Origin of the sequence: Saccharopolyspora rectivirgula DSM 43747 (genome assembly GCF_000497205.1) — a bacterium.
Taxonomy (GTDB): domain Bacteria; phylum Actinomycetota; class Actinomycetes; order Mycobacteriales; family Pseudonocardiaceae; genus Saccharopolyspora; species Saccharopolyspora rectivirgula.
The window spans coordinates 1-52,597 of the sequence record NZ_AYJW01000026.1 but is presented as its reverse complement, the minus strand read 5'-3'; the positions used below and the strand labels follow the sequence as shown (position 1 = coordinate 52,597).

Genomic DNA, 52,597 nt, shown 5'->3' with positions numbered 1-52,597 from the left:
CGCTGGACAGCTGTGCTCATCAGACCGGCGGATTGGCGCAGCTGGGGTTCAACAGCTTCTGGATTTCCGGACTGTCCAGGTTCTCCTTCGTGATCAGTGCTGCACCGGTGTCGGTGTTGGCATCCGGACCGTTGGCGGACCCGCGGATCTTGCCGACCGCCGCGTTGACCGCTTCGTACCCCATTTTGAAGGGGTTCTGCGCGATGAGTCCGGTGATCACACCTTCGCGCAACGCTTGGACCTCGCCCTCCGAGGTGTCCCAACCGATGATCTTGATCTGTCCTGCTTTGCCGGCCTGGCGCACCGCCTCGGCGGCACCGAGCACGCTCGGCTCGTTGCCCGCGTATATGCCGTTGAGATCCGGATTGGCGGTCAGGATGTCCTGGGTGACCTGCAGCGCTTTGTTGAAGTCGCTGTCACTGGACTGCTGCGCCACCAGCTGCAGCCCGGGGTGCTTCGCCATTCCCTTCCGGAACCCCTCGGCACGGGTCTCGTTCGTGCTGGTGCCCGGCTGGAATTCGATGAGCGCCACCTTCCCCTGTCCGCCGAGCTGTTCGGCGAGCAAATCGGTGGCCTGTTCAGCAGCAGAGACGTTGTCGGTGGCGAAGACCGGGACGTCCTCCGGTTGCGGATCCGTCCCGGAGTCCATGTTCACCACGACTTTCCCTTGCTGTTGAGCGGTTTTGGTCAACTCAGCCAGCGCCTTGGCGTCAGTGGCGGCGTACACCAAACCACTGATGTTGGACTGCGACATCAAGTCCTGAAGAAGGCTCTGCTGACCACTGACATCGCTCTCAGAACTGACGCCGTCCCAGTGGACTTCCACGTCGGGGTGCTTGGAGGCGGCGCACTCGGCGCCCAGCCTGACCTTCTCCCAGAAGTCGAATCCGATGGCCTTCGGCACCACAGCGATTTTGACCGGTCCGCCGCCCTGCCCCGCCGCACCCGACGGCTCACGAACGTGGACGCTGCACCCAGCAGCAAGCACTGAAAGCGCCATCAGCGCAGCAGTCAAGACCTTCCGCATGACCGAGCTCCCTTGCTCGTCGAGGACACTTGACCGGCCGGACCACGAACCCTTCGAAAAGCACTCTCGCTCGTCCGAACACGCATCTCAATACGCCTCACGCGCTATCTCCGCTGATCTTCCGGCGCTGGTAGCGGTCCCACCAGACGGCCAGCCAGATGATCACGCCGATCAGCACGTTCTGGTAGAAGGTGCCGATGTTGAGCTGGACGGCGCCGTTGCGGATGACCGCGACCAGGAAAGCACCGATCAGCGATCCCCAGACGGTTCCGCGTCCGCCGAACAAGCTCGCGCCGCCGATGACCACGGCCGCGATCACGTCCAGCTCGAGCCCCTCGCCGAAGTTCGGCTGTCCCGAGTTGATCCGAGAGGCCGCGATCATGCCGCCCAAACCGGCCAGCGCCCCGGAGAGCACGTACACCGCCGTGGTGTAGCGGCGAACCGGCACACCGGACAGCCGGGCCGCTTCCATGTTCGACCCCATCACGTACGCGTACCTGCCGAGCCTGGTCCGGGTCAGCACGATGTGCCCCGCGACCGCCACCACCGCGATGATCAGCACCGGTATCGGCAGCGCGCCGATGACCCCTTGGCCCAGCAACCGGAACGAGTCCGGGGCGCCGAACACGGCCACCGCTCCGGTGACGATCAGCACCAGTCCGCGGCCCACGCTGAGCATGCCCAGCGTGGCGATGAACGGCGGCAGCCCGACGACCGACACCAGCAACCCGTTGACCAACCCCGCGATCGCACCGACCGCGATCCCGCCGAGGATGCCGACCAGCGGATTGAACCCGAAGTCCGCCATCAGGATCACGCCCAGCACACCTGCCAGGGCAGCGACCGAACCGACGGACAGATCGATGCCACCGGTGATGATCACTATGGTCACGCCGACCGCCATGACCGCGTTCACCGACGTCTGCGAACCCAGGTTGAACAAGTTGTCCGCGGTCAGGAACGACGGGGCGACCAACGACAGCGCGACGAAGATGACGATCAGCGCACCTGCCGCCGCCACCTGGGAGACCGCGCCGGAAAGCCGGTCTCGCAAATTCGCCAGAACTCCTGGGGCCTGCGCGGCCTGCTCCTGCGCAGATGCTTGTTCGGCCTGCTTGCTCATCAGCTTCTCCCCGCTCCGGTCGCAAGCGCCACTACTCTCTCTTCGGAGAACTCGCTGCGCGAGACTTCACCAGCAATCCGGCCTTCTCGCATGACGACGATCCGATCGCACATGTTCAACAGCTCGGGCAGATAGCTGGAGATGAAGACGATCGCTTTTCCTTGCTGCGCAAGCTGATCCATGTGCTGGAACATCTCCGACTTCGCGCCGACGTCCATTCCCCGACCCGGCTCGTCGAAGAAGAGCACCTCCGCTCCGGTCTCCAACCAGCGCGCGAGGATCACCTTCTGCTGGTTGCCGCCGGAGAGCATCCGCGCCGGACGCCCCACCCAGGGAACCCGGATGCGAAGCGCGTCGCGGTGCGCTTCGGCAGTGCGGCGTTCCGCGGTGAGGTCGATCAGCCCGGCGCGCATCGGCAGCTTGGCCAGGGTGATGTTCTTGTCCACGCCCAATTGCATGGCCAGGCCGTCCACCTTGCGGCTTTCGGTGAGATAGCCGATCCCGGCGGCGATGGCGTCCGCCGGTCCGCGGATCCGCAGCGGAACACCGTCCAAAGTGATGGTTCCCGAGTCCGGGAGCTCAGCGCCGAACACGGCTCGAGCCAGTTCGGTGCGCCCGGCCCCCACCAAGCCGGCCAGGCCGAGGATCTCCCCCGCCCGCACGTCGAGGGAGACATCGCGAACCGCGGTTCCGCGGGTCAGTCCGCGCACTTGCAGGCGCACTTCCCCCGGCGACCTCTCGCTGCGCGGGTAGAGGTTCTCCACGTTGCGCCCGACCATCAGCCGGACCAGTTTCGCCTCGTCCAGTTCCGAGACCGGTTTGGTCGCCACGACCGCCCCGTCCCGCATGACCGTCACCCGGTCGCCGATCTCGAATATCTCGTCCAACCGGTGCGAGATGTAGAGCACCGCGATCCCCTGGGCGGTCAGTTCGCGGATGATCCCGAACAGCTCCTGGGTCTCCTGCTCGGTGAGACTGGCCGTCGGCTCGTCCAGGATGAGCACCTTCGCGTCCACGGCCAGCGCCTTGGCGATCTCCACCCGCTGCTGCTCCGCAGTGGACAAGGTGCCCACTCGACGGTCCGGATCCACCTGCAGACCCGCCCGGGCCAGCAGCTCGCGTGCTCGACGGCGCTCGCTCGAGCGGGAAATCCACCCTCCCCGCCCAGGTTCGTGGCCGATGAACAGGTTCTCAGCCACCGACAAGTCCGGGGCCAACGCGAATTCCTGGTGCACCATCGCCACCCCGAGGCGACGCGCGGCCCCGGGCCCCTGGAAGGAAACCGGCTTGCCGGCGAACTCGATGCGACCGGAACTCGGCGCCTCGGCCTGGGAGATCATCTTCATCAACGTCGACTTGCCAGCACCGTTCTCCCCGGCGAACACGTGCACCTCACCGGGGAAGATCTGCAGCGTCACCTCGGAGACCGCCAGCACTCCGGGGAAACGCTTACTCACCTTGTTCAACGCCACAGCAGGCTGACCTGGTGAGGACTGCGCCTTCAGTGCCACGGCGTTCCTCCCCTCGATCCACCCCGATCGGCCCTCTGGCTCGCAGTGCGCCGGATCATACCCACAACGGGTCGCCGAAGAAAAGGTTGGAATGAAGCCAAGTATTCGATTACTCCACTGCTCCGGGAAGCGCCTCCGGAGAAGCGATCTCCACGGACTTGCGAAGCCCCGAACCCGGACTCCGTAAGCTCGGGTGGGGAACCGGAGAAACGGATGCTCGGAGGGGACAGGATCGTGCAGCCGCTGCTGACCAGCGACCCGAACCACGTTGGCGACTACCAAATGCTGGGCCGGCTGGGAAGCGGGGCCATGGGCAGCGTGTTCCTGGGGCGCTCCCGCGGCGGGCGCATCGTAGCGGTCAAAGTGATCCGGGCCGATCTCGCCGAAGACCCCGAGTTCCGGGAACGGTTCCGCCGCGAAGTGGCGATGGCCCGCTCGGTCGGCGGCCTGTGGACCGCGGCCGTCGTGGACGCCGACACCGAAGCCGAGCAGCCCTGGCTGGCCACCGAGTACGTGCCCGGACCAACCCTCCACCAAGCGGTGGCCGAGCACGGCCCGCTTCCGGAACAGGCGGTGCGCACGCTGGGAGCCGGGCTGGCCGAGGCGCTCAGCGCGATCCACCGCGCTGGTCTGGTGCACCGGGACCTGAAACCGGCCAACGTGCTGCTGGGCCCCGACGGCCCGCGGGTGATCGACTTCGGCATCGCCCGCGCGACCACTTCGACCTCGCTCACCGCCACGGGAATGTTCTTGGGCACGCCCGGCTACTTCTCCCCGGAGCAAACGCTCGGGGACGAGGTCGGACCGCCCAGCGACGTCTTCTCCCTGGGGGCGGTGCTGGCCTTCGCCGCCACCGGGAGCGGCCCGTTCGGCGAGGAGAGCACCGCCAACCTGCTCTACCGGGTGGCCCACACCGAGCCGGACCTCAGCCAGGTGCCCGCCGGGCTCCAGCCGCTGATCGCGGCCTGCCTGGCCAAGGACCCGAGCGTTCGGCCGACTCCCGAGCAGATCTTGGACCAGCTGGGAGAAGTCGGGCCGCAGAGCGACCAATGGCTTCCCCCGGCCATCACCAAAGCCATCGACGAAGCGGCCACCGAACTGCAGCGCACCGCGGCCATGGCCGAGCCGGTCCCCGCTCCGGAGCCGGTGCCGGCTGCTCCACCTCCTCCGGCCACCCGCTCCTACACCCAGGCGCAGCCGGCCCCCGCAGCGCCCCTGCGGGAGGAGATCGTCCCGGCGCGCCCCAAACCGACCTCCCGGGGAACTGCTTTCAACCCGAACGAGCCGGGGCCGGTCTTCCGCACCGGTGGCCGAGCGGCGGCCCTGTTCTCCGCTATCGTCTGCAGCCTGTTCATCTTCGCCGCCTACGTGGTGAGCGAGCGCTTCGGCCTCTCGTCCCGCCTCGAGGCGATCTACCAGATCGGCGTCCTCCTGCTGACCATCAGCGTCCTGTGGTCGATCGGCAAAGCGCTGCTGCCGCCCCTGCGGTTGAAGGTGAGCAGCTCCGGCCTGCAGATCAGGCGGCTCGGGTTGAACCGGCAAATCCCCTGGAACCAGATCCAGCGGGCGAGCATCGTCGGCCGCGGCAAGAAGCAGCACCTCGCGATCTGGCTCGCCGAGGGCGCGCCGCAGCCGCGCTCCCGCATCTGGCACCGCGTCGGCTCCTACCACGGCGGGTTCAAGATCTACCCCGTCGGCGCCGCCGGCGGTTGGTGGGCTCGCCGGCAGCAGGGCAAACAGGTGCGCGAAGCCTTCGTCCAGTACGCCCCGGGGCGCTACGACGATCGATTGCTGTAGCAGCCTCCCGGCCGAAGTGGCCTGCGTGCGCGATCACGACCGACTGACCACCTCGGGTTGTTGGTTCATTTCGTTCATCCCGGGAACTGCGCAACAAACCATTGCTGCAAGCAACAACTTGCGGATGAAAGTGCGCGTCATGCACCTTAGGCTGAGCCCATGGCAGTAGCTCCGGTCCACTTCGCTGGTTCCCCGAACACCGCGCAGCTGTTGGAACTCGCCGAACAGCGCAGCGCGCACAACTACCACCCGCTGCCAGTGGTGGTGGCCGAAGCCGACGGTGCCTGGGTGACCGATGTGGACGGGCGCCGCTACCTGGACTTCCTCGCCGGCTACTCGGCACTGAACTTCGGGCACCGCCACCCCGCCCTGGTCAACGCCGCCATCGAGCAGCTGAACCGGGTCACTCTGACCAGTCGGGCGTTCCACCACGACCAGTTCGGCCCGTTCTGCCAAGAACTCGCCGAACTCACCGGCACCGACCGGGTGCTCCCGATGAACTCCGGCGCGGAAGCCGTCGAGTCGGCGATCAAGATCGCCCGGAAATGGGCCTACCAGGTGAAGGGCGTTCCCGAGGACCGGGCCGAGATCATCGTGGCCGGCTCGAACTTCCACGGCCGCACCACGACCATCGTGTCGTTCTCCACCGACCCGGTCGCCCGCGCGGAGTTCGGCCCGTTCACCCCGGGTTTCGTCACGACCCCCTACGGGGACGCCTCGGCGGTCGAGGCCGCCATCGGCCCGGACACCGCGGCCGTCCTGGTCGAGCCCATCCAGGGGGAAGCCGGGGTGATCGTCCCGCCAGCCGACTACCTGCCGCGGCTGCGCCAGCTCTGCGACGAGCACGACGTCCTGCTGATCGCCGACGAGATCCAGTCCGGCCTGGCCCGCACCGGAGAACTGCTGGCCTGCCAGCACGCGGACGTCCGAGCCGACCTGTACACCCTCGGCAAGGCCCTCGGCGGGGGCATCCTGCCCGTGTCAGCCGTGGTGGGCCGCGACGACGTCATCGGTGTGCTGCGCCCCGGTGAGCACGGCTCCACGTTCGGCGGCAACCCGCTGGCCTGCGCGGTCGGCCGCGCCGTCATCCGCCTGCTGCGCACCGGCGAGTTCCAGCAGCGCTCCCGGGAACTGGGCGAACACATGCACCGGCGCCTGCGGGAGCTGGTCGGGCGCGGGGTTTCCGAGGTCCGCGGTCGAGGCCTGTGGGCAGGTGTGGAGATCTCCCCGGGCGGGCCGACCGGGCGGGAGGCCTGCGAAGCACTGCTGGCCAAGGGCGTGCTGTGCAAGGAGACGCACGAGTCCACGCTCCGGATCGCCCCGCCTCTGGTGATCAGCGAGCAGGACCTCGACACCGGACTGGACGCGATCACCGAGACCCTGACCGCTTGACCCCGGTCCCGCCGGTTCAGGAATTGACCAGGTCCCGGGAGAGCGCGGTCAACCTGCTGACGGCCCGCAGGTACTTCTTGCGGTAACCGCCATGCAGCATCTCTTCGGTGAACAGCTCGGACAGCGGCTGGCCCGACACCCGGACCGGGATCGCCCGGTCGTAGAGCCGGTCGGCCAGCGCCACCAGCCGCAGCGCCACGTCCTGGTCGGGCGCGGCGTGCACACCGCGCAAGTACACGGCGCTGACCCCTTCGATCAACCGCCCGTACCGGGACGGGTGCACAGTGGCCAGGTAGTCGCAGAGCTCCCCGAAGTCGTCGAGCGTGGCCCCCTCCGCCGACTCCGCCTCCTGCAGCAGCTCGTCGTCGCTCATCGGCGGAGGCGCTTCGGGGAGTCCGCGGTGGCGGTAGTCCGGGCCGTCCACCCGAACGACTTGGAACCGGGAGGCCATGGCGTGGATCTCCCGGAGGAAGTCGACCGCGGCGAACCGGCCCTCGCCGAGCTTGTCGGGCAGCGTGTTCGACGTCGCCGCGATCCGCACGCCCGCGTCGGTGAGCTTGGCGATCAGCTGGGTGACCAACATGGTGTCGCCCGGATCGTCCAGTTCGAATTCGTCGATCGCCAGCAACCGGTGCTCGGACAGCCGGCGAACCGTTTCGGCGAACCCGAGCGCGCCCACCAGGTTGGTCAGCTCCACGAAGGTGCCGTAGGACTTGGGCCCGGGGGCGGCGTGCCACATCGAGGCCAACAGGTGCGTCTTGCCCACGCCGAAACCACCGTCGAGGTAGAGCCCCGCGTGGTCATCGGCCGTCTTCTTGCGGCCGAACAGGCTGCGCAGCCACGAGCCGCCGCCGTTCGCCCCGATCCGCGCGGTGAACTCCCGGCAGGCCTGCACCGCTTCCGCCTGGCTCGGCTCCTCCGGGTTGGGGATGTAGGTGTCGAACCGGACCGAGTCGAAGCGCGGGGGTGGTGTCATCGCCTGGACAAGCTCGTCCGGCGTGATCTCAGGACGACGATCAACCAGGCGTGGCAAGCTCATAGCAGAACTCTATAACTGTCACCCGCTGGTGACGGCCGGGTGCGGACGTGCTTCTTCTCACCCGAGCGGCGACCCGTTGGTGTTGTCCACCTCACTCGTGGTGGGATACGGGCGTGGACAAGTTGTGGCCCCAGCAGCACCCCACCGCGGTGGAAAGCGAACTGGAGGAGTTCTACGCCTACCCCGCCGAGCTCGACCGCCCGTGGGTGCGGGTCAACTTCGTGTCGAGCCTGGACGGGGCGGTCACCCTGCACGGCACGTCCCGGGGCTTGTCGTCCCCCGAGGACCAGAAGGTCCTCGCCCTGATCCGGGACCTCTCCGACGTGGTGCTGGTGGGGGCTGGAACGGCCCTGGCGGAGGGCTACCACGGCGTGAAGCGCACCGAAGTCCGCGCGAACCGGCGGCAGCGACTGGGGCTCGCGGAAGTGCCACCGATCGCGGTGGTGACCGCCAAGGCCTCGATACCGGCTGATTCCCCGCTGCTGACCGACACCGTCGTCCCGCCGATCGTGCTCACCTGCGCAGCAGCGGCCCCGGAGCGGGTCGACGCGCTGCGCGAAGCCGGTGCCGACGTGGTCGTCGCCGGTGAGGAGCAGGTGGACCTCCGGGCTGGGCTGGCCGCCCTGCACGAGCGGGGGCTGCGCCGGATCGGTTGCGAAGGCGGGCCGAAGCTGTTCGGCAGCCTCATCGAGGAAGACCTCGTCGACGAGCTCTGCTTGACGCTCTCCCCCCTGCTGACCAACGGGGACGCCAGCCGAATCGCCTCCGGGAGCGGGGCCGAGCTGCAGTTGCGGATGCAGCTGCGCGCCGCGCTGCACGCGGACTCCATGCTGCTGCTGCGGTACGAGCGGCAGCGCTGACCCGGTCCGGTAGCACCCACCTCCTCTCCGGCACCCGACAGCGGCACTCCCGTCCTGCTGTCGACGTTCGCCAACGGGCGGAAAAGGCCGCCCGCCCACATAATTAAGTGGTGCCGCTCACGCGCCATCAGTCCGTACTGCCAGCTGGACGAGCTGCCCCGGGCTGATTTGGAGAGGAGCTGTCGATGACGCAGAGCAGTGGGAAGCAAGCCAGCCAGTCGACCGAGTCCGCCCGGATCCCGGAAAGCCGCAGCGCGACCGGCCCGGAACGGCTCGCCGATGAGACCAACCAGGGCAAGACCACGATCGCCTCTTCGGTGGTGCAGAAGATCGCGGGAGTCGCAGCACGGGAGATCTCCGGCGTGCACACCCTCGGCGGAGGGGCCTCCCGGGCGTTCGGGGCGATCCGGGAGCGGATCCCGGGAAGCACCAGTGGAACTTCGTCCACCGCCGGTGTGCAGGTGGAGGGCGGTGAACGACAGGCCGCAGTGGACTTGGACCTGGTCACCGAATACGGAGCTTCCATCGTGGACTTGGCCCGAGCAGTCCGGCGCAACGTGATCAACTCGGTGGAACAGATGACGGGTTTGGAAGTCACCGAGGTCAACATCTCGGTCAACGACATCCACTTGCCTTCTGACGACACCGAATCGGAGGAGACCAGCTCCCGAGTGGAGTGAGGCAGGCTCATCCCCGGAGGGACCGTGGACACCACACCAAGCACCCCCTCCGTCGCGGAGCTGGCGGAGCAGGTGAGCCAACTCGTCCAGGACCACCCGTCAGTGGTGAAACTGCACGGTGGGGAGTTCGGTGAGATCGCGACTTACCTGCCTGGCCGGCGCATCACCGGGGTGCGGATCTCCGATGACGGCAGAACGGAGATCTCCGTCGTGCTCCGGCTCGATCGACCTCTGTCCACCGTGGTCTCAGAACTGCGCTCGACGATCGCAGCGCGCACCGGAGGCCCGGTGGACATCACGGTGGCCGATGTGGCCGAGCACGAAGAACCGACCAGCAGCGCGTAGCGGGACGTTCCGGTCCGGCGGCACGAGGAGCTCACCCGGACCGGCACCTCGCGGAGGCATCCGCTCCCGATCCCGCTGAGCTGCGGACGCAGCACCCGGCAACCGGACCGGCCGCTGCGGACTCGCTGGCGGTCCACCGCCGCAGAACCCTCGACCAAGACGGCGATCTCCTTCGCCGCCGGTACGCGACTATCCGGAGGAGGAACACTGATGAACGCAACGCAGACCGGCCTGCTGACAGGCCTGATCCTCGGTGCTGTCGCGGCGGTGGCCGGCTTCACCGGCTTCCTCATCGCGCTGGTCGTCGGCCTGATCGGTTTACTGGTCGGCCGGGTGCTGGACGGGCAACTGGAATGGGGTGACCTGGTGGGGAGGAGCCGCGGACGATGACGGCCACCGGGCAGTACGCGGTTCCCGACCAACGTGCCGCAGCGGACGAGGCCCACGAGGACCGCGGACGACTGCACATCGACCAATCGGTGCTGCGCAAGATCGTCGAACACGCGGCGGACCAGGAACCGTCCTGCGTCCGGGTGCGCCGCAGCGTGGCCGGCCTGGGCGCGGGCGACCACGGTGCGCGGGCCCGCATCTCCGGCCCGGAGCGCGCTCTCTCGGTGCGGTTGGACGTCGCCCTGCGCTATCCCGTCGACATCGCCGAAGCCGCTGAGCACATCCGCTCCCGGGTGCGCTCGGAACTCCTGCGGATCACCGGCTACCGCGCCGAGAACATCGAAATCACCGTTTCCAGGTTGGTTTCCGCCCCCAGTCCACCACGGGCGAGGTGAGACATGCAGCTAGCGACGAGGCTCATCGCGGTCCTGTTCGCCCTGGCGCTAGCAGCGCTGGGCGCCCTGCTAGCGGTGGAGGCCTTCTGGGCCCTGGTCCAGACCGCGACCGACGGTCTGCTGGTCCCCTGGCGGGGGATCCAGAACACCCTGAACTCGGTGACTTGGCAGGATCCCGCGGTGCGCTCGGTTTCCCTGGGCGTCGCGATCGTGGGCCTGCTGCTGCTCGCACTGGCGCTCACCGCCCGGAGCAGGGACGTCCGGCTGCACGACCCGGCCCCCGAGGTCACCGTGGTGACCGATTCGCAGTCCTTGGCCCGGTTGGTGGAGCACCACGTCCAGGACCAGGACGGCGTGACCGGTGCCCGGGTCCGCGCCAAGGGGAGGCGAGTGCAGGTGAAGGCGGCCGCCCAGTTCAACGTCACCGAAGAACTGCGGAACCGCGTCGTCCAGGCGGCCAGGCAGGCGGTGCAGCACCTGCCGCTGCGCACCGCCCCGCGGGTTTCCGTTTCGGTGCAGAGCAGGGGGCGACGGTGAGCCAGTCAACCGCTGAGATCCGCCCCAGTTCCACGCCGGCGGCCCGCAGCATCGGGTTGGAGCGCAGCGCGGTGGTGCTGCTGGGGCTGCTCGCCCTCCTCCTCGGCGCGGGCGCTTTCGTGGTCGGTTACGGCTGGCTCGGAGAATTCCGAGCGCAACGCCCCGTCGTGGACCCGCTCGTGGTGCAGTGGTTCGGGCAGTACTCGCAGATCGCCACGCCGGTGGGGATCGTGCTCGGCGTGGCGCTGGTGGGGCTCGGGTTGTGGGCGCTCGCGGTCATGCTGCGCCCCGAGCCTCGACCGGACATCAGGCTGGAGCGGGAACGCGGCCGCCACCTGACCGTCAGCGGGAGAGCTCTTGCCGATGTGGTGCGCGAGGACGCCGAGAAAGTCACCGGGGTCGTCCGAGCCCGGGCGCGGATGTCGGGCAGCGCGCGAAAGCCCGCCCTCCGGCTGGCGCTGTCCTTGCGGGAAGGGACCGACGTGCGGCAGGTGTGGGACGAGCTCGACACCCGAGTGCTCTCCCGAGCCCGCCACGCGCTGGGGGTGGAAACGCTGCCGACGGCCATCCGGCTGCGGCTGGACCGGGCGCCCCGGCAACGAGCCCGCTAGCTCCCGTCCGGGCGAACTGGGCGGGCATCTCCAGCGACTGCCGCGCTACCGCTCCGCGGAGCGGCGGGTCCGTTCGAGACGCGGTAGTGGTACTCGCACACCTCGCTGAACCCCATCCGCTCGTAGAGCCGGACCGCGGCGGCGTTGTCCCGTTCCACCTGCAGGTACAGCTGGTCCGCCGCGTGCGCCACCGCCCAGTCGGCCAGGGCGGCCAGCACAGCGCGGGCGGCTCCCCTGCCACGGGCCCGGGGAAGCGTCGCCATGCCGAAAATTCCCGCCCACCCGGCGTCGACGACCGCGCGCCCCACCGCCACGACCTCCTCCTCGAGGACCGCGCTGGCGTAGGTGCACGGCAGCGCTATCCGGTCGAGCAGTTCTTCCTCGGCGCGGACATCGCCGTGCTGCCCCTGCACAGCACCCCAGGCCTGCAGCCAAGCCCGATCCGGCCGGTCGCGCAGGTGCACGCGCGGGGAACGGGCCGGAGCCCGCGCGCTGACCTGCTCAGCCTCGGCCACCTGCAAGGACAGCGAACCGCACCGGAGGTATCCGCGTTCCGCCAGTCGCGCATCGAGCTGCTGCGGGCACACCGGCGGAGTGATCTGGAACCGGGTGACCGCACCGCGCGCGGCGTAGAACTCCTCCGCCGCGGCGATCCTGCGCTCCAGCTCGTCCGGCCGGGCATCGCCGTGCGGCAGCACCGTGCTCACCCACCAGGAACATCCGGGCGCGTACCTGAGCCACCAGCCGCCCACCTCCTCGACCTGGCGAGCGGGCATCCCCCGGGCAGCTCTCTCCTGCAGTTCCCGCACCAATTCCGGACCGTTCGCGGATCGCGGCACCGGCTCACTCCTCACTGCAAGCGTCGAACGAAATCGATCTTCTCGAACCGAACCAGCACCGGGATTCTCCCGGTAGCCTCGGAGCGCGTGGAAGCACGACGAATCGCGATAATCGGCTCGGGAGCGATCGGCGGGGTGCTCGCTGCGGCTGCAGCTGACGCCGGACACGACGTGACGCTGTGCGTGCGGACGCCGTTCGAACGGCTGCTGCTGGAGAACGACGGAGAATCCCGGGAAGTCCCGGTCACCCTGGCCACCGAACCCGGTGTGCTGGGCGAGGTCGACTGGATCCTGCTGACCACCAAGGTGCAGGACGTTCCCAGCACCGCGCCGTGGCTGGAGAAGCTGGCCACCGAGAGCACTCCCCTGGTCGTCGTCCAGAACGGTGTCGAGCACCGCGAATCGGTCGCCGCGATGGGCCTTCCCGCACCGGTGCTCCCCGCGCTGATCTACGTCGCCGCGGAGCGCGTGGCGCCCGGACGGATCGTCTGCCGCTCCCGTTCGAAGCTGGTGACCGAGGACAACGAGTTGGGCGCCCGGTTCCGGGCCCTGCTCGGCACCACCTCCGCCAACATCTCGCTGACCACGGACTTCCGCACCGAAGCGTGGCGGAAGATGCTGGTCAACCTGGCGGCCAACCCGATCACCGCGCTCACCCTGCGCCGGCTGGACGTGCTCCGGGAGCCGGACATCTTGGAACTGTCCAAGAAGGTGCTCGCCGAAGCGATCGCCGTGGCCCAGGCCGAAGGTGCCCAGCTCACCCAGGCCGACGCGGACCGGCTCATCGACAACTACTCGCGGATGTTCCCCACCGACAACGGCACGTCGATGCTCTACGACCGATTGGCCGGTTTGCCCACCGAGCACGAGCACATCACCGGCCCGCTGGTCCGGGCAGCCCGCGAGCACGGCATCCCGGTCCCGCACAACGAGACCTTGCTGGCGCTGATGCGCGCGCTGCGGCCGATGCGGCTGCCCCGGGTCTGAGCGCGCACCGCGCGTTCGGCGGTTCGACCCGCTCGACCGGGTTCACCCCCCGGTGGAAGTCCGGGTCGAACCGACCGAGGCCACGACGACGCAGCCGACGGCCAGCCACTGCGCGAGCCCCAACATCTCCCCCAGCACCACCAGTCCGGCCAGTGCTGCGATCGCGGGTTCGAGGCTCATCAGCACCCCGAAGACACGCGGGGGTATCCGCCGGAGCGCCTCCAGCTCCAGCGAGTACGGGATCACCGAGGACATCAGGGCCACCACCAGCCCGGCCGCGAGCACTTTCGGGTCGAGCAGCGCAGGTCCCGCCTCGACGACACCGAACGGGGCCGCCACCGCCGTGCCCACCGCCATCGCCAGCGCCAGCCCGCTTCCACCGCTGGTCTGGCTGCCGAGCCGGGCCCCGAGCAGGATGTAGCCGGCCCACAGCAGCGCGGCGGTCAGCGCGAACGCGACTCCGGTCCAGTTCAAGCCGCCCTCGGCTCGGGACAGCAGGAACACCCCGGCCCCGGCGAGCAGCGCCCACAGCACGTCGAGCTTGCGCCGGGAACCGAACAACGCCACGGCGAGCGGCCCGAGGAATTCGATGGTCACCGCAACACCCAGCGGGATGTGCTCGAAAGCCCGGTAGATGCACATGTTCATGCCCGCGAGCACGATCCCGTAGCAGACCACCGTCACCCACGCCCGGCGCCCGAGGCGCACCGACGGCCGCCACACCACCAGCAGGATCAGGGCCGCGAACACCAGCCGCAGGGTCACCACGCCCGCTGGGCCGGCGATGCTGAACATCTCCTTGGCGAAAGCCGCCCCCACCTGCAGGCTGATCGACCCCAGCAGGACCAGCACCGGCGGTGGCACGGCCCCGGCGACTCGAGCTGTGTTCCGCCGGAAAACCGGCCAAGCGGAATGCCCTGCTGTCGATCCTCCACCAGCCTGCTCTACCAGCACTCCCACTCCTGTTCCACGTCTGCGGTGCCGCTGGAACGCTACCGCGCGGCCCAGCGGGGTTCGTGCCGCGCAGCCCCTCACCGGGGTCTAACACCGATCATGGGATGCTGACGACCACGCAGTGATGACCACGCCAGCCACGCCGAGGAGTAGCCGTGCCGCGAATCGCCCATCGCGTCGGGGCCGCTCTGCTGTCCCTGGTGCTGCTCGGGGCAGCGGCCTGTTCCGCTGGCCCGTCCCAGCGTCCGCCCGTCGCCTACCACGATTCCGGGCGGCAGAACCCCCCGGCACCGCAGTCCGAACCGGAGCCGGTCCCCGATCTGGGACCCCCCGCGGAGGACCTGCTGGGCTGGGAGGACTGCACCGAGCAGACCCGCCGGGAGCTGGGTGATCTGCCGGCCGGCATGACGTTCTCCTGCGCGCAGCTGCTGAGCAGTCTCGACACCCCTGAAGACCCCCTCCAGGGAACGGTCAGCAACGCGTTGATCAAGACCGGCAACGGAGAGGTCCCGCTGGTGGTGCTGGGCGACATCACCGGTGAACCGGGAACGACGTTCGCGGCCAGGATGGCGACCCAGCTCCCGCCAGAGGTCCTGGACACGTTCATGATCATCGGGATGGACCGGCGGGGCACCGGCGAGTCCGATCCGGTCAACTGCGTTCCCCAGCTGGAGCGGGAGACGATCACGGGGTTCGATCCACGGGCCACCGAGCGAGCAGCGCTGGACCAGCTCCTCGGCTCGGTGCGCAAGGCCAGCCAGGAATGCCTGCTCACCCTCGACGAGCGGCTCACCGCCTACGACACCTGGCGCACCGCCACCGATCTCGAAGAGCTCCGCATGGAGCTGGGGGTTCCCCGGTTGCACGCGCTGGCCCGCGGAGAAGCTTCCCGGGTGTTGACCACCTACGCGGAGCGCTTCCCGGACAAGGTGGGGCGGATGGTGCTCGACGGCGGCCTCGACCCCACCCGGGACGCCCTCGGGCACGCGGAGATGCAGGCGCAGAGCGCCGAACAGGCCTTCGACGTCTACGCCGAGGACTGCGTTCGGAGGAATTGCCCGCTGGGTCCGGATCCGCGAGGGGCGGTGAGCGATCTGATCGAGCGCGTCCGGAGCGCCCCACTGCCGGCCGCGGGGACCCAGGTGCAGGCCGGGCACGTCGTGCGGGCCGTGCTGGCCGGTCTGCGGGATCGGAACAGCTGGCCGGCGCTGACCGAGGCCCTCAGCGCTGCGCGGCACGGCGACGGCACCGGCGTGGCCGAGTTGATCGCGCCCGAGGTGAACCAGCGCGGAGTGAACCCGCCGCTGTTCGACGGTGATCTGGTGACCAGCTGCAACGACACGACGCTGCGGGTTCCGCCGCAGCGGCTGACCGAGATCGCTGGGGACTGGGTCAACCGATTCCCCGTTTTCGGGGGGTTGGCCGTGCAGCGGCTGACCTGGTGCTCGCTGTGGCCGGTGCCGCAGCAGCCGTTGCCGGAGTTGCGCCAGAACGGCGTGCCACCGATTCCGGTGATCACCACCGCCAACGATCCGCTCATCCCCGCGCTGGGGAGCGACCACCTGGCCGCGCAACTCCCCACCGGCGTTCTGCTGCGCTGGGAAGGCGCCGGGCACGGAGCCGTCGGGAGGTCCTCCTGCATCACCGCTGCGGTGAGCCGCTTCCTGGTCTCGGCGGCGGTGCCCACGGAGAACATGGTCTGCCCAGGATGATCCCACAACACCCTGGGCAGACTGTCAGTGCTTATCGCTCAGCTGCTCGCCGCTCAGCTGCAGGAGGAGCAGCAGCCACAGGCAGGCCCGGTGCAGCTACCGCAGCAGCTGCAGCCACCCTTGGCCTGAGGAGCCTGCGTTCCGAACATCATCGCCTCCCGATTCGAGACTGAATGTTGGCGCTTGAGATAGTGCTCCTCTTGGCACACCGGAAGTACCGCCACATGAGCGAAGCCACTATCGCAATGATCACAAAGTTCGGTGCTGTGCGCTCTGACCTGCTGTTTCGCGAAGGCCGAGATGTGCGCGCCGGAGGCGCCCGAACACCGGCAGCTCCTCCCGCACCCGCCCGCTCGAAGGCCTCGGGCACCGGAGCGGGTGATGGGCGGTCACGACGAGCGGGCACGACCGCCGGCACCGCGCTTCTCCGCGCCCTGACTTCCCGGGAACAAGCGCTACGGTGAGCAGATGGAGCGCAGGAGCGATGGCCCGGACGACGGGCGGTTCGACCCCGTGTTGGAGGGCCTGGACCCCAGCGACCCGGAGGTCCAGGCGTTCGCCGAACACCTGGACCGGATGCAGCACCCGAACGCCGACGCCACGGTGGAAGGGACGCTGCGCGGCGTGGACGACTTCGCGCAGAGCATCAACCGGACCACCGGGCACCGGAGGACGGTGGCGGTCTTCGTGGTCGCCCTGATCCTGTTCGGGGTGATCTACACGGTGTGGAACGCCGTGCTCTTCATGCTCGGCGTGTTCTTCGGCTGATCCCGGTGCGCGGGAACCGCCCGCCTGCGACGTCCCCCCACCGCGCACTGCCTATTAGCGTGGAGTTATGGATCCAGTAGCCGGTACTACCCCCAAAATCACCAAGTCCGAGCAGGAGTGGCGGGAACAGCTCAGCCCGGCCGAGTACGCCGTCCTGCGCCAAGCGGCCACCGAACCACCGTGGTCCGGGGAATACGTCGACACCAAGAAGGTGGGCGTTTACGAATGCCGGGCCTGCGGAGCCGAACTGTTCCGCAGCGAAACGAAGTTCGAGTCGCACTGCGGCTGGCCGTCGTTCTACGACCCGGCCTGCTCCGACGCGGTGATCCTGCGCGAAGACCGCTCCCACGGCATGGTGCGCACCGAGGTGCTGTGCGCGTCCTGCCACTCGCACCTCGGGCACGTGTTCGAAGGCGAGGGGTTCCCCACCCCCACCGATCAGCGGTACTGCATCAACTCGATCGCGCTGCGGCTGGTCCCCACCGAGTGATCACCCGGTGAGACGCGCGCCGCATGGGCGTCCGCGAGCGGTTCGCGGACGTCCATGCGCAACACGTGGCGGCTTCAGGGCAGTCGCTGGACGAGATCGCCGACCTCGACCCGCGGCCCGGTGAAGAACGGGACCTCTTCCCGGACGTGCAGCCGGGCTTCGGTGGCCCGCAGGTGCCGCATCAGGTCGACGAGGCGCGTCAGCTCGTCGGCCTCGAACCCCAGCAGCCACTCGTAGTCGCCGAGCGCGAAAGCGGCCACCGTGTTGGCCCGGACGTCCGGGTAGTTGCGCGCCTTCTCGCCGTGGTCCCGCAGCATCTCGCGACGCTCGTCGTCGGGCAGCAGGTACCACTCGTAGGAGCGGACGAACGGGTAGACGCACAGGTACTTCCGCGGCTCTTCACCTGCCAGGAAGGCGGGGATGTGCGCCTTGTTGAACTCCGCCGGGCGGTGCACGCCGACGCTGCTCCACACCGGATCGGAAACCTGACCCAGCGGGGTCTCCCGGCGGAAACCGTTGTAGGCACGCTGCAACGACTCGAAGGCCTCGGCGTGCCACCAGATCATGAAGTCGGCGTCGGCCCGCATGCCGGAGACGTCGTAGGTGCCGCGCACCACGACACCGGAGTCGGCCAGCGCCCCCAGGTACTCCTCGGTCTGCTCGGCGACCTTCGCCCGGTCTTCGGGCAGTGCGCCCTGTTCGACCGAGAAGACCGACCACATGGTGTATCGAATGGTGTTGTTCAGCTCTTCAGCACTTTGCGCCGCCATGACCTCATGGTCCCACTTAACGCTTCTCAGCAGGCCAGCGGCCTGCTGTGATTGTGGTCGCCGCATCCACACCGGTCGTGACGCAAGCCGGCACGCCGACGCCGTGCAGCGCAGCTCCCGCCAAGGCCAGGCCGGGGACTTCGGCCACCGCGCTCTCCACCTCGGCGACCAGGTCGAGGTGACCGACACCGTACTGCGGCAGCCCGCCGCCCCAGCGGATCACCACGCTGTCGACCGGCTCGATCCGAGCGCCGGTCACTTCGGCCAAGTCCTGGCGCACTCGGCGCACCAGCTCGGAATCGTCCACTTGCAACTGCGCTGCTTCCCCGAACCTGCCCACCGAGCCGCGGACCAGGATTTCCCCGTTGTTCCCGCGCAGGTGCGGCCACTTGATGCTGGAGAAAGTGAACGCCTTCGCGGTGAACGGGTTTCCGTCCGAACGCCGCTCGCCTCGAGCGATCAGCACTCCGGTGGACTCCGGCAGCCGGGTGTCCGCGGGCAGCGCGAAACCGATGACCGCCATGGAGGCCAACTGCACCGCGGCGAGCTTCTCCGCCGCGACGGGAACCACGTCCGCCAGCAGTCGTCGAGCCGCCGGGGCCGGCACGGCCAGCACGACCGCGTCCACATCGAGCAGCTCAGGAGCCGGAGCTGGACCGATGGAAAGGCGCCACCCGGAACCGTTGCGGGCCAGTCCGGAAACCGTCTGGCCGAGCCGGATCTCCGCTTGCGCCAGCTCCCGCAGCCGGTCGATCAGCTGCTGGTAGCCGCCGCGGAAAGCCCCGAAGACGGGCGGTGCGGGCTTGCCCGGATCGGCCGCCGGCGGCAGCGCAGCCGCTGCAGCTCCGGTCACCGAGGTCGCTCCCCGGTCGAACGCCGCTGCCAACGCGGGCATCGTCGCGCGCATCCCCAGGTGGTCGGCGTCCCCGGCGTAGACCCCGCCGAGCAAGGGCTCGACGAGCCGGTCCACGACCTCGTCCCCGACCCGGGACCGGAGCAGTTCTCCCACGGAAATGTCCTCACCGCTCAGGTGGAGCGGCGGGAGCTGCTCCTCCGCGGCGACGGCCGCCGCACCCTCGGGGGACAAGACGTCCCCCACCGATTGCGCTGACTCGGGCACCCCCATCAGGGTGCGTTTCGGCACGGGGTGGCTGGCGCCTCCAGCGCGGATGCTGGCTCCCGCGGAGCTGGGGTGCACCACTTCTCCGGCGAGGCCGAGCTCTGCGATGAACTCCTGCATGTCTTGGCGGCGGGCCAGGAAGGCTTCGGCGCCGACGTCGTAGGGGCGCCCGGCCAGTTCGACGGTGCGCAGCTTGCCGCCGAGCCGGTCGCTCTGCTCGACGAGCACGATCTGCGCGGACCGGCCGAGCTCTCGACGCAACCGGTGCGCAGCGGCCAGTCCCGAGATCCCACCGCCAACCACGGCGATCTTGGGTGCTGTCATGAGTTGTGGACGAGTTCGACGATTCGGGTGAGCACATCCGGGTCGGTGGCCGGCAGCACACCGTGCCCGAGGTTGAAGATGTGACCTCCGGCTTGCTTGCCCTCCGCGAGGATCCGCTTCACTTCCCGTTCGACCACCGGCCAGCCCGCGAAGAGCGCCGCCGGGTCGAGGTTGCCCTGCACCACCGGGTACCCGCCGCTCGGGTCGGCTTCTCGCATGCGCTGCGCCGCGACGTCCAGCGGCACGCGCCAGTCCACTCCGACCACATCGGCCCCGGCCGACCGCATCGCCCCGAGCAGTTCCCCGGTGCCGACCCCGAAGTGGATCTTCGGGATGTCGGCCAGCTCGGCGATCTCCTGGAAGATCCGCTTCGAGTGCGGGAGGACGAACTCCTGGTAGTCCCGCAGCGACAGCGCCCCCACCCAGGAGTCGAACAGCTGGACCGCGTCCACCCCGGCGGTCACCTGCGCCCGCAAGAAGTTGAGCGTGGTGTCGGTGAGCTTCTCCAGCAGGGCGTGCCAGGTGTTCGGCTCCGAGTACATGAGCGCCTTGGTGTGCTCGTGGTTGCGGCTCGGACCGCCTTCCACCAGGTAGGAGGCCAGGGGGAAGGGGGCTCCGGCGAAGCCGATCAGCGGTGTCTGGCCGAGTTCCCGCAGCAGCAGGCCGATCGCTTCCGAGACCTGCGGAACTTGTTCCGGAACGAGGACCGGCAGCGCTGCCACGTCCGCAGCGGTGCGGAGCGGCTCGGCGACGACGGGGCCGGTGCCGGCCACGATCTCCAGCTCGACGCCGGAGGCGTACAGCGGGAGGACGATGTCGCTGAACAGGATCGCGGCGTCGACGTTGTGCCGCCGCACCGGCTGGGCGGTGATCTCGCAGACCAGGTCGGGCGTCAGGCACGCCTCCAGCATCGGAACGCCTTCCCGCGCTCTCCGGTATTCCGGCAGCGAACGACCCGCCTGGCGCATGAACCAGACCGGGGTGTGGCGCGGAGCACCGCCGCGGGCAGCGACCAGCAGAGGAGCGTCGAGGAGGTCCCGGCGAGCCGAGACCGAGGCGGAGTTGGTCATCGAGTCGTGCGTCCGTGAATCGTTCCGGCGGCCGTCCGGCTTCTGACCGAGCGGCCGAACTTGGGCTTGTCAATGCTCTTCCAGGGCAATCTTCGCATGCGGGCAAAAGTCGAGAGCGCCTGCGGGTCCGCGGTGCTCGGCGTGGCTCCGACAACGGAGGCGGTCTGCCACCTACAGTCGCCACCGTGACGGAGATGTCGGCGGCACCAGCGTTTTTCCAGCAGGCCGTGGCCAGCCTGACGTCCTCCCGGCCACGTCCGGAAATCGAGCTGCACGAGGTGCAGGCGCCGAAGCGGATCGCGCCGTGGGCGTACGCGTTGGCGGCCGAGGCGACCGGTCCCGCTGGCGAACTGGCCACCGCTCGTCTGGTGCTGCTGTACGACCCGGACAGCTACGAGGCGTGGAACGGCGTGCTGCGGCTGGTGGTCTACCTGCGCGCCAGCCTGGACGCCGAGGTGGCCGCCGATCCCCTGCTGCCGGCGGTGGGCTGGTCCTGGCTCACCGACGCCCTGGAGAGCTGCGGAACCACCTGCACCGCCCTGGGGGGCACCGTCACGTTGACCTCCTCCGCCCGGTTCGGGGAGATCTCCGGTCCACCACGGACGCACCACCTGGAGCTGCGCAGCTCCTGGACCCCCTCGGACGAGCACCTGGAGCCGCACGCGGCCGCGTTCTGCGAGCTGCTCGCCAGTGCGACCGGACTGCCGCCGGAGGGGGTTTCCGTGCTGAACCCCCGCGAGGGGGCCGCTCCGCGGCACGGCTAACCCGCCCAGCGGGTGTCCGGGGTGCCACTGATCCATCCTGAACTCACCCGTTCGGGGGTAATGCGGCACAAGATTTTGCATTCGCGAAGAGGCGCCCGCGGGCCGCTGCAACTCAGCGTGTTCGAACGCACCGGTTTTGGTTGCGTCGTTTAACCACGGTTTTCTCGTTGCGCACGGCGTCCCAAGATCACCTGAAGGCGCGGTGTGATCATGTACAGGTAACAACTCGATCGGAATCGATACCCGATTGATCGTCCCGCTGACCCGCTCGGGCGGTTACGCTGCCTCCGACGACACCACTTTCGGTCGATCAGTGGCGCGGCTGATTGGTCGAGAGTCCCGGTGCCGGTCGGGGGGCACGACCGACTCCAGGGAGGTAGTGACGTGGCTGCCGTCGGCTTAGGTCAGGCCGCTCGAACCACGCCTGCCGGCTCACTGCCGGCGAACATGGTCCCGCACCCGCGGGAAGAGCTGTTCACGGTGCTCGTGGTCGACGACCATCCGCTGCTGCGGGAGGCGATCGCCGCCCGCTTGCTGCAAATGGGCGCCGGCACGGTGCACGAGGCCGCATCCATGGCTGAAGCCAGAGCTCGAGCTCTGGCCACCGGCCCGTGCGACCTCGCAATCCTCGATCTCGGACTTCCGGACGGAACCGGGATCGAGCTGGTAACCGAACTGCGGAGCCAGGGCTGGCCGCGAATTGTGGTCCTCGCCTCGTCCGATGACCCCTACGCGGTGCGAGCCGCTTTCCAAGCAGGTGCCCAGGCGTACCTGCTGAAATCGGCCTCACCGATGGTGGTCACCGACGGAGTCCGCCGCGTCCTGGACGGCGGCGTGTACGCCGACCCGAGTGTGGCGCCCGTTCTCGCCGCGGGTACCCGCGTTCCGGGAACGGACAACACACCGCGGGAACTGTCCGGACGCGAAGTGGAAGTGCTCCAGCTGGTGGCGGACGGCCGATCCAACAAGGAGATCGGCGAAGCCCTCAACCTGTCCGCGCTCACGGTGAAGAGCCACCTGTCGCGGATCGGGCGCAAGCTGGGCACGGGTGACCGGGCGCAAATGGTCGCACTGGCCATGCGAGCCGGAGTGATCCGGTAAGCACAGCGAAGGGTGCCGGGCGGCCAACCTGACGAACTCTGGACAAGCGGTGACACGACTCGGCTCGAGACACGTAAGGTCTAGGAGTCGTGGATGCCGTAAGTCCCGGGTCCGTAGGGGCTGACCGCCCGGACCCAGTGCTGTTGACCGAACCCGCTGACGGCCTACCACCGGTCGTCGACACCCCGGAAGCCTTGGAGGCCGCTGCTGCCGCGCTGGCCGCGGGCACCGGCCCCGTCGCGGTGGACACCGAGCGGGCTTCGGGATACCGCTATTCCCAGCGCGCCTATCTGGTGCAATTGCGCCGAGCGGGTGCCGGCACGGTGCTGGTGGACCCGGTCGCGCTGGACGGCCAGGTCCAGCCGCTGGAGCAAGCCCTGGCCGACACCGAGTGGGTGCTGCACGCCGCCTCGCAGGACCTGCCGTGCTTGGCCGAGCTCAACCTGAGGCCTTCCCGCCTGTTCGACACCGAGCTGGCCGGGCGACTGGCCGGCTTCGAGCGGGTCTCCCTCGGCGCTCTGGTGGAGCGCATGCTCGGCTACCAGTTGGAGAAGGGGCACAGCGCTGCCGACTGGTCGCGCCGCCCGCTGCCGCGGGACTGGCTCGTCTACGCCGCACTGGACGTCGAACTGCTCATCCCGCTGCGCGCGGCCATGGAGCAGGAGCTGCAGCAGCAGGGCAAGCTCGAGTGGGCGCTGGAGGAGTTCGAGGCCGTCCGCACCGCCGAACCGCCGCCGCCCAAGGCCGAGCCGTGGCGGCGCACCTCCGGCATCCACCGGGTGCGCCACCCCCGCCAGCTCGCCCTGGTGCGCGCCTTGTGGGAGGCCCGGGACGCCATCGCCCGGGAGCGGGACCTCGCACCGGGGCGAGTCCTGCCGGATTCGGCGATCGTGCAGGCCGCTCAGGAGAACCCCAAGACCGAAGCCGAACTGGTGGCGTTGCCGGTCTTCCGCGGACGACAGCAGCGCCGTCGAGCAGGGATCTGGATGAAGGCGTTGCGCGCTGCCCGGCGGTTGAAGCCGGAGGAGCTGCCGGCCCCGCCGTCCCCGGGGGACGGCCCTCCACCTCCGAACCGCTGGGCGGACCGGGATCCGGATGCCGCGGCCCGGTTGAGCGCGGCCCGCGCCGCTCTCAACGAGCTTTCCGAGCAGCACCGCGTGCCGGCGGAGAACATCCTGCTGCCCGACTTGCTCAAGCGCCTCTGCTGGTCCCCTCCGGAGGACCGGAGCGCCGAGTCGGTGGCCGAGGTGCTGCGGGAGAAGGGCGCCCGCGAGTGGCAGATCCGGCTCACCGCGGCACCGTTGAGCTCCGCCTTGCAGCGCACGTCCGCTGACCAGCGATGATCGGGGGTGGTCCGCCGCCGCGGAGGCGTCCCCACCACTCCACCGCGTCGGTGATTCAGGACACATCTCGGCCCATGTGGTTACCGGCGGGTAATAAGCGCTAGAGTGCGGTTACCGGCCGGTAGCGACGATCGTCCGCACATCGTCGACGGCCACCAGAACACAGTCCAAGCAAGGGCAGAATCCAACAAGCCAGTGAGGAGCACGCCGTGGCCGCACCTGCGTCGGCAGCCGCCGACAGCCGCAGTCGCCCAGCGGTTCGGGACGTGGTCTTCGTCGACGGCGTTCGCACGCCGTTCGGCAAGGCCGGCAAGATGTACGCCCAGACCCGAGCCGACGACCTGGTCGTCAAAGTCATCCGGGAACTGCTGCGGCGACACCCCGAACTCCCGCCAGAGCGCATCGACGAGGTGGCCATCGCCGCCACCACCCAGATCGGCGACCAAGGCCTGACCATCGGCCGCAGTGCCGCACTGCTGGCCGGCCTGCCCAAGTCCGTGCCCGGTTTCGCCATCGACCGGATGTGCGCGGGCGCGATGACGGCCGTCACCACCGTCTCCAGCGGCATTGCCTTCGGCGCCTACGACGTGGCGATCGCCGGCGGTGTCGAGCACATGGGCAACCACCCGATGGGTGAAGGGGTGGACCCGAACCCGCGGTTCATCTCCGACAAGCTCGTCGACCCGTCCGCGCTGGTGATGGGCTCGACCGCGGAGAACCTGCACGACCGCTACCCCAGCATCACCAAGGAGCGCACGGACGCCTACGCGGCGCTGAGCCAGCAGCGCTACGACGAGGCGTTCCGGGCCGGCAAGATCGCCCCCGACCTGGTTCCGGTCGCCACCCGCTCCGAAGAGGGCTGGGGCCTGGCCACCGCTGACGAGCCGCCGCGGCCGGGCACCACGGTCGAGGCGCTGGCCGACCTGAAGACCCCGTTCCGGCCCCACGGCCGGGTCACGCCGGGCAACGCCGCGGGCCTCAACGACGGTGCCACCGGCTGCCTGCTGGCCGACTCCGACACCGCCGCCGAGCTCGGCCTGCCGGTCGGCATGCGGATGGTGACCTACGCCTTCGCCGGCGTCGAGCCGGAAGTCATGGGCGTTGGCCCCGTCCCGGCGACCGAGAAGGCTCTGGAGCGCGCCGGGCTGACCATCGACGACATCGGCCTCTTCGAGATCAACGAGGCCTTCGCCGTCCAGGTGCTGGCGTTCCTGGAGCACTTCGGCATCGCCGACGACGACCCGCGGGTGAACCCGTGGGGCGGCGCCATCGCCTGCGGTCACCCGCTGGCGTCCTCCGGTGTCCGCCTGATGACCCAGCTCTCCCGGCACTTCGCCGAGCACCCCGAGGTGCGTTACGGCATCACCACCATGTGCATCGGGTTCGGCATGGGCGGCACGGTCATCTGGGAAAACCCGAACTACAACGCAGGAGGCGCGCAGTGACGACCGACTTCGCGGCGCTGTTCCCGGACGAAGTGGTGACCAAGGCGTTCACTCGCCTCATCGATGTGCCCGGTCTGTCCGGCAAACTGGCGTTGATCACCATCGACAACGGGCACGACCACACCCGGCCGTCCACCTTCGGGCCGGCGGGCCTGGTCAGCCTGAACTCCGCCCTCGACGAGGCGTTCGCCGCCGAGCCGGCCGCCATCGCGGTCACCGGCAAGCCGTTCGTCTTCGCCGCGGGCGCCGACCTGTCCGGCGTGAGCCGCATCAAGAGCCGGGACGAGGCGCACCAGATCGCCAAGACCGGTCACGACGTCTTCCGCCGGCTGACCGACTCCAAGATCCCGACCTTCGCGTTCGTCAACGGAGCCGCGCTCGGCGGTGGCCTCGAGCTGGCCCTGTCCTGCCACTACCGCACGGTTTCGAAGTCCGCCGGGATGATCGCCTTCCCGGAGTGCTTCCTGGGCCTGTTCCCCGGCTGGGGCGGCACCCAGCTGCTGCCGAACCTCATCGGCGCCGACGCGGCCGTCACCGTCATCATCGAGAACGCGCTGAGCCAGAACCGGATGCTCAACCCGGTGAAGGCCCACGAGCTCGGGATCTTCGACGAGCTGCTGGACAGCGCCGACTTCCTGGAGGAGTCGATCCGCTGGGCGGTCCGGGTGGTCAACGGTGAGCACACCGTGCAGCGCCCGGAGATCGACCGGGGCAAGGCCTGGGACGACGCGATCGCCCGCGCCAAGCAGATCGTGCAGGCCCGCACCCACGGTGCTTCGCCGGCGGTCAACAAGGCCGTCGAGCTGCTGGAGCTGGCTCGCAACAACGACCTCGACGCCGGCTACGCCGCCGAAACCGAGGCGCTGGCCGACGCCCTGGTCTCCGACGAGCTGCGAGCCGGCCTGTACTCCTTCGACCTCACCCAGAAGCGGGCCAAGCGCCCGGCCGGCGCCCCGGACAAGTCGCTGGCCCGGGACGTCAAGAAGGTCGGTGTGGTGGGCGCCGGTCTGATGGCCGGCCAGCTGGCCCTGCTGTTCGTGCGCCGCCTGAAGGTGCCGGTGGTGATCACCGACGTCTCCCAGGAGCGCGTCGACAAGGGCATCAGCTACATCCACGGCGAGATCGACAAGCTCGCCGGCAAGGGCCGCATCTCGCCGGACGAGACCAACCGCCTCAAGGCGCTGGTGACCGGCTCGCTGGACAAGGCCGCCTACGCCGACGCCGACTTCGTCATCGAGGCCGTCTTCGAGGAGATGTCGGTCAAGCAGCAGGTGTTCGCCGAGCTGGAGGAGCACGTCTCCCCGGAGGCGATCCTGGCGACCAACACCTCCTCGCTGTCGGTCACCGAAATGGCCTCGAAGCTGCAGCACCCGGAGCGGGTGGTCGGCTTCCACTTCTTCAACCCGGTCGCGGTGCTGCCGCTGCTGGAGATCGTGCGCGGGGAGAAGACCGACGACGCCGCGCTGGCCACCGCGTTCAAGGTCGGCAAGCAGCTCAAGAAGTCCTGCGTGCTGGTCAAGGACGCGCCGGCGTTCGTGGTCAACCGGCTGCTGACCCGCTTCATGGGCGAAGTCATCGCCGCGGTGGACGAAGGCACCCCGTTCGAGGACGCCGACAACGCCCTCGAGCCGCTGGGGCTGCCGATGAGCCCGCTGACGCTGCTGCAGCTCGTCGGCCCGGCGATCGCCCAGCACGTCAACGAGACCATGCACGCCGCCTACCCGGACCGCTTCGGTCTCAGCGAGAACATGAAGCGGTTCGTCGAGGCCGGCAAGACCGCGGTCTGGATCACCGACGAGTCCGGCAACCAGGTCGTCGACCCCGAGGTCGTCGACCTGTGGAAGCAGGGTGACAAGCCGTCCACCCGGGAGCAGGTCCGCGAGCGGGCGCTGAAGGCGCTGGCCGAAGAGATCCGGATCATGCTCGACGAGGGCGTGGTCGCCGAGCCGCAGGACATCGACCTGTGCATGCTGCTCGGCGCCGGCTGGCCGTTCTGGCTGGGTGGCATCACCCCGTACCTGGACCGCTCCGGTGTTTCCGAGCAGGTCAACGGCAAGCGCTTCCTGGAGCCGGGTGTGGCCTCCGTGCCCGCCTGATCACTCCTCCGCTAGGGGCGCAGCGGGGTCGGAGCGAACAGCTCCGGCCCCGTTCTTCATGCGCGAGTTCCCCGCCGGGCCTCGCGGTGCAGGGCACCCGCTTCCGTCCTTCCGGGACGATGGCGCGAGAACAGCCCTCTTCGAGCGGTTCCACCTCACTGGCCCGCCTTGCTGGCACCTGTCCGCCAGGTGCTCGAATTCCCCGTCTTTCTGGCTTCGGGCGGTCTTGTGCGGAACCGCGAAAGGCCCCTTGCACCACCCGCTACCTCCGGACAACCTCCTCCTGGAACCCGGCACCCCTAGGCGGTGAGCCGAGAACTGAGGTGGACCCGGGCGGGACGGTCGGGGCGACGCCCGAGCGCGCGGGCAGCCCCGGCGCAACGCACCTCCCCGAGGCAAGGGAGGCACTGCAGTGACGACCTATCACGGAGAGAGTTCTTCCACATCGCCGAATGAGCGGCCGGAAGCTCACCTGACGGCAGTGGCGTTCAGCGCGTCGGTCTGCGTCGTGCTCGACGTCGTCGCCGCGTACGCGGTCATCTCGTCCTTCCTCATGAGCCCGCGCGGCCCGTGGGACGACGACGTGCTCACCGCGGTCCAGGTGAGCTCCTCCGCAGGCGGTGCGCTCGCCGCTCGGCGGGCCCCGGTATCGCGAGGCTGGCTGCGGTGGTGGTTGCTGCTGCCCGCCGTCCTGTCGGCTTCCGCAGTCCTGCGGTTCGTCCAGGTCGACCTCAGCTGTCCGATCTGACCGCGTCCCTCGCGACGAAGGCGGCTGCCGTACCGCTCGCGCACCCAGCCAGCGCGGCTCCCCCCTGACCATCACGGTGCGGCGGGGAGCCGCACGGTCACCACGAGGCCCCCGTCGGGCAGGGCTTCGGCGTCGACCTGGCCGTGGTGGGCCTCCACCGCCGCGCGCACTATGGACAGACCGAGACCGGAACCGGTGCGCGCGGTGCGCTGCACACCGGCTCGGCGGAACGGCTCGAACAGCGTCTCCACCTCACTGGGCGAGACCGGTGCGCCCGATGCGGCGACCCGCAGCTCCACCCAGTCCGAATCGGACTGGACGCTGGTTTCGATCCACCCGCCGTCCACGTTGTGCCGCACCGCGTTCTCCAGCAGGTTGCCAGCTATCCGTTCCAGCAGGTCCGGGTCTCCGGACACCACGGCCGTCCGCTCCCGACGCGTCACCCGGAGCCCGCGCTGGCGCGCCTCCTCCGACACCACGCGCCAAGACTTGTCCACGATGCTCTTCAGATCCACCAGCTCGACCACCGCCAGCCGAGCCCCCTCGGTTCTGGCCAGCAGCAGCAGCGACTCCACCAGCCGGTCGGACTTCGCAGCTGCTTCCCGCACCACCTCGGCCATTCGCCGCAGCTCCGCGGAATCGGCATCGGGATCGGAGAGGGTCACGTCGAGTTCGGTTTGGATGACCGCGAGCGGCGTGCGCAGTTCGTGACTGGCGTTGGCGACGAAGCGGCGCTGGGACTCGAAAGCCGCTTGCAAGCGGTCCAGCATGGCGTTGAAGGTGTCGGCCAGTTCGGCGACCTCGTCCCGCGGACCGCTCAACTGGATCCGCTCGTCCATCGACTCGACCGACAACTGCCGCGCGGTGGCGGTGACCTCGTGGACCGGGCGCAGCAGCCGCCCGGTCAGCGTCCACGCCAGCAGTCCAGCCGCCACCACCACGGCGACGAAAGCGAAGCCCCCGGTCACCAGCACCTGTCGCTGGGCCGACTCGCGCAGAGCTTCGCCCAGCATCTCGCCGGGCACCTCCACCCCGTGCACCCGCACCCGGGTGCCGCTGGGCAGTTGCGGAACGGCAGCCGCCACGTTGCCGACCAGCACCCACCCCAACCACAGCAGCAGCCCGCTGACCAGTGCGACCAGACCAGCGGCCAGCAAGGTGAGCCGCAACCGCAAGCCGGGACCGCGCCGGCTGAGCAATCCGGCCGGCACGTCAGCCCTGCGCCCGGCCAGCGGACGGGATCCGGTACCCGGAGCCCACCAGGGTCTCGATGATGCCGGGCTCCCCCAGCTTCTTGCGCAAAGTCATCATCGTGACCCGAACGGTGGTGGTGAACGGATCCGCGTTCTCGTCCCACACCCGTTCCAGCAGCTCCTCGGAGCTGACCACCGCGCCACCCGCGGCCAGCAGCACCTCCAGCACCCCGAACTCCTTGCGGGTCAGCTCGATCTCCCCCCACGGACGACGCACCGTTCGGCGGGCCGAGTCGAGCTCCAGCTGGTCGGCCACCAGCAGCGGTGGTTGCGCGGGCGTGGAACGGCGACCGAGCGCGCGGACCCGAGCGGTCAACTCCGGGAACGCGAACGGCTTGGGCAGGTAGTCGTCGGCGCCCAAGGAGAGGCCGGCCACCCGGTCCTCGACCGTGCCACTGGCAGTGAGCATGATCACGCGGGTGAGCTGGCCGGAAGCGACCACTTGCCGGCACAGCTCGTCACCCGACATGCCCGGCAGGTCCCGGTCGAGCACGATCACGTCGTAGCGGGTGATGCTGGCCTTCTCGTGCCCCTCGTCCCCGTCGTAGGCCACGTCGACGGCCATGCCCTCCCGGCGCAAGCCCCGGACAATCGCGTCGGCCAGTGGCTTCTCATCCTCGACCACCAGGATTCGCACGTCTTCACCCTGCCACAGCCAGTGGAGACGTCCCGGATCAATCAGCTGCGTCGGGACCGTCCGCTTCGACGGCGACCTCCAGAGCCGTCTCGGCAGAGCCGATCCGGTCCGCCACCCACTCGGTGATGCGCCGGGCGATGTCCTGCTCGGTCAGCCCGAGTTCGGAGAGCACCTCGTCCCGGGACGCGTGGTCCAGGAACTTGTTGGGCACCGCGAGATCCCGCAGCGGCACGTCCAGCTCGGCGTCGCGCAGCGCGGCCGCCAGCGACCAGCCGAAGCCCCCGTGCCGCCCGCAGTCCTCCAGGGTGACCACCAAGCGGTGCTCGGCGGCCATCTCCACGATCTTCTCCGGGACCGGGATGACCCAGCGCGGGTCGACCACGGTGACACCGATGCCCTGGGCGGCCAACCGCTCCGCGGCGCCGAGCGCCAGCTGCCCGAAGGCCCCGACCGCGGCCAGCAGCACGTCCCGGCCTTCGTCCCCTTCGGGCCGGCGCAGGACGTCCACTCCGGAAACTCGTTCCACCGCCGGGACTTCCTCGATCACCGCGCCCTTGGGGAAGCGGACCACCGTGGGGCCGTCGTCCACGCCGACAGCTTCCCGGAGCTCTTCGCGCAGGGTGGCCGCGTCCCGCGGGGCCGCCACTCGGATGCCGGGGATGATCCCGAGGATCGACAGGTCCCACATGCCGTTGTGGCTGGCGCCGTCATCACCGGTGATGCCGGAACGGTCGAGCGTGACGGTGACCGGCTGCTTGTGCAGCGCCACGTCCATCAGGAGCTGGTCGAACGCCCGGTTCAGGAAGGTGGAGTACACCGCGAACACCGGGTGCATGCCGCCCATGGCCAGGCCGGCGGCCGAGGTCATCGCGTGCTGCTCGGCGATGCCGACGTCGATGCACCGGTCCGGGTACGCCGCCGCGAACTTGCTCAACCCGGTCGGCCCGAGCATGGCGGCGGTGATCGCCACCACGTCCGGGCGTTCCGCGCCGATCCGCACCAGCTCGTCGGAGTAGACGTCGGTCCAGCTGGTCGGGGCCGGCTTCACCGCTTTGCCGGTCTCCGGGTTGATCACCTTGACCTGGTGCATCTGCTCGGCCTGGTCGTTCTCCGCCGGCGCGAAGCCGTTGCCCTTCCGGGTGACGGCGTGCACGATCACCGGCCCGCCGAACGCCTTGGCCATCGACAGCGCGTGCTCCAGCGCGCGCAGGTCGTGCCCGTCGACCGGGCCGAGGTACTTGATGCCCAGGTCCGAGAACATGACCTGCGGGCTGATCGCGTCCTTGATACCGCTCTTGGCCGCGTGCAGACCGGTGTACAGCGAACGCCCCACCACCGGGAGGTTGCGCAAGGTGCGCCGCCCGCTCTCCAACGCCTTCTCGTAGCTCGGGTTGAGCCGCAGCGCCGCCAGGTGCTCGGCGAGACCACCGATCGTCGGCGCGTACGACCGGCCGTTGTCGTTGACCACGATCACGATCGGCCGGCTCTGGTCGGCGGCGATGTTGTTCAGCGCCTCCCAGCACATCCCTCCGGTGAGGGCGCCGTCGCCGACGATGGCGCACACGTGCCGCTTCGACCCGGTCAGCTGGAACGAGCGGGCCAGCCCGTCCGCGTAGGAGAGCGACGTGGAGGCGTGGCTGTTCTCCACCAGGTCGTGCTCGCTCTCCTTGCGGGACGGGTAACCCGAAAGGCCGTCCCGCTTGCGCAGCCGGGTGAAGCCGTCCTGCCGGCCGGTGATGATCTTGTGGACGTAAGCCTGATGGCCGGTGTCGAACACCACCGCGTCCTTCGGCGAGTCGAAGACCCGGTGGACCGCCAGGGTCAACTCCACCGCGCCGAGATTGGGGCCGAGGTGCCCGCCAGTCCGTGACACCTTCTCGACCAGGAATTGCCTGATTTCTGCGGCCAGCTGCACCAGCTCGCCCGGACCCAGGCGTTTCACATCGGCCGGACTGTGCACGGATCCCAGCAGCGTCACCGCTCCACCTCGCTTATCGTGCTGGTCGGTCTGCTTCGCATGCCGAGCGCCGACGGCGGTTACATGCCTGGCGGTCTCGTGATGCGGCCGGTCCCAGTCTACGGAGACGCACTGCGGCCGCCCGGGAAGGTTCCTTCATCACGGCGACTTTCTGGATCTTCGTCACCGTGAGTAATCGCCTTGATTTCGGCCATCCGTTCCCCCAGCAATCCCGTCGGCCTCGGCCCGGCACGCGGCTCGCCGCGCACACCCCGGCCTCCAGTCATGGCGTATTGCGAGCACAGCGCATCTTCATCCGACCGGCAACCGGACGGCGGCAGAACTCGACCGACCGGTGTGCTCCAGTCGTCCACCGGCTGCTCCGGGCCTCGCGCGCGAAGAACCGGACGTCACTCTCCGCATCGGAATGGATCTCATGCGTCATCGGCGACGCCCCCGGCCTCATCCGGTCGAGCAATGGCGCAAGCCCCGTCATTCCTCCGCGTCGTGTTCCAACAGGGCTATGCACTCGATGTGGTGCGTCATGGGGAAGGCGTCGAAGGCTTCCAACTCCGCCAGCCGGTAACCGCGTTCCCGGAACAGCGCGATGTCCCGCGCCAGCGCCGCCGGGTCGCAGGCCACGTGAACCACCCGCCGCGGCCGCCGCGCGGCCACCTGTTCCACCACCGCCCGGCCAGCGCCCTTGCGCGGCGGATCCAGCACGACCACTTCCGGCACCGGCAACTCGCTGTCGACGAGCACGTCCTCGACCCGGCCACCTCGGAAGACCACCTGCGGCAGATCCCGCAGGTTCCGCACCGCGTTGTCCACCGCCCGGTGACCGGACTCCACCAACAACACCGTTCCGGCCGGCCCCGCTTGTTCGGCGAGCACCGCGGCGAACAAGCCCACACCGCCGTAGAGGTCCCACGCGACCCCACCGGGCGACACCGCCGCCATCCGGCCCACGGTTTCGGCGAACACCTCGGGAGCTGCCCGGTGCACCTGCCAGAAGTCCCCGGCCGACACCTGGAACTCGCGCCCGACCGCGCTCTCCCGAGCCACCCCGCTGCCGCGCACCCGGCGCGGCGCACCCGACCGGCGCCCCTTCTTCGGCGCCGCGGTGATGTGGACCTCGCCGGTGGAATCGCGCACCGCGGTCAGCTCGCTCCCCGGCCGCCACCGGCGTTCGGTGACCGGCTGCACCGCCTCCTCAACCGTGATCGGGCAGTCCTCCGCGGCGATCACCCGGTGACTGCGGTGCGCGCGGAACCCGGGCCGGCCCCGCTGGTCCACCGCGAGCCTGGCCCTGGTGCGCCACCGGAGCAGTCCCCCGGGCAGTTCCCGCACCTCCACCGGCCACTCGAGCTTGGCGATGCGCTGCAGCTGCTCGGCCACCACGAAGGCCTTCAGCTCCCGCTGGGTCTCCCCCGACGCGTGCTGCCAGTCGCAACCACCGCAGCGGTCGCGACCGAGCGCGATGTCGGCCAGCGGACAAGGCGGCTGCACCCGCCCGGGAGCGGGCGTGACGACCTCCACCGCGTCCGCCCGGCAAAACCCCCCGCCCGGGTCCTCGGTGACCTCGGCCACCACCACTTCGCCGGGCAAGGCGTGCCGCACGAACACCACGCGCCCCTCGTGCCGGGCAACGCAATGCCCCCCGTGCGCGACGGACCCGACCTCGAGCCGCAGCCGCTGTCCGGTCCAGTCCGGCTTCTCCGTCACCTGTGCTCATTCCCCTTCGAGCTCGTTCCCAGCCCCCGGCGGGTGGCGCCGGGCCGCGTGAATGGTTTGCGCCCCAGCAACCGCTCCGAGGATTCCAGCTGCCACGGCACGCTGGTCACCATCACACCGGGCTGGAACAGCAGGCGGCTCTTCAGCCGCAGCGCGCTCTGGTTGTGCAGCAGCTGCTCCCACCAGTGTCCGACCACGTACTCCGGGATGAACACGGTCACCACGTCACGGGGCGAATCCCGGCGGATCCGCTTGACGTAATCCAACACCGGCCGGGTGATCTCCCGGTAGGGCGACTCGAGCACCTTCAGCGGCACCGGTATGTTCTCTTCTTCCCACTTGACCACCAAAGACCGGGTGTCGTGGTCGTCGACGTTGACGGTGACCGCCTCCAGCACGTCCGGACGGGTGGCCCGGGCGTAGGCGATCGCCCGCATCGTCGGCAGGTGCAGCTGCGACACCAGCACCAGCGCGTGGTTGCGCGACGGCAGCACCGCGTCCGCCTCGTGCCGCTGCAACTCTTCGACGACGTGATCGTAGTGCCGGCGAATGGCGGTCATGAGCAGGTAGACCGCGGCCATCGACGCGATCGCGATCCAAGCGCCGTGGGTGAACTTGGTGACCAGCACGATGACCAGCACCACGGCCGTCATGACCAGCCCGCAGAAGTTGATCAGCTGCGCGCGGCGCATCCGCCGGCGGGACTCCGGCTCCGCTTCTTGCCGCAGCTGCCGGTTCCAGTGCCGGATCATGCCCGCCTGGCTGAGCACGAAGGAGACGAAGACCCCGACGATGTAGAGCTGGATGAGCCTGGTGACCTCGGCGTCGAAAGCCCACACCAGCACCGTGGCCCCCACCGCCAGGAACACGATGCCGTTGGAGAAGGCCAACCGGTCGCCTCGGGTGTGCAGCTGCCGCGGCAGGAACCGCTCCTGGGCCAAGATCGAGCCGAGCACCGGGAACCCGTTGAACGCGGTGTTCGCCGCGAGCACCAGGATCAACCCGGTGACCGCGGTCAGGTACCACACCCCCAGCGGGAAGTCGGGGAACACCGCATCCGCCAGCTGGACGATCAGCGTCTTCTGGTGGTAGTCGTCGGGGGCCCCGATGAGCTGGCTCTCCGGGTGCTCGGCGATCACCACGCCCGCCGTCCTCGCCAGGAAGAGCAAGCCGAGGAACATGATCACGGCGAAGACGCCCATGAGCGCGAGCGTGGTGGCCGCGTTGCGCGCCTTGGGCTTGCGGAAAGCCGGCACCCCGTTGCTGATCGCCTCCACCCCGGTGAGGGCAGCGCATCCCGAGGAGAAAGCCCGCAACGCCAAGAACGCGAACGCCACCCCGGCGAGCTGGGGTTCCTCCGCCGCCAGTTCGAAGTCCGCGCTTTCCGCGCGCAACTGCTCCCCCAGCACCACTTCTTGGAAGACCCCCCAGCCGAGCATGCCGAGGATGCCGACCACGAACGCGTAGGTGGGGATCGCGAAGAGCGTTGCGGATTCGTGGACGCCGCGCAGGTTGATCGCGGTGAGCACGACGATGGCGCCCACGGCGAAGAGGACCTTGTGCGAGGCCACGAACGGGATCACCGAGCCGATGTTCGCCGCGGCCGAGGAGATGGACACCGCTACCGTCAGCACGTAGTCGACCATCAGCGCCGAAGCCACCACGAGTCCCCAACGACGACCGTGGTTGACCTTGGCCACCTCGTAGTCGCCCCCGCCCGAGGGGTAGGCCCGGACGTTCTGCCGGTAGGAAGCGACCACCGTGGTCATCACAAGCGCCACCAACAGCCCGATCCACGGGCTCACCGAGTAAGCGGTGAGCCCGGCCGCGGACAGCACCAGCAGGATCTCCTCCGGCGCGTAAGCAACGCTGGACACGGCGTCGGAGGAGAAGACCGGCAGCGCGATCCGCTTGGGCAGCAGGGTCCGCTCCAGCCGATCGGTGCGGAACGGCTGCCCGACGATCAAGCGCTTGGCCGCGGTTGCGAGCTTGTGCACGGCTCAGAGCGTAAGCGCACCAGAGCCGGAACAGCCGAGGCCGGGGACCGATTGGCCAGCGGGGTCACACCGCGCTCGGCCCCCTGCTCGAAGCCCCAGCTCACCCGGTACGGTGCACCAGCCTGGTGCCGCCGGGTGCGCCCCCGCATCAGGGCCAGCACCCGAGTACGGTCACTCCCACAGGCGATCAGCTGGCCGTCGAACGCAGCAAGGAGACTGGTCGTGCACGTGGTGATCATGGGCTGCGGCCGCGTCGGGGCCGCGCTGGCCGCCGCCCTGCAACGCCTCGGCCACACCGTGGCGGTGGTGGACAGGGATCCGCACGCCTTCCACCGGCTGGGCCGGGACTTCCGAGGACTGCAGGTCACCGGCAACGGTTTCAACAAGGACATCCTCATCGAAGCCGGCATCGAGCGCGCCTCGGCGTTCGCCGCGGTGTCCAACGGCGACAACTCGAACATCGTGTCGGCCCGGGTGGCCCGGGAGACGTTCGGGGTCGAGCGCGTCGTCGCCCGGATCTACGACCCGAAGCGGGCCGAGGTCTACCAGCGGCTCGGCATCCCCACCGTCGCCACCGTTTCCTGGACCACCGACCGGTTCCTGCGGATGCTCCTCCCCGAGGGAGTGGCCACCGCGTGGCGGGAACCGTCCGGGACGATGGCCGTGCTGCAGCTGCCGCTCCACGAGGACTGGGTCGGCCACCGGGTCAGCGAGCTGGAAGCCGCCACCGGCAGCCGGGTGGCGTTCATCATGCGGTTCGGCAACGGTGTCCTGCCGGACCCCGGCACCATCATCCAAGCCGACGACTCGGTCTACGTGGCCGCCTTCTCCGGAACCGTCAACGAGGTGGCTTCGATTTCCCGGCGGAGTCCCCAGGAGAGTGAATGATGCGCATCGCAATCGCGGGTGCTGGCGCGGTGGGACGGTCGATCGCGCTCGAGCTGCTCGAAGGCGGCCACCAGGTCATGCTCATCGAGCGCAGCATCGAGAACTACCACCCGAAGAGCATCGCGGAAGCCGAGTGGGTGCTGGCCGACGCCTGCGAGCTGTCCTCCTTGGAGGAGGCCGGGCTGGAGTCCTGCGACGTGGTGATCGCCGCCACCGGTGACGACAAGGTCAACCTGGTGGTGTCGCTGCTGGCCAAGACCGAGTTCGCGGTCCGCCGCGTGGTGGCCAGGGTCAACGACCCGGAGAACGAGTGGCTGTTCACCGACGCCTGGGGCGTCGACGTCGCGGTGTCCACCCCGCGGATGCTCGCCGCGATGGTGGAAGAGGCGGTGAACGTCGGGGATCTGGTGCGGCTGATGACCCTGCGGCAGGGACAGGCCAACCTGGTGGAAGTGACGCTGCCGGAGAGCACGCCACTGGCCGGACGTCGGATCCAGGACCTGAAACTGCCCGCTGACGCCGCGCTGGTCACGATCCTGCGCGGTGGGCGGGTGATCGTCCCGCAGGACGACGACTCGCTGGAGGTCGGCGACGAGGTCCTCTTCGTCACCACCACTGACGTCGAGCAGCAGATCCGGGACCTGGTGCACGGCTCCGCGCCGGGAATGGCGGACTAGTCCGCGGCAGGCCCGGGCCGCACCGCTCCCTCCGCGCTCGCCGCGGCGATCTGCTCGGCTTCTCGGCCGGCCCGCCGGATCGCCCACACGGTGACCAGCAGCGCCAGGCCGGTGAGCGGATACCCCATCGCGATCCGGGCCACCGCCAGCCACCCGGTCTCGTCCGCGGCGTACAGCCACTGCTGGACGACGAACTTCGCCGCGAACACCGCGGTCCAGGCCAGCGTGGCCACGTCGTAGCCGAGCATCGCGCGCCGCTGCCGGCGCCACCCGAAACCCTGGGAGTTGAGCGCCGACCAGGCAACTCCCACCAGCGGCCAGCGGACCACCACCGACAGCAGGAACACCCCGCCGTAGAGCAGGCTGGTCCAAATGCCCAGCAGGAAGAACCCCTTGGCATCTCCCGAGCGGTAGGCGATGAAGGAGCACACCGCCACCCCGAGCACACCGGAGATCGCCGGCTGCACCGGTTCCTTCCGCACCAGTCGGAAGACGGCGATGCCGATGGCCACCCCGATCGCCGCCCAGATCGCCGTGGTGAGCCCGGCCAGCGAGTTGACGACGACGAAGAGCACGATCGGGATCGCGGAGTAGGCCAGGCCGCTGACCCCGCCCATCTGCTCGAGCAGGGTCTGCTCGGGGGCCTGGTCCGACTTCTCACCGGATTCGGCGGTTTGCCGCCCGGAACCGGGGCATTCTGCTGCACTGCGTTCGCTCATGCGGTGGTCTGCAACTCGTAGTAGGGGTTGTAAAGCACCTTCTGCCCGTTCCGAACGGCGATCCGCCCCCGCACCTTGAGGACTCGACCAGGCTCGATCCCGGGGATCTTGCGCCGGCCGAGCCACACGAGGGTGACCTCGTCCGTGCCGTCGAACAGTTCTGCTTCCAGGGTCGGGGCGGAAGCCTTGGGCGACATGCCGACGCAGCGAACCCGCCCGAGCACGACCGCTTCCTGCCCGCACTGGCAGTCGCACGCACGCTGCGCGCCACCAGCTGCCGACCACTCCGATAGCTCGGCGGCGTCCAGCTCTTCGACGTCGGCGGTCAACCGACTGATGAGGCGGCGGAAGTAGCCGCCCCGCGGCTTGGTCATTTCGCGCTCCTGTGCGCATGCCGGTTTGTGCCTGTACCCGTCAGCGTAGCCCGCTCTTCCAGCACGAGTGGTCGTCCTGTCAGCACCGCCGCACCAACCGCTCTTTCGGGGCAGCGCGAGCGAGCCGGCCCAGCACTGGATCAGCCGCCGGTACCCACCTGGCCGTTGGTCTGCGGCTGTCCTTGCTCCTGGGCCTGCTGGATCCGGCGCATGATCTGCTCCGGCAACTGGATGGGCAGCGGCGCGCGCACCGGCATCGGCTCCTGCCCCCGGACCACGATGGTGTCGTCCAGCACCTTGTACAGGGTCTTGGCGCAGTCCCTGGCGTGCTCGGCCGGGCTGGCGGCCACACCGCGGACCAACCACCGCGGCCCGTCCACCCCGACGAAGCGCAGCACGGCCTTGTTGGTGTCGGCCACGACCTCTTCGCCCCAGTCGCCGGGTTCGGTGCGCACCCGGGCGCCGTCCTTCTGCAACTGGCCGATCAGTTCAGCGCGGACTTCGTCCCACACCCCGGTGGAACGGGGAGCGGCGAACGCGCTCACGGTGAGCCGCCCCAGCTCGGTGACCACGTGCACCGCGCGCACCGGACCGGAAGGATCCACCTCGACCTGCAGCTGGGCTCCTTCCGGAACCGGGAACTTCACCGACCCCAGGTCGAGCCGCTCCAGCCCGTCCTCGGGCGCTTCCGCTTCGTCGTACGGCCCGTGCTCAGGGAGTTCTTCGACGACCGACTCGTCCTCGGAGCCCTGCTCCACGACCGGCTCGGCAGCCTTCTTGCGACGGCCCCATCGAAACATCAGTCAAGACCTCCGTCCTGCGTCAACCCACTGTTGCCGGAAGCTGCCAGTAACTCGTGTCCCCCGGTGGACCCGTACCCCTCGGCTCCCCGCTGCGACTCCGGTAACTCGTCGACCTCGAAGAACACCGCGTGCTCGACCTTCTGCACGACCAACTGGGCAATCCGGTCGCCGCGGCGGAGCGTTACCGGCTCGACGGGATCATGATTGATCAGGCACACCTTGATCTCACCCCGGTACCCCGCGTCCACGGTCCCGGGGGTGTTCACCACGCTCAACCCGGTCTTGGCCGCCAGCCCGGAGCGGGGGTGCACGAATGCCGCGTATCCCTCCGGGAGGGCGATCGCCACACCGGTGCCGACCACGGCCCGCTCACCCGGTTGCAGCACCACGTCCCGAGTGGTGACCAGATCGGCCCCGGCATCGCCGGGTTTCGCGTAGGACGGAACGGGAACTTCCGGATCAAGTCGAGTCAACAGGACCTTCACGTTCGACACGGGCGGCGAGACTACCCTGAAAACGTGTCCGAGAGTGCAGAAGTGGCCGCCGTACACGGGGAGGCCCCCGGAAAGGCGAACGAAGTGGTGTACCGCGAACGGCTGTATGCCACGTGGTGGATCTGGCCGTTCCCCATCGTGGCGGCCGGCCTGTTGGCCGCCGAAATCCACCTCGGGTATCCGGGAGTGCGAGCATGGCTCCCGTACCTGGTGCTGATTCCACTGGCGGTCGCCGGCCTGCTGTGGTTGGGGCGCACGAAGATCGAGGTGCGGGACGGCGAGCTGTGGGCGGGAGACGCCCACCTGCCGTTGCGGTTCGTCGAGGACGCCGAGGTGATCCCGCCCGAGGAGAAGCGCAGCGCCCTCGGACCCGACCTGGACCCCGCCGCCTTCCTGCTGCACCGGCCCTGGATCCGGACTTCGGTGCGGATCTGGCTGGACGACGAGGACGACCCCACTCCCTACTGGGTGGTCAGCACCCGCCACCCGGAGAAGCTCGTCGAGGCGGTCATGCGGAAATGAAAAACTGGGCACACGCAGTCATCGCGTGTGCCCAGCCGCCAGCCGGTCGTCGTCGAGCGGAACGGACTGGTCGAGCGCAGCTCAGGCGGCACAGTCGCGGCAGAACAACTGACCGTTGCGCTCCTCCGCCAAGCGGCTGCGGTGGTGCACCAGGAAGCAGCTGGAGCAGGTGAATTCGTCAGCCTGCTTCGGCAGCACCTTCACGGTCATTTCTTCACCGGACAGGTCAGCGCCCGGGAGCTCGAAGTTCTCCGCGATCGCCCCTTCGTCCTCGTCGACGACGCCGGATTGCGCATCGTTGCGCCGCGCCTTCAGCTCCTCGAGCGAGTCCTCTGCCAGGTCGTCGGACTCGCGGCGCGGAGCGTCGTAGTCGGTCGCCATCGTCTTTCACCCCTGCGTTAAGTGGAGACTGCAATAGGTGTGCCGGTGGTAAACGTCCCAGGACCCGGTTTTGTGCCCGGCGGTGCCGTGATACCGGCCTCGCCCTGCAACGTGTCCAAGTTCCCCCTTAGTGAGCGACTCGCCTCATCGGCACTCCCTGAGGCGCCGGAAGGGTAGCTCATACCCAAGCAGCCCATGCAGAAGGTCACCCGTAGGTGTGGTGTCGGTTGCACGAAGGAGGCACGGCACCGGTGAGGAACGTCAACGCGCGGAACGCGTCGCCTAGCCCGAACGCGTGTACCGGGATGTCTATTTCCGGTGCGCACTTGGCCAAAGGTAAACAACAACTCCGCTACGGGCTGCCTTTCGAGACCGCGTCAGAGCGCACGAACACCTAGGCTGATCTAGTGAAGCCGTGCCGGCGCACGCCGAGCGAAGATCGCAGGGAGGGGCAGCACGTGTCAACCGGAAGTCTAAGGCGTCAGGGACCCCGGTACCGGCGGCGACGTCCGCTGCCGGCTTTGGTGCTGTTGGGCGCGCTGGTGCTGCTTTCAGGCCTGCTCTGGACCCGCGTCTTCGAATCGGTGGAGGACATCGAAACCGCGACCCGGTGCAACCAGCCCGCTCCGCCGACAGCGGCCCCGGTCGACGGGACCTCCCAGTCCGCTCCCCCACCGCTGGGCAAGATGCTGCCGCGGAACGCGCTGGACAACGTCGCGCCGGTGCCCCCGCAGCAGGTGAAGGTGCGGGTGCTCAACGGCAACGGCGAGGTCAACCAGGCTTCGCTGGTCAGCGGCGTGCTGACCGACCTGGGCTTCGCCGAAGGCGGAGAGCCGGACAACGACCCGGTGTACGTCAACTACGACCTGAACTGCCACGGCCAGATCCGGTTCGGCTCGGCCGGGGCCGGAGCGGCTCGCACCCTGAGCCTGATCGCCCCTTGCGCTCAGCTGGTCCACGACGGCCGCACGGACGACACCATCGACTTCGCGCTCGGCACCGAGTTCAACGACATCAAGCCGACTTCGGAGGCCAAGCAGGTCATGCAGCAGCTGAAGTCCCAGTCGCCCGGCGAGGACAGCAAGCCCAAGATCGACGAGGAACTGCTGGCCAAAGCACGCGACGTGCACTGCTGAAGCGGGGTGGCTCCCACCCCGCTTCAGCAGTGAGGTGATTCACACCTCGCCGGCCCTGCAGCGGATCAGGGCCTCGGTGAGCTCCTTGGCGATCCCCGGCGAAGCGCACACGATCATCCCGTCGCCGAGCCCGTCCGCGGAGCCCTGCGCCGGAACCCGGACTTCAGCTCCCGCTTCGGCCGCGATCAGCGCGCCCGCCGCCCAGTCCCAGCGGTGCAGCCCGACCTCGTAGTAGCCGTCGAGCCAGCCCGCCGCGACCGCGCACAGGTCCAGCGAGGCGACTCCGAAGCGCCGTATGTCGCGAACTTCACCTATCAGCTGGTTCACCACGCGCGCCTGCTCGATCCGGCGCTGCCGGTCGTAGCCGAAGCCGGTGGCGACCAGAGCCAGGTCCAGCCGGTCCGCTCCGGAGACCCGCAGCTGCTTGTCGCCGAGGAAGGCGCCGTGCCCCAGCGCCGCGCTCCAGATCCGCCCGGTCGCCGGTTCCACCACCGCTCCCGCGATGGAGCGGCCGTCCAGCTGTGCTGCAATTGAGACGGCGTACCAGGGGTAGCCGTAGAGGTAGTTGACCGTGCCGTCGATCGGGTCCACGACCCAGCGAAGACCTTCGAGCTTGCTGCCTTCACCGCCTTCTTCTTCCCCCAAGACCGGCTCACCTGGGCGGAGCTCCGCGAGCCGCTGCCTGATGAGCCGTTCGACGGCGCGATCGCCGGCGGTTACCACATCTGTTTCAGTGCTCTTGGTGTCCACCGCGCCATCGGTCACCGCTTCGTCACGGACCGTGCGCGCAAGGTCACCCGCTTCGCGTGCGATCCGCATCGCGACCTCACGCAAAGCCGTCGCTTCTCGCTCAATAGCCAATCCCACGCACACATCGGAACACAACCCGGTTAAGGTCTCCACACCTTGGTCTGAATCGAATAGGAAGGATCAGCCATGGGCACAGCCCGCGGTTTCGGCGTGGATGTCGGAGGGTCCGGCATCAAAGGATGCCCGGTCGATATCGACAGCGGCGTGCTGACTGAGGAGCGGTTGCGGATCCCCACCCCGCAGCCAGCGACGCCCGAGGCAGTGGCGAACGTGGTGGCCGAGATTGTGGAGAAGTTCGGCTGGCAGGGTCCGGTCGGCATCACACTGCCGTGCGTGGTGAAGGACGGCGTTGCGCTGACAGCGGCGAACGTGGACAAGAACTGGATCGGGACCGATGCCCGGACCTTGTTCGCAGAACGCCTCTGCCGGTCCCCCGAAGAGGTCGTCGTGTTGAACGACGCGGACGCGGCCGGCATGGCGGAGATGCAGTTCGGAGCCGGCATGGGCCACCGCGGGCTGGTCGTGGTGCTCACCTTCGGCACGGGCATCGGCAGCGCCATGTTCATCGACGGCAAGCTGGTGCCCAACACCGAGTTCGGCCACATCGAGGTGGACAACCAGGACGCGGAGAAGATGGCCGCGGCCTCCGTCAAGGACAACCTCGACCTCTCCTACCCGGAGTGGGCTCCCCGCGTCACGCGCTACATCCAGACGTTGGAGCGCTTCCTGTGGCCGGATTTGATCATCGCTGGCGGCGGGGTGAGCAAGAAGGGGCACAAGTGGATCCCCCTGTTGGAGACCCGTAGCCCGGTGGTGGCCGCCGCCCTGAAGAACGACGCGGGCATAGTCGGAGCTGCCACAGCGGCCATGAACAGCACAAATGAGTAACAACGCGCGCGGATAGCACACCAGGGGCGACGTGGAGTACACCTTGCAGGGGAACCGCGCGCGTTTATCGCAGTTACAATGGAACGCAGCCCGCTTGATTCGGAGTCCTCGACAGGGGAGATCAAGCAGTGACTCCCGAACCTCCGCAGGGGACTCGACGAGCGGGATGTTCCCGACCTTTGGCGGCCGAGGTTTCGCGCCCTCTGGCCAGCCCTGATCGACCGTCGCGAAAGGGCGTACGTGGCAGCCGCAAACACCGCAACCCGACGCTCAAGCTCCGCTGCGAAGTCCGGCGGTGCCCAGTCGGCCCAGTCGCAAGCCACTTCCGTTACGGAGGCGACCGCAGCGGCCGAGGCCGTCGAAAAGCCGAAGAAGTCGACCACCGCTCGCAAGAGCCGCACCACCAAGAGCTCGAGCAGCACCAAGTCGACTTCTCGGAAGACCGCTACCAAGTCGGCGGCTAAGAAGGGCACCAAGAGCTCCGGAAAGAAGTCGACCAAGACTTCTGCCAAGAACGGCGAGGGCCTGGGCATCGACGAACCGATCGAGACCGACCTGACTTCACCGGACGTCGGGGATCTGGCCGACGTCGAAGACGTGGAGATCCCCGAAGAATCGCTTTCCGAGGAGGAGACCAAGGATGGCGACTTCGTCTGGGACGAGGAGGAGTCCGAAGCGCTTCGGCAGGCGCGCAAAGATGCCGAGCTGACGGCTTCAGCCGACTCAGTGCGGGCCTACCTGAAGCAGATCGGCAAGGTCGCCCTGCTCAATGCCGAGGAAGAGGTCGAGCTGGCCAAGCGCATCGAGGCCGGCCTCTACGCAGCAGAGCGCCTGCGGCAGGCTGAGGAGAAGGGCGAGGTCCTGCCGACCCAGCTTCGCCGGGACCTGCGCTGGATCGCCCGGGACGGGGAACGCGCCAAGAACCACCTGCTGGAAGCCAACCTCCGTCTCGTGGTCAGCTTGGCCAAGCGCTACACCGGGCGCGGAATGGCGTTCTTGGACCTGATCCAGGAGGGCAACCTGGGTCTGATCCGCGCGGTGGAGAAGTTCGACTACACCAAGGGCTACAAGTTCTCCACCTACGCGACCTGGTGGATCCGGCAGGCGATCACCCGCGCCATGGCCGACCAGGCTCGCACCATCCGCATCCCGGTGCACATGGTCGAGGTCATCAACAAGCTCGGCCGCATCCAGCGCGAGCTCCTCCAGGACCTGGGGCGTGAACCCACCCCCGAGGAGCTGGCCAAGGAGATGGACATCACGCCGGAGAAGGTGCTGGAGATCCAGCAGTACGCCCGGGAGCCCATCTCGCTGGACCAGACCATTGGCGACGAGGGCGACAGCCAGCTCGGCGACTTCATCGAGGACTCGGAAGCCATCGTCGCCGTCGACGCGGTCTCGTTCACCTTGCTGCAGGACCAGCTGCAGTCGGTGTTGGCCACGCTGTCCGAACGCGAAGCCGGCGTGGTGCGCCTGCGGTTCGGTCTGACCGACGGGCAGCCACGGACTCTGGACGAGATCGGTCAGGTCTACGGCGTGACCCGGGAGCGGATCCGCCAGATCGAGTCGAAGACGATGTCCAAGCTCCGGCACCCGTCCCGGTCCCAGGTGTTGCGCGACTACCTGGACTGAACGAACTCCGCTACGGCGCCCGACCTGCGACTCAGCAGGTCAGGCGCCTTTTTTCGCCCACCCGGCGGAGTGGACGCGCACGCCTCGCGAGACCGGCCCCTTCCCGGCGCGCCGCGCTTCGATCAGCGGCTCGAGCTCTCCTGGCGAGAACTTCCGGGCGACCGTTCCAGAGGCTCGCCGCGGAAAGCCTCAACTCGAATGACGCGCGAAACGGTGAACGTGAAAGCAGCGGGGATTCACTTGCATTGCTGAAGCACTCGTTTTCATTTCGCTGTCCGATCGGCGGGAAATGCTGTTCGCTTGCAGCGGAAAAACCCCTCGCAATATCTGACCGGAATGTGAGCTTGTGCACCTTGTTCCGATTGATCTGATCTTCCTTCACCCGGAAGAGTTGATCACAAGCCCAACGTTTTTGCTGGTCACAGGCTTCCTGCAGGCTTTTCGTCACGCTCCGCAAAGCTCATTGCGGCAACTGGGTATTTCAGCGTGACACGAGTCGCGAAGCCAGGTTGGAACACTGACTTTGGGCTGTGCGTCTGCAAGAGTGGAAGCAGCGACGCACCGGACCGGCAACGGCGAGGTAGTCGCAGCAGATCGAAGCGCTGGATTCTTTCCGGCGCCGCGACGGAGGGAGATTACGATGCCGGGAACGCTTACTCGCCCCGAGCTGACCGCCGCCGACCGCTGCGACCGCTGCGGGGCCGCCGCCAAACTTCGTGCCGTGCTGCCGTCCGGAGGCGAACTGCTCTTCTGCGGCCACCACGCTCGAGAGTTCGAGCCGCGGCTGCGCGAGATGAACGCGGACTTGCAGGACGAGCGATGATCTAGTTCGGGAACGATCGAGCGCCCCGGAGCTGCGGCTCCGGGGCCTCTTCGCATCCGGGTCAGTTCGCGATGTCGGCCAGCGCCTCCAACAGCCGCCGCACATCCGCCTCGTTGGTGTAATGCGACAGGCTGGCTCGCACCCCACCGGCCTCCCCCAGGCCGAGGGCGTGCACCAGCTCCCAGGCGTAGCAGTTGCCGCTGGAAACGTTGACCCCGCGCTCTGCGAGCTTTTCCGCAACGGTCGTCGGGGTCATCCCCTCCAAAGTGAACAGCGCCGTCGGTGTCGTCCGGCGCGGCTTCCCGTGCCGGGTGAGGCCCGGTATCCGCGTCAAACCGTCGAACAGCAGCTTCGCGAGCTGGGCTTCGTGCTCGCGCATCGCGCGGCGGGAAGCGGCGAGCCGTTCCGCCCTGCTCCCGGTCGCCGCCGAATCCAGCCCGGCCAAGTGCTCCACCGCGGCGACGACCCCGGCCAAGGAAGCGAACGGGACGGTGCCGAGCTCGAACCTCTCCGGCACCGAGTTCGGAGACGGGGCGAGCTTGTCCGGGTAGAGGTTCTCCAGCGACCAGGGATCGGCGGCCACCACCGCGGCCAGGTGCGGACCTGCCCACTTGTACGCGCTGGTGGCGTAGAAATCCGCCCCCAGCTCGGCCAGGTTCACCTGGTGGTGCGGGCAGTGCTGCACACCGTCGACGTAGGAGACCGCCCCCGCTTCCCGGGCCTTCTCGATGATCGGCTTCAACTCCGGCACCGTGCCGATCAAATTCGAAGCAGCGGTGACGGCCACCAGCTTGGTGTGCTCTCCGATGAGCTCGACGACGTGATCGACGGGCAATTCCCCGGTCTCCGGGTCGACGTCGGCCACGCGGACCGCGGCTCCCGACCGCTGGGCGTGCTGCACCCACGGGCGCACGTTGGCGTCGTGGTCCAGCTGGGTCACCACGATCTCGTCACCTGGCCCCCAGCCCGCCGACAGCACCGAGGCGAACCGGTAGGTCAACGCGGTCATGCTGAACCCGAAGACCACGCAGGACGGATCAGGAGCGCCCACGAGATCAGCCACCGCGGAGCGGGCCTCCTGCACGATCCCGCCAGCCCGACGGCTGGACACGTACGGGCCACCGAGGTTCGACATACCCACGCGATACGCGTCGGCAACGGCGTCGATCACCGCTTGCGGGACTTGGGTACCGCCCGCTCCGTCCAGCCACGACCTGCCATCGGCCAACGCCGGGTACTGCGCTCGGATTTTCTCCACGTCGTACGCCATGCGGCGAGCCTAAGAGATCAACTGCTCGTGCGGCGGAAGTCCCGTCAGGACAGCGCCGAAAAGAACCGCGGTTTCACCACGACCGGAGCGTCGCGATGCGCTCCTCAAGCTGCTCGATGGAGGCCATCGCGGTGGGCGGTCCTCCGCAGACCCGCTGCAGCTCCTTGTAGATCACCCCGTGCGGCTTCTTCGTGCGGTGGTGGTGCAAGGCCACCAGGGTGTTCAGCTCCTTGCGGAGCTTGCGCAGGCGCTCCTGCACGTTCTGCGGACGTTGCTGCTGCTGTTGTTGCTGTTGTTGCTGCTTGCTCTTCTCCGCCGCTTCCCGTTCGGCGACTTTGCGCAGCTGCTCCTGCTGCCGCTGCCGGAGCAGGGCGCGGACCTGGTCCGGTTCCAGCAGACCGGGCAGTCCGATGTACTCCTGTTCGTCCTCGCTGGTGCTGAACGCCGAGGTGCCGAACGAGGAACCGTCGTAGATGACCTGGTCCAGTTCGGCTTCAGCGCCGAGAGCGGTGAAAGCCCTCTCCTCCTCGCCCGGTTCGTCCCGCTGGCGATTGGCCTCGGCCAACAGCTCATCGTCCCAGCCGCCCTTCTCCCGGTGCGGCTTGCCCAGCACGTGGTCCCGTTGGGTTTCCAGCTGGCTCGCCAATTCCAGCAGCACGGGCACGCTGGGCAGGAAGATGCTCGCCGTCTCCCCCGGTCGACGAGCGCGCACGAACCGGCCGATCGCCTGGGCGAAGAACAGCGGAGTGGACGCGCTGGTGGCGTACACCCCGACGGCCAACCGGGGCACGTCCACCCCTTCGCTGACCATGCGGACGGCGACCATCCAGCGGTCTTCCGATTCGGCGAATTCCGCGATCCGACCGGACGCCTTCGGGTCGTCGGAGAGCACGACCGTCGGAGCCGTGCCGGTGATCTCCCGGAGGATCTTCGCGTAGGCCTTGGCGTTGGCCTGGTCGGAGGCGATGACCAGACCGCCGGCATCGGGCATCCCACCGTTGCGCAGCTGCGTGAGCCGGACGTCAGCGGCTTGGAGGACCGAAGGGATCCAGTCCCCGGCCGGGTCCAGGGCGGTGCGCCAAGCCCGGGCCGTCTGCTCGGCGGTCATCGGCTCGCCCAACCGGGCGGTGTACTCGTCCCCGGCGCTGGTCCGCCAGCGGGCTTCACCGGAGTAGGCGAGGAACACCACCGGGCGCACCACGCCGTCCTGCAGCGCATCGGCGTAGCCGTAGGTGTGGTCCGCTTTGCTGTGCAGCACGCCTTCCCCGTCGGGTTCGTACTCCACGAACGGGATCGGGGAGTCGTCGCTGCGGAACGGCGTACCCGTCAACGCCAAGCGCCGCACCGCGGGGGTGAACGCCTCTCGGATGGCATCGCCCCACGACTTGGCGTCTCCGGCGTGGTGGATCTCGTCGAGGATCACCAGCGTCTTGCGCCGCTCGGTGCGCACCCGGTGCAGCGTCGGGTGCGCCGCCACCTGGGCGTAGGTGACGACCACGCCCCGGTAGTCGGAGGAAGTGGTCCCGTCGCTGTTGCGGAAGTTCGAATCGAGCGGGATTCCCGTCCCCGCCGCGGCCAGCGCCCACTGGTGCTTGAGGTGCTCGGTCGGGGCCACGACCGTCACGGCTTCCACCGTGCGGTCCGCCAGCAGCTCTGCGGCCACCCGCAGACCGAAGGTCGTCTTGCCCGCCCCGGGGGTGGCGACCGCCAAGAAGTCCCGCGGCTTGGTCGCCAGGTATTTGGTCAGAGCGCGGCGCTGCCAAGTACGCAGTGGACGGGAAGAAGCCTGCGCGGGGGCGCTGAGCACAGAACGAACAGAGTGGTCCAGATGCGCTTCGGACACGCCGGCTCGCTGCTCCTTTCTGAGTTTCCCGCTGACACGCCAATTCAGCGCCTGACTCGACCTGCCGCGGACAGGAACACCGGGCACGGCCAGGCACGGGCCGTCGTGCAGCCTACCGCTGCCGGCTGGGCAGATCGGGTTGGCCATGCCGCAGTTGTGGCGAAACCGGCAAGGCCGGTCGGGCAGTTCCCGGGCACCGCTGCGGAGGCGTGCCACGAGGTCTTCGACCGGGACAATTCGCCCGGAGCGGCACGACACGCACCAGGACTTCTCCGGGTTGTCGCCCGCCGGCGAAGAGCATGAAGCATCCTTGAAGGTGTCATGGTTCCAGCTAATCCACGTCCACAGCGGGGGCAGAAGGACACGCCCCCCAGCGGTGAACCAGTGCAGCGCGGCCCACTGCGCCTGATCTGGAACACCGCCTGCAAGGCGTGGTGGAACAACATCTTCTCGGAGTCCGCGGCAGCTGCTTTCTGGCAGACGCTGTCACTGCCGCCGCTGCTGCTCGCGCTCCTCGGCAGTCTCGGATTCCTCGGCGAGTGGCTCGGCCGGGGCGTGGTGGACGCCGTGCACGACAACATCCTGGCCTTCAGCCGGACCGTGTTCACCAGCAACGTGGTGGACCAGATCATCCAGCCGACGGTCGAGGACATCCTGACCAGGGGCCGATCGGAAATCGTCTCGATCGGCTTCGTGCTCTCCCTGTGGGCCGGTTCCTCCGCCCTCGCCTCGCTGGTCGATTCGATAACCCTGGCCTACGACCAGCACATGATCCGCAATTCCGTGTGGCAGCGCGTCTTCGCTCTGCTGCTCTACCTGGTCAGCCTGGTCCTCGCGGTGATCGGACTGCCGGTCATCGCGCTGGGGCCGAACGTGCTGCCCACGCTGTTCCCGGAGAACCTCCAGGACGACATCGCCTGGCTGATCCACGCGTTCTACTACCCGGCCACCGGGGTGCTGCTGGTCCTCGCCCTGGCCACCCTGTACAAGGCGGCGCTGCCGAAGAAGCTGCCGTGGCACCGGGGACTGCCCGGGGCCCTGCTGGCGATGGTGGTGTTCCTGTGCTCCACCGTGGGGCTGCGCCTGTACATCTCCTGGGTCACCACCACCGGCTACACCTACGGCGCCCTGGCCACCCCGATCGCGTTCCTGCTGTTCGCGTTCTTCCTCGGCTTCGCGATCATCATCGGGGCGCACTTCAACAACACCATCCAGCAGATGTGGCCGGCCAAGATGACCCGCCGGGAGCGGCGGAAGTGGCGGCGGCTGGAGATGAAGAGGCTCGCGCAGCGCATTCACACCGAAGAGGGGTACCGGGCGTGGCGCAACGAGCAGGCGCCCGAGCCCGGCACTGGGCCGGGCCCCGGAACCAAACCCGTGCCCAGCGCTGCTCCGGCGAAAGCCGAGGCCCCGGTGGGCAGTCGGCGATCGGCGAAGAGCTGACCGGGAAAGGACCTAGCTCACTCGTCGTCGCCGCCGGGCGGGAGGGATTCGTAGATCTCCTTGCACTTCTGGCAAACCGGAGAGTTCGGCTTCGGCGACTTCGTCACCGGGAACACCTCTCCGCACAGGGCCACCACGTGCGTTCCCATGACCGCGCTCTCGGCGATCTTGTCCTTGCGCACGTAGTGGAAGAGATCAGGGCGATCGCTGTCGTTCTGATCCGTGGTTTCCGGACGAGTGTCGGTGTCAGGCAGCGTCATCGTGCTCATGCCCCAATGATGCCGCAAGCCGGTGCGCACCGTCCCCGAGTGGTCCTCCGGGCGGTCGGGCGTTCACTGCCCCTCGATGACCTGGTGATCGCCCGCTTCCAGCGACCGCGGTGAACGGTGGAAGCGATTGACCGTTTCCTTCTTCTTGGCCGGGCGGTCGTTGGCGATGAGGACCGCCATCCACGGCAACGGGATCGACACCGCCAGGATCACCAGCCCCAGCAGCCACAGCTGTGTCGTCTGGTACACCACGGCGGCGGCCACCAAGCACGGGATGCGGCAGAACATCATGATCGCGTACCGCCGCCGACGCATCGCCTGCTGGTCGTCGTAGGACGGTTGGGCCTCGGTGATCAGCACCGGGGTGGTGTCACGGTGCGAGCTCTTCACGCCACTACCTCCAAGCTCCATGCTCCCACCCCGATGCTGCTGGCAACACCCGGGGCGGCACTGGACCACTGGTTGACCGATCAGGCATCGGCTTGAAACATCGAGCCCCCGGTGCCCCGCTAAGCTCCCGTCCCGGGAGGCGACATGTTCTACGCATTGGGGAAGCGGGTAGTCGGTTCGGTGGCCCGGGGCATCTACCGCCCTGCGGTGATCGGCGCGGAGAAGGTCCCGGAGACCGGTCCGGTGATCCTCGCCCCCAACCACCTGGCCGTCATCGACAGCTTCATCGTGCCGCTGGTGCTCCCCCGGCCGGTCGCTTTCCTGGCGAAGGCGGAGTACTTCCAGGGCACTGGCTTGAAAGGCGCTCTTTCCCGCTGGCTGTTCACCTCGCTCGGCACCATCCCGGTGGAACGCGGTCGCGGGCGGGCCGCCATGAAGTCCCTGGAGGCCGCCGAGCAGGTGTTGCGCGATGGTGGTGCTTTCGGGATCCACCCGGAGGGCACCCGCTCCCCGGACGGGCGGCTGTACCGGGGCCGGACCGGGGTGGCCCGGCTCGCCCTGCGCACCGGTGCGCCGGTGGTTCCGGTCGGGCTGGTGGGGACGGACAAGCTCCAGCCCCGAGGAACCAGAATCCCCCGGCCGCACCCGGTGACCGTGCGGTTCGGAGATCCGCTGGACTTCTCCCGCTACGCCGGCATGGAGAAGTCGTTGCCGGTGCTGCGGTCGATCACCGACGAGATCATGTACGCGATCGCGGAGCTCTCCGAGCAGGAGTACGTCGACCGCTACCAAACACCGGGCGCAGCCGCCTGACCTCCCGGGACGGCGTACCAGCGCTGCCCGGCCGAGCGGGGTCTACTGCTCCTTCTTCGCCGCCGCCTTCTGCTGCTTCTTCCACTCCCGCACTTCCTGCAGCGTTTGCCGGTCGACGACGTCAGCGATGGACATGCGGACCTCCGGTTGCCCGTAGGCGCCGGCTGCTTCCCGCCATCCTTCCGGTTGCACGCCCCACTGCTTGCCGAGCAGCGCGAGGAAGATGCGGGCTTTCTGGTCGCCGAATCCCGGCAGGGCTTTCAGCCGCTTCAGGACTTCCTTCCCGCTGCCGTCGGCCCAGAGCAGCTCGGCCCTGCCGTCGTAGTGCTCCACCAGGTGCTGGCACAGCGCTTGGATGCGCTTCGCCATGGACCCGGGGAACCGGTGAACCGCCGGAGGCTCGGCGCACACCGCGGCGAACTTGTCGGGGTCCACTTCCGCGATCCGGTGAGCGTCGAACCCGCCGAGCCGTTCCCGCAGCGCCTTCGGCCCGGCGAAGGCCCTCTCCATGGGGATCTGCTGGTCCAGCAGCATCCCGATCAACAGCGCCAGCGGGTCCTCAGCGAGCAGCTGGTCGGCGTCGGCATCACCGGTCAACCACAGGGT

At 68.8% G+C, this 52,597-nt stretch carries 53 protein-coding genes; 28 read left to right on the top strand and 25 right to left on the bottom strand.

All coding sequences use genetic code 11. From position 1 onward, the window contains the following. Nucleotides 1–19 precede the first annotated feature (19 nt). The 3 genes from SREC43747_RS0109495 to SREC43747_RS0109485 form a co-directional block, all read right to left on the bottom strand. Nucleotides 20–904 (bottom strand): substrate-binding domain-containing protein, encoded by an 885-nt coding sequence (locus tag SREC43747_RS0109495; protein WP_236623109.1) that lies wholly within the window; start codon nucleotides 902–904, stop codon nucleotides 20–22. Nucleotides 905–1,124: 220 nt separating this feature from the next. After that, nucleotides 1,125–2,150 (bottom strand): ABC transporter permease, encoded by a 1,026-nt coding sequence (locus SREC43747_RS0109490; protein ID WP_051387906.1) that lies wholly within the window; start codon nucleotides 2,148–2,150, stop codon nucleotides 1,125–1,127. Further along, the gene (locus tag SREC43747_RS0109485; RefSeq protein ID WP_081722507.1) at nucleotides 2,150–3,607 is read right to left on the bottom strand and encodes a sugar ABC transporter ATP-binding protein; all 1,458 of its coding nucleotides are present in this window, start codon (nucleotides 3,605–3,607) and stop codon (nucleotides 2,150–2,152) included. Before SREC43747_RS0109485 ends, SREC43747_RS0109490 begins: the two co-directional genes overlap by 1 nt. A gap of 267 nt (nucleotides 3,608–3,874) precedes the next feature. Here SREC43747_RS0109485 and SREC43747_RS0109480 point away from each other — a divergent pair, with 267 nt between their 5' ends. Both SREC43747_RS0109480 and rocD read left to right on the top strand, forming a co-directional pair. Continuing rightward, a complete protein-coding gene (locus tag SREC43747_RS0109480) occupies nucleotides 3,875–5,458 on the top strand; it encodes a serine/threonine-protein kinase (protein ID WP_236623108.1) in 1,584 nt (527 codons plus the stop codon). A 159-nt stretch (nucleotides 5,459–5,617) separates the two neighbouring features. After that, a complete protein-coding gene (gene rocD / locus SREC43747_RS0109475; protein ID WP_029720972.1) occupies nucleotides 5,618–6,850 on the top strand; it encodes an ornithine--oxo-acid transaminase in 1,233 nt (410 codons plus the stop codon). Between the two features lie 16 nt (nucleotides 6,851–6,866). Here rocD and zapE read toward each other — a convergent pair whose 3' ends face one another. Further along, on the bottom strand, nucleotides 6,867–7,889 hold the full coding sequence (zapE, locus tag SREC43747_RS0109470) for a cell division protein ZapE (protein WP_029720971.1): 1,023 nt from the start codon (nucleotides 7,887–7,889) through the stop codon (nucleotides 6,867–6,869). Nucleotides 7,890–8,002: 113 nt separating this feature from the next. On the opposite strand from zapE, the gene SREC43747_RS0109465 reads away from it, so the two are divergent. The 7 genes from SREC43747_RS0109465 (at nucleotide 8,003) to amaP (ending at nucleotide 11,707) form a co-directional block, all read left to right on the top strand. Continuing rightward, nucleotides 8,003–8,749 (top strand): pyrimidine reductase family protein, encoded by a 747-nt coding sequence (locus SREC43747_RS0109465; protein WP_051387905.1) that lies wholly within the window; start codon nucleotides 8,003–8,005, stop codon nucleotides 8,747–8,749. A 185-nt stretch (nucleotides 8,750–8,934) separates the two neighbouring features. Further along, nucleotides 8,935–9,429, top strand: coding sequence for an Asp23/Gls24 family envelope stress response protein (locus tag SREC43747_RS0109460; protein WP_029720969.1), 495 nt, complete (start codon nucleotides 8,935–8,937; stop codon nucleotides 9,427–9,429). 24 nt (nucleotides 9,430–9,453) lie between these two features. Beyond that, nucleotides 9,454–9,774, top strand: a complete 321-nt coding sequence (locus SREC43747_RS0109455) for a hypothetical protein (protein WP_037331681.1) — start codon at nucleotides 9,454–9,456, stop codon at nucleotides 9,772–9,774. 210 nt (nucleotides 9,775–9,984) lie between these two features. Next, nucleotides 9,985–10,164, top strand: a complete 180-nt coding sequence (locus SREC43747_RS0109450) for a hypothetical protein (protein ID WP_029720966.1) — start codon at nucleotides 9,985–9,987, stop codon at nucleotides 10,162–10,164. Further along, nucleotides 10,161–10,559 carry an Asp23/Gls24 family envelope stress response protein gene (locus SREC43747_RS0109445; protein ID WP_037331680.1) on the top strand — a complete coding sequence of 133 codons (399 nt, stop codon included), beginning with the start codon at nucleotides 10,161–10,163 and terminating at the stop codon, nucleotides 10,557–10,559. Before SREC43747_RS0109450 ends, SREC43747_RS0109445 begins: the two co-directional genes overlap by 4 nt. A 3-nt stretch (nucleotides 10,560–10,562) precedes the next feature. Then, complete coding sequence (locus tag SREC43747_RS0109440; protein WP_029720964.1) at nucleotides 10,563–11,096, top strand: DUF6286 domain-containing protein; 534 nt, start codon at nucleotides 10,563–10,565, stop codon at nucleotides 11,094–11,096. Beyond that, nucleotides 11,093–11,707: an alkaline shock response membrane anchor protein AmaP gene (gene amaP / locus SREC43747_RS0109435; RefSeq protein WP_081722503.1), complete on the top strand. Its 615-nt coding sequence runs from the start codon at nucleotides 11,093–11,095 to the stop codon at nucleotides 11,705–11,707. Before SREC43747_RS0109440 ends, amaP begins: the two co-directional genes overlap by 4 nt. On the opposite strand, the gene SREC43747_RS0109430 is transcribed toward amaP, so the two are convergent. Continuing rightward, on the bottom strand, nucleotides 11,704–12,546 hold the full coding sequence (locus SREC43747_RS0109430; RefSeq protein ID WP_236623107.1) for a GNAT family N-acetyltransferase: 843 nt from the start codon (nucleotides 12,544–12,546) through the stop codon (nucleotides 11,704–11,706). The genes amaP and SREC43747_RS0109430 overlap by 4 nt on opposite strands. 87 nt (nucleotides 12,547–12,633) lie before the next feature. Here SREC43747_RS0109430 and SREC43747_RS0109425 point away from each other — a divergent pair, with 87 nt between their 5' ends. Further along, on the top strand, nucleotides 12,634–13,533 hold the full coding sequence (locus tag SREC43747_RS0109425; protein ID WP_029720961.1) for a 2-dehydropantoate 2-reductase: 900 nt from the start codon (nucleotides 12,634–12,636) through the stop codon (nucleotides 13,531–13,533). 42 nt (nucleotides 13,534–13,575) lie between these two features. Here the strand turns inward: SREC43747_RS0109425 and SREC43747_RS0109420 are convergent, their stop codons facing one another. After that, the gene (locus SREC43747_RS0109420) at nucleotides 13,576–14,487 is read right to left on the bottom strand and encodes an EamA family transporter (protein WP_408005185.1); all 912 of its coding nucleotides are present in this window, start codon (nucleotides 14,485–14,487) and stop codon (nucleotides 13,576–13,578) included. Between the two features lie 155 nt (nucleotides 14,488–14,642). On the opposite strand from SREC43747_RS0109420, the gene SREC43747_RS0109415 reads away from it, so the two are divergent. The 3 genes from SREC43747_RS0109415 (at nucleotide 14,643) to msrB (ending at nucleotide 17,457) form a co-directional block, all read left to right on the top strand. Next, on the top strand, nucleotides 14,643–16,199 hold the full coding sequence (locus SREC43747_RS0109415; protein WP_029720959.1) for an alpha/beta hydrolase: 1,557 nt from the start codon (nucleotides 14,643–14,645) through the stop codon (nucleotides 16,197–16,199). A gap of 468 nt (nucleotides 16,200–16,667) precedes the next feature. Further along, nucleotides 16,668–16,967 carry a hypothetical protein gene (locus SREC43747_RS0109405; RefSeq protein ID WP_029720958.1) on the top strand — a complete coding sequence of 100 codons (300 nt, stop codon included), beginning with the start codon at nucleotides 16,668–16,670 and terminating at the stop codon, nucleotides 16,965–16,967. A 67-nt stretch (nucleotides 16,968–17,034) separates the two neighbouring features. Further along, nucleotides 17,035–17,457, top strand: coding sequence for a peptide-methionine (R)-S-oxide reductase MsrB (msrB, locus tag SREC43747_RS0109400; RefSeq protein WP_029720957.1), 423 nt, complete (start codon nucleotides 17,035–17,037; stop codon nucleotides 17,455–17,457). A gap of 74 nt (nucleotides 17,458–17,531) precedes the next feature. Here msrB and hemQ read toward each other — a convergent pair whose 3' ends face one another. The 3 genes from hemQ to hemE are packed head-to-tail and all read right to left on the bottom strand — an operon-like array spanning nucleotide 17,532 to nucleotide 20,741. Then, nucleotides 17,532–18,227, bottom strand: coding sequence for a hydrogen peroxide-dependent heme synthase (gene hemQ, locus SREC43747_RS0109395; RefSeq protein ID WP_029720956.1), 696 nt, complete (start codon nucleotides 18,225–18,227; stop codon nucleotides 17,532–17,534). Nucleotides 18,228–18,243: 16 nt separating this feature from the next. Further along, nucleotides 18,244–19,671 carry a protoporphyrinogen oxidase gene (gene hemG, locus SREC43747_RS0109390; protein WP_029720955.1) on the bottom strand — a complete coding sequence of 476 codons (1,428 nt, stop codon included), beginning with the start codon at nucleotides 19,669–19,671 and terminating at the stop codon, nucleotides 18,244–18,246. Further along, nucleotides 19,668–20,741 (bottom strand): uroporphyrinogen decarboxylase, encoded by a 1,074-nt coding sequence (hemE, locus tag SREC43747_RS0109385; protein WP_029720954.1) that lies wholly within the window; start codon nucleotides 20,739–20,741, stop codon nucleotides 19,668–19,670. The genes hemG and hemE overlap by 4 nt, the downstream gene beginning before the upstream one ends. 185 nt (nucleotides 20,742–20,926) lie before the next feature. Here hemE and SREC43747_RS0109380 point away from each other — a divergent pair, with 185 nt between their 5' ends. From SREC43747_RS0109380 to SREC43747_RS0109355, 6 genes are all read left to right on the top strand, one after another. Then, nucleotides 20,927–21,505 carry a DUF3000 domain-containing protein gene (locus SREC43747_RS0109380; RefSeq protein WP_037331678.1) on the top strand — a complete coding sequence of 193 codons (579 nt, stop codon included), beginning with the start codon at nucleotides 20,927–20,929 and terminating at the stop codon, nucleotides 21,503–21,505. A 384-nt stretch (nucleotides 21,506–21,889) separates the two neighbouring features. Next, nucleotides 21,890–22,606: a response regulator gene (locus SREC43747_RS19710; protein ID WP_037331677.1), complete on the top strand. Its 717-nt coding sequence runs from the start codon at nucleotides 21,890–21,892 to the stop codon at nucleotides 22,604–22,606. 89 nt (nucleotides 22,607–22,695) lie between these two features. Continuing rightward, complete coding sequence (locus SREC43747_RS0109370; RefSeq protein ID WP_029720952.1) at nucleotides 22,696–23,949, top strand: HRDC domain-containing protein; 1,254 nt, start codon at nucleotides 22,696–22,698, stop codon at nucleotides 23,947–23,949. Between the two features lie 209 nt (nucleotides 23,950–24,158). Further along, nucleotides 24,159–25,394, top strand: coding sequence for a thiolase family protein (locus SREC43747_RS0109365; RefSeq protein ID WP_029720951.1), 1,236 nt, complete (start codon nucleotides 24,159–24,161; stop codon nucleotides 25,392–25,394). Further along, the gene (locus tag SREC43747_RS0109360) at nucleotides 25,391–27,490 is read left to right on the top strand and encodes a 3-hydroxyacyl-CoA dehydrogenase NAD-binding domain-containing protein (RefSeq protein WP_029720950.1); all 2,100 of its coding nucleotides are present in this window, start codon (nucleotides 25,391–25,393) and stop codon (nucleotides 27,488–27,490) included. Before SREC43747_RS0109365 ends, SREC43747_RS0109360 begins: the two co-directional genes overlap by 4 nt. Before the next feature lie 481 nt (nucleotides 27,491–27,971). Further along, a complete protein-coding gene (locus SREC43747_RS0109355) occupies nucleotides 27,972–28,238 on the top strand; it encodes a hypothetical protein (RefSeq protein ID WP_236623106.1) in 267 nt (88 codons plus the stop codon). 71 nt (nucleotides 28,239–28,309) lie between these two features. Here the strand turns inward: SREC43747_RS0109355 and SREC43747_RS0109350 are convergent, their stop codons facing one another. The 5 genes from SREC43747_RS0109350 to SREC43747_RS0109330 all read right to left on the bottom strand — a co-directional run bounded on the left by SREC43747_RS0109350 (nucleotide 28,310) and on the right by SREC43747_RS0109330 (nucleotide 35,816). After that, nucleotides 28,310–29,449, bottom strand: coding sequence for a sensor histidine kinase (locus SREC43747_RS0109350; RefSeq protein ID WP_051387904.1), 1,140 nt, complete (start codon nucleotides 29,447–29,449; stop codon nucleotides 28,310–28,312). A 1-nt stretch (nucleotide 29,450) separates the two neighbouring features. Next, nucleotides 29,451–30,128, bottom strand: a complete 678-nt coding sequence (locus SREC43747_RS0109345; RefSeq protein WP_029720947.1) for a response regulator transcription factor — start codon at nucleotides 30,126–30,128, stop codon at nucleotides 29,451–29,453. A gap of 37 nt (nucleotides 30,129–30,165) precedes the next feature. Next, a complete protein-coding gene (gene dxs / locus SREC43747_RS0109340) occupies nucleotides 30,166–32,106 on the bottom strand; it encodes a 1-deoxy-D-xylulose-5-phosphate synthase (protein WP_029720946.1) in 1,941 nt (646 codons plus the stop codon). Between the two features lie 471 nt (nucleotides 32,107–32,577). Then, complete coding sequence (locus tag SREC43747_RS0109335) at nucleotides 32,578–33,810, bottom strand: class I SAM-dependent RNA methyltransferase (protein ID WP_029720945.1); 1,233 nt, start codon at nucleotides 33,808–33,810, stop codon at nucleotides 32,578–32,580. Further along, nucleotides 33,807–35,816, bottom strand: coding sequence for an APC family permease (locus SREC43747_RS0109330; protein WP_029720944.1), 2,010 nt, complete (start codon nucleotides 35,814–35,816; stop codon nucleotides 33,807–33,809). The genes SREC43747_RS0109335 and SREC43747_RS0109330 overlap by 4 nt, the downstream gene beginning before the upstream one ends. A 222-nt stretch (nucleotides 35,817–36,038) precedes the next feature. Here SREC43747_RS0109330 and SREC43747_RS0109325 point away from each other — a divergent pair, with 222 nt between their 5' ends. Next, on the top strand, nucleotides 36,039–36,704 hold the full coding sequence (locus SREC43747_RS0109325) for a potassium channel family protein (RefSeq protein WP_029720943.1): 666 nt from the start codon (nucleotides 36,039–36,041) through the stop codon (nucleotides 36,702–36,704). Further along, nucleotides 36,704–37,381, top strand: coding sequence for a potassium channel family protein (locus tag SREC43747_RS0109320; RefSeq protein WP_029720942.1), 678 nt, complete (start codon nucleotides 36,704–36,706; stop codon nucleotides 37,379–37,381). Before SREC43747_RS0109325 ends, SREC43747_RS0109320 begins: the two co-directional genes overlap by 1 nt. Here the strand turns inward: SREC43747_RS0109320 and SREC43747_RS0109315 are convergent. The 4 genes from SREC43747_RS0109315 to dut form a co-directional block, all read right to left on the bottom strand. Then, nucleotides 37,378–38,100: a DUF3159 domain-containing protein gene (locus SREC43747_RS0109315; protein ID WP_029720941.1), complete on the bottom strand. Its 723-nt coding sequence runs from the start codon at nucleotides 38,098–38,100 to the stop codon at nucleotides 37,378–37,380. The two genes, SREC43747_RS0109320 and SREC43747_RS0109315, sit on opposite strands and share 4 nt — an antisense overlap. Then, the gene (locus SREC43747_RS0109310) at nucleotides 38,097–38,474 is read right to left on the bottom strand and encodes an OB-fold nucleic acid binding domain-containing protein (RefSeq protein WP_029720939.1); all 378 of its coding nucleotides are present in this window, start codon (nucleotides 38,472–38,474) and stop codon (nucleotides 38,097–38,099) included. The genes SREC43747_RS0109315 and SREC43747_RS0109310 overlap by 4 nt, the downstream gene beginning before the upstream one ends. A gap of 140 nt (nucleotides 38,475–38,614) precedes the next feature. Further along, complete coding sequence (locus tag SREC43747_RS0109305) at nucleotides 38,615–39,274, bottom strand: DUF3710 domain-containing protein (protein ID WP_029720938.1); 660 nt, start codon at nucleotides 39,272–39,274, stop codon at nucleotides 38,615–38,617. After that, on the bottom strand, nucleotides 39,274–39,771 hold the full coding sequence (dut, locus tag SREC43747_RS0109300; RefSeq protein ID WP_029720937.1) for a dUTP diphosphatase: 498 nt from the start codon (nucleotides 39,769–39,771) through the stop codon (nucleotides 39,274–39,276). Before dut ends, SREC43747_RS0109305 begins: the two co-directional genes overlap by 1 nt. Before the next feature lie 24 nt (nucleotides 39,772–39,795). Here dut and SREC43747_RS0109295 point away from each other — a divergent pair, with 24 nt between their 5' ends. Next, nucleotides 39,796–40,293, top strand: coding sequence for a DUF3093 domain-containing protein (locus tag SREC43747_RS0109295; protein ID WP_081722502.1), 498 nt, complete (start codon nucleotides 39,796–39,798; stop codon nucleotides 40,291–40,293). Between the two features lie 81 nt (nucleotides 40,294–40,374). Here the strand turns inward: SREC43747_RS0109295 and SREC43747_RS0109290 are convergent, their stop codons facing one another. Continuing rightward, the gene (locus SREC43747_RS0109290; RefSeq protein ID WP_029720935.1) at nucleotides 40,375–40,674 is read right to left on the bottom strand and encodes a DUF4193 domain-containing protein; all 300 of its coding nucleotides are present in this window, start codon (nucleotides 40,672–40,674) and stop codon (nucleotides 40,375–40,377) included. A gap of 407 nt (nucleotides 40,675–41,081) precedes the next feature. Here SREC43747_RS0109290 and cei point away from each other — a divergent pair, with 407 nt between their 5' ends. Beyond that, nucleotides 41,082–41,810, top strand: coding sequence for an envelope integrity protein Cei (cei, locus tag SREC43747_RS0109285; protein WP_306413774.1), 729 nt, complete (start codon nucleotides 41,082–41,084; stop codon nucleotides 41,808–41,810). Nucleotides 41,811–41,849: 39 nt separating this feature from the next. On the opposite strand, the gene SREC43747_RS0109280 is transcribed toward cei, so the two are convergent. Next, nucleotides 41,850–42,665 carry an inositol monophosphatase family protein gene (locus SREC43747_RS0109280; RefSeq protein ID WP_408005186.1) on the bottom strand — a complete coding sequence of 272 codons (816 nt, stop codon included), beginning with the start codon at nucleotides 42,663–42,665 and terminating at the stop codon, nucleotides 41,850–41,852. A gap of 81 nt (nucleotides 42,666–42,746) precedes the next feature. Between SREC43747_RS0109280 and ppgK the strand changes: the two genes are divergently transcribed. The 3 genes from ppgK (at nucleotide 42,747) to SREC43747_RS0109265 (ending at nucleotide 45,963) form a co-directional block, all read left to right on the top strand. Further along, on the top strand, nucleotides 42,747–43,508 hold the full coding sequence (gene ppgK, locus SREC43747_RS0109275; RefSeq protein ID WP_029720931.1) for a polyphosphate--glucose phosphotransferase: 762 nt from the start codon (nucleotides 42,747–42,749) through the stop codon (nucleotides 43,506–43,508). A 240-nt stretch (nucleotides 43,509–43,748) separates the two neighbouring features. After that, on the top strand, nucleotides 43,749–45,140 hold the full coding sequence (locus SREC43747_RS0109270; protein WP_029720930.1) for an RNA polymerase sigma factor: 1,392 nt from the start codon (nucleotides 43,749–43,751) through the stop codon (nucleotides 45,138–45,140). A gap of 640 nt (nucleotides 45,141–45,780) precedes the next feature. Further along, nucleotides 45,781–45,963, top strand: coding sequence for a DUF7455 domain-containing protein (locus SREC43747_RS0109265; RefSeq protein ID WP_029720928.1), 183 nt, complete (start codon nucleotides 45,781–45,783; stop codon nucleotides 45,961–45,963). A 61-nt stretch (nucleotides 45,964–46,024) separates the two neighbouring features. Here the strand turns inward: SREC43747_RS0109265 and SREC43747_RS0109260 are convergent, their stop codons facing one another. Together SREC43747_RS0109260 and SREC43747_RS0109255 are read right to left on the bottom strand one after the other, a co-directional pair. Further along, nucleotides 46,025–47,233: a cysteine desulfurase-like protein gene (locus SREC43747_RS0109260; protein ID WP_029720927.1), complete on the bottom strand. Its 1,209-nt coding sequence runs from the start codon at nucleotides 47,231–47,233 to the stop codon at nucleotides 46,025–46,027. A 73-nt stretch (nucleotides 47,234–47,306) separates the two neighbouring features. Next, a complete protein-coding gene (locus SREC43747_RS0109255; protein ID WP_029720926.1) occupies nucleotides 47,307–49,076 on the bottom strand; it encodes a DEAD/DEAH box helicase in 1,770 nt (589 codons plus the stop codon). A 321-nt stretch (nucleotides 49,077–49,397) separates the two neighbouring features. Here SREC43747_RS0109255 and SREC43747_RS0109250 point away from each other — a divergent pair, with 321 nt between their 5' ends. Then, nucleotides 49,398–50,519 (top strand): YihY/virulence factor BrkB family protein, encoded by a 1,122-nt coding sequence (locus tag SREC43747_RS0109250; protein ID WP_037331676.1) that lies wholly within the window; start codon nucleotides 49,398–49,400, stop codon nucleotides 50,517–50,519. 17 nt (nucleotides 50,520–50,536) lie between these two features. On the opposite strand, the gene SREC43747_RS0109245 is transcribed toward SREC43747_RS0109250, so the two are convergent. After that, nucleotides 50,537–50,788, bottom strand: a complete 252-nt coding sequence (locus SREC43747_RS0109245) for a DUF3039 domain-containing protein (protein ID WP_029720924.1) — start codon at nucleotides 50,786–50,788, stop codon at nucleotides 50,537–50,539. Between the two features lie 63 nt (nucleotides 50,789–50,851). After that, a complete protein-coding gene (locus SREC43747_RS0109240) occupies nucleotides 50,852–51,199 on the bottom strand; it encodes a DUF3099 domain-containing protein (RefSeq protein ID WP_037331674.1) in 348 nt (115 codons plus the stop codon). Between the two features lie 123 nt (nucleotides 51,200–51,322). Between SREC43747_RS0109240 and SREC43747_RS0109235 the strand changes: the two genes are divergently transcribed. After that, nucleotides 51,323–51,991 carry a lysophospholipid acyltransferase family protein gene (locus SREC43747_RS0109235; RefSeq protein WP_029720922.1) on the top strand — a complete coding sequence of 223 codons (669 nt, stop codon included), beginning with the start codon at nucleotides 51,323–51,325 and terminating at the stop codon, nucleotides 51,989–51,991. A gap of 42 nt (nucleotides 51,992–52,033) precedes the next feature. Here SREC43747_RS0109235 and SREC43747_RS0109230 read toward each other — a convergent pair. After that, nucleotides 52,034–52,597, bottom strand: a 564-nt coding sequence (locus SREC43747_RS0109230; protein ID WP_236623105.1) for an HhH-GPD-type base excision DNA repair protein, incomplete at its 5' end; no start/stop codon positions are given.

Bases quoted from the DNA above. Each gene is read 5' to 3' on its own strand.
- SREC43747_RS0109490 (WP_051387906.1), bottom strand. From the start codon at position 2,150: ATGAGCAAGCAGGCCGAACAAGCATCTGCGCAGGAGCAGGCCGCGCAG.
- SREC43747_RS0109480 (WP_236623108.1), top strand. From the start codon at position 3,875: ATGCTCGGAGGGGACAGGATCGTGCAGCCGCTGCTGACCAGCGACCCG.
- rocD (WP_029720972.1), top strand. From the start codon at position 5,618: ATGGCAGTAGCTCCGGTCCACTTCGCTGGTTCCCCGAACACCGCGCAG.
- zapE (WP_029720971.1), bottom strand. From the start codon at position 7,889: ATGAGCTTGCCACGCCTGGTTGATCGTCGTCCTGAGATCACGCCGGAC.
- SREC43747_RS0109460 (WP_029720969.1), top strand. From the start codon at position 8,935: ATGACGCAGAGCAGTGGGAAGCAAGCCAGCCAGTCGACCGAGTCCGCC.
- SREC43747_RS0109450 (WP_029720966.1), top strand. From the start codon at position 9,985: ATGAACGCAACGCAGACCGGCCTGCTGACAGGCCTGATCCTCGGTGCT.
- SREC43747_RS0109445 (WP_037331680.1), top strand. From the start codon at position 10,161: ATGACGGCCACCGGGCAGTACGCGGTTCCCGACCAACGTGCCGCAGCG.
- SREC43747_RS0109440 (WP_029720964.1), top strand. From the start codon at position 10,563: ATGCAGCTAGCGACGAGGCTCATCGCGGTCCTGTTCGCCCTGGCGCTA.
- SREC43747_RS0109405 (WP_029720958.1), top strand. From the start codon at position 16,668: ATGGAGCGCAGGAGCGATGGCCCGGACGACGGGCGGTTCGACCCCGTG.
- msrB (WP_029720957.1), top strand. From the start codon at position 17,035: ATGGATCCAGTAGCCGGTACTACCCCCAAAATCACCAAGTCCGAGCAG.
- hemQ (WP_029720956.1), bottom strand. From the start codon at position 18,227: ATGGCGGCGCAAAGTGCTGAAGAGCTGAACAACACCATTCGATACACC.
- hemG (WP_029720955.1), bottom strand. From the start codon at position 19,671: ATGACAGCACCCAAGATCGCCGTGGTTGGCGGTGGGATCTCGGGACTG.
- hemE (WP_029720954.1), bottom strand. From the start codon at position 20,741: ATGACCAACTCCGCCTCGGTCTCGGCTCGCCGGGACCTCCTCGACGCT.
- SREC43747_RS0109320 (WP_029720942.1), top strand. From the start codon at position 36,704: ATGCGCATCGCAATCGCGGGTGCTGGCGCGGTGGGACGGTCGATCGCG.
- SREC43747_RS0109315 (WP_029720941.1), bottom strand. From the start codon at position 38,100: ATGAGCGAACGCAGTGCAGCAGAATGCCCCGGTTCCGGGCGGCAAACC.
- SREC43747_RS0109310 (WP_029720939.1), bottom strand. From the start codon at position 38,474: ATGACCAAGCCGCGGGGCGGCTACTTCCGCCGCCTCATCAGTCGGTTG.
- SREC43747_RS0109305 (WP_029720938.1), bottom strand. From the start codon at position 39,274: ATGTTTCGATGGGGCCGTCGCAAGAAGGCTGCCGAGCCGGTCGTGGAG.
- SREC43747_RS0109290 (WP_029720935.1), bottom strand. From the start codon at position 40,674: ATGGCGACCGACTACGACGCTCCGCGCCGCGAGTCCGACGACCTGGCA.
- ppgK (WP_029720931.1), top strand. From the start codon at position 42,747: ATGGGCACAGCCCGCGGTTTCGGCGTGGATGTCGGAGGGTCCGGCATC.
- SREC43747_RS0109265 (WP_029720928.1), top strand. From the start codon at position 45,781: ATGCCGGGAACGCTTACTCGCCCCGAGCTGACCGCCGCCGACCGCTGC.
- SREC43747_RS0109260 (WP_029720927.1), bottom strand. From the start codon at position 47,233: ATGGCGTACGACGTGGAGAAAATCCGAGCGCAGTACCCGGCGTTGGCC.
- SREC43747_RS0109250 (WP_037331676.1), top strand. From the start codon at position 49,398: ATGGTTCCAGCTAATCCACGTCCACAGCGGGGGCAGAAGGACACGCCC.
- SREC43747_RS0109245 (WP_029720924.1), bottom strand. From the start codon at position 50,788: ATGAGCACGATGACGCTGCCTGACACCGACACTCGTCCGGAAACCACG.
- SREC43747_RS0109240 (WP_037331674.1), bottom strand. From the start codon at position 51,199: ATGGAGCTTGGAGGTAGTGGCGTGAAGAGCTCGCACCGTGACACCACC.
- SREC43747_RS0109235 (WP_029720922.1), top strand. From the start codon at position 51,323: ATGTTCTACGCATTGGGGAAGCGGGTAGTCGGTTCGGTGGCCCGGGGC.